Below are 57,671 nucleotides of genomic sequence, written 5' to 3'. Positions count from 1 at the left end.
ACCGAGGTTCGGAAGAAATTAAAGGAAACGATCCTAATCAGCCATACAAGCACGATTGTGCCCTTCTTTTGCGGGATGCTTACTGCCTACTTCGTTTACGACACGTATGCCGACAAAGGCACTCCCTTCCTATCGTTCGCCCTGTTTATAGGTATCGCCATGAGTATCACTGCCTTCCCGGTGCTGGCACGTATCATACAGGAACGCGGATTGACGCGGACGCATCTGGGGACGATCTCGCTCGCCAGCGCAGCCAACGGTGACATCACGGCCTGGTGCCTGCTGGCCGTCGTGATAGCCATCGCACAGGCGGGGTCAATGCTGAGTGCGGTCTATAATATTCTTTTCTCCGCCATTTATATCGCTTTCATGTTCTTTGCCGTCCGTCCGTTCCTGAAAATGATCGGACATATTTACCATAATAAGGAAGTGATCGACAAGGGCCTGGTCGCTTTTATGTTCCTCCTGCTCATCATTTCGGCTTATTTGACCGAGATGTTAGGGTTGCATGCGTTGTTCGGCGCGTTCATCGCGGGGGTGGTGATGCCAAGTAACGTGAAATTCCGCAAGATCATGACCGAAAAGGTGGAAGATGTATCGCTGGCCCTGTTTCTCCCTTTGTTCTTCGTTTCGACGGGGTTACGCACAGAGATCGGGCTGCTGAATAGTCCCGACCTGTGGTGGATGTGCGGCGTCTTTATACTGGTGGCCATCATCGGTAAATTCGGCGGTGCCATGTTTTCGGCTCGTTTCGTGGGCGAGAGCTGGAAAGACAGCCTCTATATCGGCGCACTGATGAATACGAGGGGGTTGATGGAGCTGGTCGTGCTTACGATCGGTTACGAAATGCATATCCTGCCCCCGTCCATCTTCGTGATGCTGGTATTGATGACGCTGGTGACTACATTTATGACTATCCCGCTCGTTTCGTTCATCAAGTTCTGCTTCCAGACGCGCGAGAAGATCAAAGAATACAAGGCGGTGGAGGTAGCCGACGGCACGTTCAAGGTGTTGCTCTCGTTCGGACGTGCAGGCAACGGGCAGATCATGCTCGACGTGGCCTACCAGATGTTCGCCCATATCCGGCATCAGGTGGACCTTACGGCGCTTCATCTCACCGTCGGTTCGGATGTGAACCCGCTGCACACGGATAACTTCGAGGAAGTCAGCTTCGGGCCTATTCTCTATGGGGCGAAAAAGCTGGGAATCAATATAGAAACGCGCTACGAGGTGTCGAACAACGCCGGACAGGATATCACGGACATCGTAAACACGGAGGGGTTCGACTTCCTGCTCGTGGGTTCGGGCATTTCGATGAGTAACCAGCCGGACGACATCGAGGCGAACCGTTACCGCACCTCTTTCTACAATCGTTTCTTCCGCCGTTTCAAGGCGCCCGAATCGTGGTTTTACCCCGGTGCGCTATTGAAAGACAAGACGAAAATGTTTATCGGAAAAAGTAATTGCGACGTGGGGGTATTCGTGAACCGCGGCTTCGTGAAAGCGAGCAATGTGATCGTGGTAGTCGACTCGGAGAAGGATCTCTTCCTGTTGGAATATGCTTCGACGTTGCTAAAGACAACCCACGGATCGGTCAGCATCCTCGACCGCAGCAGTTCGACGACTCCGGGCAGCGAAAAGATAAAACATGCCATCCGCCAGTTCGTCGATACGACCAAGCAGGCGTCGCTGCTAGCAGACAAGGATATGACAGCGGCGATATTCAGCAACTATAATTTCATGTTGATAAGCTACGATACCTGGAACGACGTCTCTGAACACCGCCGCGAAGCGTTGCAGAAGATGCCGTCGACGCTGATTATGAATCATAAAGAGAAATAAAGAAGATATTTCGGAAGATGCGTTCCCCCAAACAAGAGGACGCACCCTATTTTCAAAAAGGATGCACCCTTTTGACGAAGAGGATGCATCCTTTTTTATTGCGACGTTAATTCAATTTAAACCTAACCCCAAATTTTACCCCGAAAGACATAACCTTCACTTTATCTGTTACGTTTGAATTCATCATGCCATTATAAGGAATACCCTTTCCTACCGTCATGTTCCCGTCCGGATGATAAGATGCAGGAGTGGATAATAGCCCCTGGTCTTTCTTTTTCTTCATGTTGGTGAAACCGTAGTCGATGTAGCCGCCCAACAACAGGTCGGTGTCTTCGCCCAGGGTGAACAGGAAACCGAGTTCGGCAGTTCCGGCTACGCCCAGTTTCAGTTTGTTCTTTCCGCTCCAGTCCAGCTCGCGGCCGGGATCGTTGATCGTGCCGAAGCCGTGGTGAGGAACAGGCGCCTCCGATGGAGAACCCACGTCGGAAGGGATATGGGGTAGTAACCCGAAACATTCAGTTCGCTGGCTGTATTGCCTTCGACCTTGTATTTGGCTTTGACCGGAATCTGCAACTTCACTCCCAGGCCGGCGTACATGCCCCATTTTTCCTCTTCGCCGAAATGGGTCTGGTACATTGCCAACAGCGGGATGTCCAGCAGGAAGGCGGTCTGCTTCTCTTCCAGATTCTTCAATCGGGCACGCAGTTCGAACTCACGCGGGTGGCCGGAGAAGTCATCGTCGTCGGTCATATTGCCCAGTTTCATGTATTTATCGTCGGACATATCACCTGTCAATTTACCTGTCGTTGCATAACGGGAGATACCTACCCCCGTCGAGAAACCCCAATGACGGTTGAAGAAGTAGCTGTAACGGAGATCTATTTCATACCCCAGTTTTGCGTTGCGTTTGCCTTTCTCTTCAAAACCTTCGATCTGGTAGTTCAGCTTGTAACGGAAGGAAGAGGAGCCGACGCCGCCCGATACCGTCAGGTAAGAGGTCTTCGTTGTATCTTTCTTTTCCTCCCGGTAGTCCTCGCGGTATTCCTGACGCTGGCGCTGTTGCTGCTGGCCGTTGTTATACTGGCTACGCTCTCTGCCACCCGTTTCCTGCTGGGCCGAAACGGTGGTGGCAAGGCAGCCTGCTGCGAATAAAAAGATTGTTTTCTTTATGTTTGAAATTATTGTTGACATATCTGTTAGCTTATTTTACGATGATTTTATGGGTTGTTGTTCTTCCAGAATCGGTGGTCACCTTCACGATGTAGCTGCCTGAAGCCATATTCGCGGGGATGGTGGTTTCGACTGTCGTGGTCGACTGCTTTTCGACCAGCTGACCGTTCAGGTTATAGATCTCGATGACTGCCGCCTCCGAGGCTTCGCCAGGCATGCCCAGCTTGACGGTTATCGGACTGTTCTTTTGAACCATCGTCGGGTAAACGGTGGTTACGGGGAACTGTGTCAGCGTATCGAACGTGATCGGGCAACTCACCACATAGCTGTCGTCTGCACGGTAGGCCTGGATGAAGTAACTGCCCAACAGGCCCTCGGGCACGGAGTAGTAGATCGAAGTGCCGTTCTTCTCGATTTTCTGCCCGTCATGATACCACTGGAAACGGACAAACTCGTTGTCCGGATTGGTGATGTACAGGAATTCGTTCCATTTCACCAGGACTCTCAGGCCGTTCTTGCGCACCGTCACCGTCACACTGCTCTCCATTCCACAGTCGCCGTATACATCTACGTAATAAGAGCCTTCCTTGTCGGACGTCAGGGCAGCCTGGTAGGTGGCCGAGGTCGCTCCTTCGATCGCCTCTTTGTTGAAGAACCACTGATAGGTCAGGTTCAGGCCACGGGCTTCTACGCTCAGGGTGAAGGCGTCGCCGTCACAAACGTATACGGACTGCGGTTGTTTGATGATCATCGTGGTTTCCAGCATCTCGATTTCGAACGGATGCAGTTCCACCAGGCCCGGGTCGCTTTTCTTGCGCACATACACGTTTCCGGAGTAAACGCCCTTGCCGATTATCCGGTAGACGGGCACTGTGAGATAGTCGGGAGTCACATCTTTATAGTCGGAATCCGTAAAGCCGGCTTTAAGCGCTTCGTCGGAGAAGCGGACGGAATATTCCAGGATATTGTCCGGATCGAGCAGGCGGAATGGTATTCTGAATTCGCTTTCCGAACCGCAATGGGAGGCGATGTCGCCCAGTTCGATCATACCACCGTCGCGGATGATGATGGTGTGGACGTAAGGAGGCTCGGTGTAATAGGCTGTCAGGGCCACGCTTTCACCGTTGTAGAGTGTCAGCTTGGTCACCGTATACACGTAGGTGCCGACCAGCGTATGGGCTTCGCCCCGGTTGAAGGTATAACGCTCGGTTCTCGGAACGGCTTCCTCCAACGGATAGTGGTAACCGGCGGGGGTGACGGTGTATTCGATCTCCCAGCGGTCATAAGTGATGTTGTTGAAACCGACCGGACGGATCTGGACGTAGACCGGTGTGCCTTTCACCACGCTTGTCGTAGTCAGATTGTCCACATCGCGGAAGTACTGAAGCTGGTTCGACGCCGTGGAGACCGACCATTGCAGGGCGCCGTGCGGACCGGGGCCGGGACCGGGACCTTCGCAGTCTGTGATGACGATGGTGTGCCGGTAGGGCGAGTCGTTATAATCGTATGTCTCGACGATTTTGTTTCCATACAGGTCATACAATGTCAGTTTGGTGACAGTGTAGACATATGTGCCGATTTCCGTATGTGCTTCGCGGTTATTGAAATTATGACGTTCGGTCTTGACGGTTGGATTCATGCCATAATAATGTTCCGCCGGAGTCACGGAGTATTCAACATCCCAACGTTCAAAAGTGATGTCTTCATGTCCGATCGGGCGGATTTGTACAAAGACAGGAGTTCCATAATTCACGGACGTTGTTGTCTGGTCGTCCACGTCACGGAAGTTAGATTGCTCGTGAGTGGTGGTCGATACCGACCATTGCAAAGCCGGTATTTTAGCTATCGGCTTCGCCTGGATGATCACGGTGTGGGTACAGGTGGCGTTACGATAGATATAAGTGGCAACCTCTACCCCATCCTTGTAAAGGATCAGTTTGCTTACATTATAATAATAAGTTCCTTCCAGCGTATGAGCTTCCCCTTTGTTGAAATCGTAGCGAAGGGTTTTTGCGATAGATTCTTCCATCGGATAGTGGTAGTCTGCCGGCGTTGCGGTGTATTCGATGGACCAGCGGTCGTAATCTATGTAGTCAAGCTCTATCGGTCTGATCTGGACGTAAACGGGAGTTCCAACCATCACAGAAGTGGTAGAGTTGTTCTCCACATCGTTGAATTCGAATATCTCCGGAGTTGTTTTAGAGACTGACCATTGCAGCTTCAGGATAGAGTTGGGTTCCCACTGGGCGTACAGGTCGGTATTTTCTGTAATCGTGAAAGTCGCCCCGGGCTGGTATGCCGTACCTGTGCCATCAGCATTCGTCGTCCATCTCAGGAAAATATGGTTCGGACGGATGGGCAAGGCGGTTGCCGGATAGGTGGCGACAGTTACTTTTCCCTCATCATATGAATGCTTATAGGTTTTGTCGGGCTCGAAGTTTGAATGATAGGTTACTTCCAAGGCATTTTCTTTCCATATGGCTTTATACATCGCATTCTTCGTCACGGCGGCCGAGCTGACCCAATCTTTTTCTTCCGCATCATCCGTTACCCATTTAACGAACGTCTTACCTTCGGGATGCACCAATTTATCCGGGGCTGTTGTGGGGCTGGATACTTTACCTCCATTATTGATAACCTTGTAATAATAGGAGGTCTTGCCATCTTTCTGGTTGTAATAATCAGCACCGGCGTAGGTATTGGCCTCCAGACCTGTCCAGTTTCCGCCATTGGCATTAAAACGTACCCAGAGAATTTCGACAGCGCCCGAATCCGAAAAGCCATCACTGGTCGTAATACGAGGATTGCCGTTCTGGTCTTTGCCCATGAGTTCACTCAAAGTAGAGTTATCGACAGTATCATCGGCAAGACCACTTGGTTGTATGTCGGCCAGGCTCTTGTCATTCGGCAGGATCGGTATCGTTTTAATAACACCGTAAAAAGCATCGTTCGCAGTATCCCATCTCGGATCGCCAGCCTTTTTGTTGCCGTAGGCGATAGGTTTAGGATCGGCTACGCCAAAGATATCTTCCAATGATTCTCCGATAACATTATTACCGGTTTTTGATGACCATGAAGAAGAAGTGATTGCCGGATAAATATCAGGATACCCTCCCGAATAGCTATAAGAACTCACATTCCCACTGATAATATTATTCTTTAATGCAGCTTTACCACTGCCATATACAGAAATACCTCCTCCTGCATTTCCGGAAGAGGCAGTTCCTTTCAAAGCTTTATTCTTGATAACTGTGTTATTTTCGAAAACAGCCGTCGCTTTGGTATCGACTTCAACTGCACCGCCTCCGTCAAATCCATCGGCAACATACGTACCTTTGCGCTGCTCCCCCCTTGCTACATTAGCATAAAATGTATTATTCTTCACCTGCGCATTCAGCAGGTATTGGCCGACAAGAGCAATCGCACCGCCCTCATCGAAAGCGGTATTCTCTATAAACGTACTATTTGTTATTTCGACTGCCGGTCTGTTCGGATAACTTCCTCCTCCATTATGCACATAAAAATAGAGAGCACCTCCATCGGCAGTGTTCCCCAGTTCGCCATAAGAGTCTATCTCATTTCCAACAAACTCACAATTATCAACTATAAACTTCTCAGGATAAGCATCTTTCAATGAGATAACACCACCACCGGCAGCGCCATCTTTTACAGCTGTATTATTCGTATTCTTGTAGAAACGGCTATTCTTAAAGGAAATAAGATCGGCCACATTCACTGTTATATAAATAATCGCTGAGGCATTCGCCCAGGCACCTTTGGCATAATTATAAGCGAATGTACAGTTTTCCACTTCATAAGAAGTACTTCCCCTCGTATAAATAACAGATCCACCATTATACGAATTTGTTATACCTAAAGAGATAAACGATGATTCCTTGATTGTTACTTTCTTGGAAGAAACATTTACGCCGGCTCCCGGTGGTCTCATTTTAGAAAAAAGACAATTAATTATCTTTAATTCTCCAGGGAAACTACCAGTTACTCCTCCTCCAATATTCGAAGCATCCGGATTCCAGTCTTTTGGAAATTCTCCACCTACTAATTCCGAGTCTTTTACTAATCCGGTAAGAGTCAGGTTTTGAATAGTCAATGTTCCCTCTCCTGATCCGTTGGCTGTAAAATGCTGTTTGTTTAAAGCAGCTTTCAGGGTTTGATTTGCCCCGTCAATAGTGATCTTTGCAGACGAATTGATTGTCAGATCAATAGAAGAAGCCTGCGTGTCAAAGTCCTCCACAAAATCCGCAGTCAGCACAAACACACTATTCTCAGTAGCAGTACTGACTTTCGTTTTTAACTCTGCTACCGTATTCACATCAACCGACGTTTGGGCTATTGCAGGCAACGTCGCCCATAATACCAACTGAAATAGAACATGTACGATCTTTTTCATAATACATTTACTCATAATTCTAATAAAATAAAGTTCAAAATATCTTCATCCCAAAATCAAAAGGGAATCATTTCCACTCTCTACCGACAGTTAAAAACCATTATCAAATCGAGGCAAATTTATAAATTAAGAACTGAATTGAGCATTAATTTTAATACATTAACTCAGCTTTGAAATACAATGGAAGCATGCTTTACATATCCACCATTTATGTTTACAAAAAGAACGAAGCAGCCATGACAACAGGCTCGCAAATTCAATATATTTAACACATCTACATAAAATGTCGCTTATCAAAACAAAAGAGACTGCCCCTTTCGAAACAGTCTCTTCCAACAATGTATTTATTATAGACTTAAAACGTCACATCTATCCCTCCCATAAATACCGCTTTCGGCATCGGATAACCTTCGTTAATAGAATATCGTGTAGCTGTTAGATTCTCTCCTTTCACAAACAGTTTCAATCCTTTAGCCTGCGAACCGAAACGGTAAGAAGCACGGGCATTCAATACGGTATAATCTTCTTTCTTATTTTTATCCGGTGTATTTCCAACAGTCGTATACAAATCGAAAATAGACTGCACACTCAGGTTAAAAGTAAAGCGGCCGGGCATATAAGTGGCACTGGCATAAAATTTATGAGCCGGAGCAGCCACTATAGCTTTATTCGTATACAGATAACTATAATTCATATCCAGATTCAAGTTGTTTAAGATCTGATATCCAGTCTCAAACTCAATCCCTTTATTATAAAAGCGCCCGATATTCGACATCTGACGATCCACTACAGAGATCATATCTTTCCCTTCAATATAAAAAGCCGTCAGTTCAGCATGCAAACGATTGTCCCAAAAGTACTGCCCCACAGACAGTTCATAACTCAGCATACTTTCCGGTTTCAAATCCGGATTCGCCTTTGAATAAGGGAGATAGGATATATACAACTCACGCAGTGTCGGACTTCTATATCCTTTCGAAAAAGAACCCTTGATCGTATTACCCTGAAACGGACGAATCGCAAAACCAGCCTGTGGAACCCATTCGCCTCCATAAGCGCTACTATGTTCGTAACGTACGCCGGCATTCAGACTCAAAATATCGAAAAGATCCTGCTGCATGATTGCATAACCGGCTACTTCATTGACCGATTTCTTAACAATTTCTCCGACCGGGCCGTTAATCGTATCATTCCAGGCATGCCCTCCCCAATTCTTATAATCGACACCAGCGGTAAATGTATTTCCCTCCACTAAACGGAAAGACTGGTATAATTGAACACCGGTATTATGATCATCCGAATAAAACAGGAATGAGCGCGGGTCGGCATTAACGGCATGGCCGTCATTTATCTTATGGTGTCCCCAGTTATAGAAAACACGTAATGCTCCGCTAGACTTCTCATGATGGTTCTCCAAAGCGAAAGATGTTGTTCCACGAAGAATATGCATGATATGATCCAGCAACGGACTGGTAATCGCACCCGGATCTTCCGTATTATATTTAGCTAAGCTCAAATTTCCGGTTACTTTATATTGGTTATTGATCCGATATCCCAAATTAGCAAAACCATTTGTAATATCAAATTTGGAATCAGGCCGGTGACCATCTGAACGGTCGTGATTCACAGAAACGAAACTACTGAAATTTCCGATATTATAGCCATTATTAATCATGTACTTCTGCGTATTGTACGAACCAAACATAACACGTGCCTGCGTACGACGGCCTTCCTGTTTATGCTGGCGGGTGATAATGTTGACTACTCCTCCCATCGCATTTGAACCGTATAATAACGAACCCGGTCCACGGATCACCTCAACCCGTTCAATATCAGAAGCCACATATGTATCAGGCAACGAATGTCCAAAAACACCAGCCCATTGCGGCTGTCCGTCAAACAACATCAACACTTTATTCCCTTGACCTACTCCACGAATATTTACCGTACCGGCCGACCCGTTTGAAACACCAAATCCGGTAATCCCCTTTTCCGTTACAAACAATCCGGGAACACGCTCCGATAACACCGGTAACAAAGCCGACTCACTGCTAGCCTCTATCTGATCCCGGTCTATCACTGAAATAGTAAGGGGAACACTATTCCGGTTTACCTGTATCTTATTTGCAGAAATCACTACACCCTGCAAATTGATCAGACTATCTATTCCCAACAGCTCAATCGGTTCGACCGGCCCGGAGGCAAAGACTGCCGAACCCGCCAGCAGTCCTGAAATAAGTAAAAATCCTTTCTTCATCATTTATTCTTGTATAAGATTTGTCATCTGTTTCCCCATCTAAGGTAACACCTATTTAAATAATCGTGTTACCAAACCGGCAAAAAAATAGACTTAATCCGCCCGGCTCATCACCAATTTACCATGTTTAATTCCCTTTATAGCAGTCAGTTTATCGGCCAATTCCGTCAAACGGTGAGCCGTGCCCATCACAGTTTCGATGTGCAGACAAAAATGCTGATTGATATAATACTGGGAAGACGAGAGTATCACGTCCTGATAGTCTTGCTCGATACCGACAATCTTGGAAGCTATCGCTTTCTTCTCCTGGTCGTACATTATAATAATAGTACCGGCAACGATATGGTTACACTGCCATTTCCTTTCGGCCACGTTCTTTTCTATCAGGAACCGGATCGCTTGCGAACGATTGGCGAAGCCATTTTCGTCCACATACTTATCCAACGATTCCAACAGATTCTCTTCCAGAGAGACACCAAAACGTTTTATAGCCATATAGTGTTTATTTATTTCAAGCGGTAAAGATATATATTTTCTTACCGGTACAAAAGTAGTACGATAATAAAGATATAACATTATACAAATTACGGTAATTTGTACCTATATTACAGATTTATTAACCGCCAATACATGCACGTTTACAAACATTATTCATTAAAAAAATTATGGAACTGAACAAAGAAAAAAACAAAACGACCATCTCTGTCAACCTGAAACGACGACAGGGAACAGACAACAACCGGGAAACCGCTTTGTACCTGCAAGTGATTTACCGCCGTAAAGTCAGACAAATAAGTCTCCCATACAAACTGCATGAAGATGAATGGGATGAAAACAGACAACTGGCAATAGTCCCCCCAGGATGCCTTCCTGAGCGGTATCTTTATCTGATGGAGATAAACCAAAAAACCAGCGAAGAAAAACAGCGTATGCAAACAGTTATTACCCGGCTTCCGAAAAATAAGGAAATAACAGCCGATATGATCATAGAAAGTTATAAGGCACTTCTCAGGGGGAATACCTTTATCGCTTATATCGAACAAATCATTAAACAATTTGCGGCAGAAGACAGAAATGCCAGTGTAAGGCATTACCGAAGCCTGCATAACAGTTTTCATAAATACCTGCCGACAGAGAATATCCTACTGAACGATATCGACGAAGAGCTGATAAAAAAATATGAATCATGGCTGATCGAAAGAAAATTGCATCCCAATACGGTCTCTTTTTACATGCGCAACCTGAAAGCGCTTTGGAACCGTGCCGTTAATGACGGAATTATCGAAGCACGTCCTCACCATTCAGGCATATTAATACCGGTATAGGGAAAAGCACCAAAAGAGCAGTAGACAAGAATGTAATACTCAGCATAGAAAAGCTGGACAGCAAAAAACTATCTGAAAAGGTAATCCTTGCCCGTCTCTACTTTCTTTTTTGCTACTACGCACAAGGTATGGCATTTATCGACCTGGCACACCTGACCGACAAAAATATTCAAGGCGACTACCTGATCTATACACGACATAAAACAGGGGAAAAAATACGTATCAAACTACTGCCTGTCATGAAAAAGATCATCCGGTATGTCCGGCAGAACAAAGAAGGACTTTTATTTCCCATATTATCCGGACCAGATGCTTCATACAGAGAATACGAAAAGAAACTTCGTCTTTACAATGGTGAACTGAAAAAACTGGGGTTACTGGTCAATGCACATCTTTCTTCATATGTTGCACGTCATTCATGGGCTACACATGTAAAAAATCTGGGAGTTCCCGACAATCTCATTTCAGAAGGGATGGGACATACCTCAGTAAAAACGACACATATTTATATCGACTTTACCAAATGTAACATGCTTGATCTGATCAATAAGAAATTGATTACGGGAAAAAGCAGAAAAATCAAGGGTATCTGAAAATAATTCTATAACGGGAAATCTGTCTCTTACCAAGAGACAGAACCGGAAAATACGATATTATAATATAGGGTATATGCGAAGAAAATTCCACTTCCTATTGTTTTTGCTCATTGGTTTACCAGTTTTTGTTGCCGGACAACAGACTGCATTAAAAACCAATGCTCTCTTTTGGGCAACAACAGCTCCCAATATCGGAGTTGAAGTGGGTATTTCCCACAACATAACCATTGAATTATGGGGAGCATACAACGCCTGGAAATATCCGGATGACATGAAGCTGAATTTATACCTTTTGCAGCCGGAAGCCCGTTATTGGTTCTGCCGTAAATTCGAAGGACATTTCATCGGCATGCATGGTCATTACGGTCATTTCAATATCGGGCAGATCCCCTTCATCTCAGGGCTAAAAGAATATACATTACGTGGCGATCTCTATGGAGGAGGCGTAAGCTATGGCTATCACTGGGCACTCGGCGAACGCTGGGGGATTGAAGCAATGATCGGGGCAGGTTATGCCTACATGAAATATGACAAACTGCGCTGTGCCGAATGCGGAGAACGCGAAGGCAGTTACACCCGCACCTACTTTGGTCCCACCCGCATCGGTATTTCATTCATCTATTTCTTACGTTAATATTTCCGGCTTATGAGACGACAGATATATACATTAATATTAATACTGGGTGTTATGCTTTTATTTCCCCTGTCCGGAACCGCGGCAACAAAAGGTATCCGTATCGTGCCGCGCTCCGCCTGGGTGAAAAACGACAGCCTGCATCTTTCTATCCTAATGGACCTGGAAGATGTACAGGTGAATACGTATACAGCCGTTACTTTCACACCGGTATTAAAAAACAAACAAAGTACGCTTGAACTTCCGGCCGTCATACTGACAGGCGGAAGCCGTCACCGGTTCGACAGACGCGAACAGGCCTTGCAGACAAACAAAAACCGACAGGCCGCTCCTTTCCTGACAATCATTGAAAACCGGCACATTGCCGGTAGTAAAAAAGTAGATTATCTGATCACGGTTCCCTATGCTGCCTGGATGCAACAGTCGTCTTTATTATTACGTCAGGATTTAAAAGATTGCTGCGATACACAAACATTAGGCATCGACACACTAAGATACCGGTTGCCTTTCCGCTTCACACAGAAACAGCCACCGTCACAAAGGAGCAGAATGAAAATAAAGCAATAACGAAACGCGTACTTCCCCATACAGTCCGTCCTGCAAAAACCGGTAATCACGCTACGGCCGTTCTTCCCGCTCCTCAACATATTGAAAAAATAGTATGGAGCAATTCCGATCTCGGCCTCTACATTCCGATGGTTTCTTTCCTAACTCCCGATCTCACAGGGTCTGACAAGCACCATACGGAAAGTGCCATACTCTATATCGACTACCCACTGGGAAAAGACGACATATATCCGGACTACAAAGACAACAGGAAAGAAATCGATAAAATAGACCGTATCCTCTCGCCGCTTTCCAACAATCGCTTCTCCACTTTCGAGCGGATACAGGTACGGGGCTACTCCTCGCCCGACGGTCCTTATGGGGAAAACGAACGTCTGGCACAGGCACGCTCACGGTTGTTTGTCGGCTATATCCGCGACGCTTACGACCTGCCGCGCCACCGCATTGAAGTATCGTCGGTAGCCGAAGACTGGGAAGGTCTGAAAGAGCTGCTGCAGCAGACCCAACCGCCCTATGCCGATGCGGTACTCCGCATCATCAGGAAATACGGCATCTTCAACGGTCGCGAAAAACAACTGATGGACCTGCAGGGAGGAATGCCTTACAAAGATATGCTGCGCCGTTTCTTCCCGAAACTGCGCCGTATCGAAGTTGTGGTAGAATACAATATTAATGAGATAGACCACCAGGATGCCTCCGAACTGATCTATACCCATCCCGACCTGTTGAGCCTGGAAGAGATGTACGAAACGGCACGCTACTACCGTCCCGGCACCGACCAGTACCGCGAGGTTTACGAGATAGCCGCCTTCCATTTCCCTGACGATGTAACGGCCAATGTCAACGCCGCCTCTGCCGTGATGCTGACAGGCGACCTGATCTCGGCCTGGAATTACCTGCGAAAAGTGGAAGCCGATCCCCGTGCCTGGAACAATATGGGCGTGCTCACCCTGATGGAAGGTAATCCCGAAGGTGCAGCCCTTTGGTTCCGCAAAGCGGTAGGCATAGAACCGCGGAAAGCAAGAAGAAATTTACAAATCGCGGAGGGAATGTATAAATGAGCATGCAACGGTTCATACATATTATCCGGGGATTACTGTCGATTGTACTGACAGCCTGTTCGTTTGGCGACGAGCCTGCCATCTGCCCGTACAACACGCGCCTCGAATACTGGTATGCCGGAAGCGGTACACAAAATATGCTGCCTACCTATGTAGACAACCTCCGCCAATACCTGTTCGATGCCGACGGGCAGCTGCTCTCCGAAATCACCCTCAGGGGCGACAGCATAAGCGGATGGCAGGGAGAACTGAAAGACGGCACCTATACCTTCGTCCTTTGGGGAAATCTGGGAGGAACAAACGAACAAATCATAACGACAAAAAGCAATATGAATATAAACGAAATGACACTAAGCGCCGAGCAGCAAGGTATCCCGCCGGGTTACCGCGGCAACACCGACCGGCTTTACTACGGCACCGCAACCGTCGAAGTAAAGAACGGAGCCGCCCAACGCCGGCGGATATACCTGTCGCACGCCCATGCCGCCATGACCGTTACTGTCCGCTGGATGACCGACGAACCGGCAGACGGTATTTTCCGGATGCGGCTGAAAGGTATTCCGGCCCTCTACAGCTTCAACGGCAGCGAAGCAAATCCCGTGCCTTCGGGCGACGGCACTTATTCCTTACCTTATATAGGCAACAAGATCACCTATCATGAAACCCGTGCCGCCATGAACTACGAGGGCGAAGTGATCGGCGAATTCGTCACCTTCCGCTACACCTCCTCCACCCATCAGTTATGGAGCCTCTGGCGCGACGGAGAGCAGATCGTCAAGGATATCGACCTGAACCTGTTTTTCAACAAACTGCCTATGGATATGGATACAAACATGGAACAGGAGTTCGATCTGCTGGTCACGGTGTATGAGAATAAGATCGTTGTAACACAGGCCACGGCATCCGACTGGGATGAAGGGGGAGCGATTGGATAATTGAAAGTTACCGTAATATTAAAAATATAGTGAAATGAAAAAGATTAATTACATGATGTTATCCTGTTTGTTCGTACTGCTGGGAAGCTGTACGGAAGAGGTACAACAAAAAGGCGAACAACCTGCACCGGAGGGCGGAAGCGATGCCATTACACGGCAGGAAGTGACGCTCAATTTAAAAAACAAACTGGTACTCGACCGGGAGAAAACCAAAGGAGAAACAATCGCTACCGCCGAAGAGAATGCCATCTCGGCCCTCGATGTATATGTGTTCGCTTCCGAAACGGAAAACGGCGATTACTCTTTCATGGAACGGTTCGCCTACCGCAACACTCCAGACGCTGTCCTGCCTGCCGGAGCTTCGGAATTGCAACTGACGCCGACCGATGCCGACGCCAAAGAAACAACCGGCCTACTGAAAGTGAAGAAAGGACTGTTCGTCAAACTATATTGCATTGCCAACAACACAACACTGGTCGACCCTGCACACGAAGGCCAGCCGGTAGACGATGCGGCATTCGTCCCGCTCGAACTCTCTACTACCGACGATAATAAAACAAAAGTAACGGCTGTCGGCACTCCGCTGGAAACAACCTTCGCCACCTGGCATACACATCTGCTGACAAGCACGGTTCAGGCCGATACGCTGGCTACACCCCTGGCCATGACAGGCGCACTCACAACTCCGCTCGACCTGACCGATTTCGGTAGCGCGGCACGCGTTCAGGCAGGAATACGCCTCACACGACTCGTCGCACGCTATGATATTATCAATGAAGCGGGAAGTTCCCGCTTCACCATCGAGACTGTCTCGATGGGCAACGCACGACGCGGCTCGGACTTATTCCCAATACGACCTTACGGCGATATGCCCGAAGCGAAACCAGACGAACTCATTACAACTCCGGAGCGACGATTCTACGGAGAGAATGCAAACAAGGGGATACAGGCAGGAGCCTTCTACTCCTATCCTTCACCACTTAAAGACAAAGGTTTCTTAATTCTGAAAGGTATGTATAAGATCAACGAATCAGAAAGCAAAGAGGTTTCCTACCAGATACCCTTCACACAGCAAGCGGCGGACGGCAACCAGACTTTCCTCGAGATTGCCAACAACCACCGCTACACCATCGCCATCACGGCAGCAGACGAATACCATCTCGACTGTACACTCTACGTGGCAGACTGGACAGACGACGGTAGCATCGACGATTTCAAACCCGACCAGGATTCGGGAGAAATCGACGTGACAATTCCCGCCGAATTCACGGACGACACTAAATACGACCCCGACACGCGCTCGGTCAGCATGTCGCTTAAGCCCAAAAGCCAGTTCACCGTGACTACTACCGCCACGGCTAATCTCACCGTTTATAAAAAATATGTAGGCGGAATTGACGCACAGCAATACGACTGGCTGGAAATATCAGAACCAGCCGTTTCCACTAAAGCGGCTTCAATGAATTATAATTATACCTTCTCGCTCAAAGAAGATTATACACTGGGACGTTACCCGCGCGCCGTATTACGTTTCACCAACACCATGAACGGCTCGGAAACAACCTTCTTCGTGGAAGCTGTTTCTGTACCGCAGGCAGACGTAACACCGCAGGTAGGCGATAACAACCCTAACTCTTTCGATGCTGAAAACAAGCTAGTAAACCTCTACCGCATTACCGGCAGTAATGCACATGTGCGTATTACCTGCCCGGACGGGTCAGAGGTGGATAGTAAACCCGACTGGCTCGATGTCGCCGTCTACAAACAAAGCGGAGCGGAAACTATCTATTCCTTTACACTCAACGACCGCGATGTTACCGACGTTGCAGACGATAAAGGCACTGTCGTTTTCTATAATAAAAAAGCGAACGATCTAAAAACGGATATTGTCGTACAACTGCTCGATGCCACTCTCAAACCGGACTTCACCTATCCGAGTCTGAATGATGGAAAAAACAGTTACGAAGCACCTGCAGGCGACACGCCGGGAAACATCAATATGCAGATTTCGGACAATAACGAATTCTCTATCGGGTGTAAATCCATGCTGGGCATCGAGATCGGGATGGACTTCGACGGAGGTTCCGAATGGCTAAAAGTAAAAGGCGCTCCCGTCACAAAAACTCTCAATGAAAATACCCAGTTGACCTTCTCGTTAGACAATGCAAAGCTGGGAGGAGCGAAAAAGGCGACCGTCACACTCAAAAACAAGATTGGCGGCGAAAACACCGTCTTCACCGTATCACCGGTATTCCCTGTCCCCTCCGTCACTTTTGTCAGCGGAAGCAACTCGCCCACCCAAAACACGATGACGGGCACCGACATCAAATTGTATCAGGTGGAAGGATCGCAAGTTAGCATCAAAGCAAATGCACTGGGCGGTACCTGCGTCAAAAATATCGAAGGCGACATTACCGTTGAGGCGGCCGACGATTATGCTGTAGAAAAGACCTATATAGTTACCTGGAAGAGCGGTAACTCTGCCACTTTCCAGATTGCTAACAAATCAGACGAGACAAAGACTACTACGTATACGGTAAATGCACCGGTTACAACAATTACGGCTACCGATAACTTCTATGTAAAAGCGGCTAACTCTGGAAGTACAAACATATCCGTCACTTCTCCTGAAGGAGTTAAGGCTACTGTTTTGAATTGGAACAAAGGCGATCAATGGTTTGACATCTCAACAGACCAAACTACTGGAAGCGGTGCTAAAAATATTGTAATCACCCAACGCAATAATATAAACGCGATAATGAAATCTGTTACCATCCGACTGACCAATAAAATAGCAGGAGGAGCGTCTAAAGATATTACAGTGACTCCGAATGGATTTGTAGCGCCTACATTATCAGAGAGTTCCAAGACATTCGATAATTTTAGTAAATCATACTCGACGACTACAACATTTACTGTCTCCTCACCCGGAGGTTCTAATTACGTCAATATGACAAATGAAAGTGTGGCATCAATTTCAAAAAGTAACAACAAGTATACCATTACATTAAAGGATAAAGGTAGTACAGTTATTACCATCGCCAATGCATCCAGTACAGATCTAACGTCTACTTATACATTAACAGTAAAAGCATCAAAGAACTACAATGGAAAAACTGCATATATATATGGCAATTATCTGATTGCTCCTGAAGATGCAGCAAATAGTGTAGCTCCTGAAGATGCAGCAAATAGTGTAGCCCTAAAAGATGTCGATAAAACAATCTGTTCCAAACAGACTGGTGCAACTTGGCGCATTCCGACATCAAGCGAGTGGAGAACAATATTGGGAACCAGCGGAACAGATGTATTATCATCATCATCTGCTCTATGGCAAGATTGGTATAATAAGAATCTGTTTGTATTGACCTCGGGAGCATATCTTTCTATGACCAGTTATTTCAGTTCTGATTCTGAAACGATGAGATTTTTTTCAGGAGGTGCGAATGTAGCTACTGAAAATAATCAGAATACAATTGGACACGTTCGTTGTATCACTGATAAATAGAAAACAAATAACAAAAACGGCAAGCAGGCTCCGCCTGAGCGATCTTTGACATGATGGGATTGATAGGAAAAAGATAAATCTGTTTCTAATCAAGTGTTGTAAAAACAATGAGACTAAACTGATTCTATTTTGAAAATATTTTAATCAACTTGTATTCTATATCAATTGAAAACAATACCTTTGCCTACATAATTCAACAATCAAAACATATTAATTATGAAAGACAAAGGAGAAATTATTGTTTATCAATCTGAAAACACCTTACAATTAGAGGTTAGAATGGAAGATGAAACCGTTTGGCTGACCCAGGCACAAATGATAGAATTATTTCAAAGAGATCAATCAGTTATAGCCAGACACATCGGAAACATTTTCAAAGAAAAAGAGTTGGATGAAAAAAGCAATATGCATTTTTTGCATATTGCAAATTCAGATAAACCGGTGAAGGTCTATAGCCTCGACGTTATTATCTCTGTTGGCTATCGAGTAAAGTCACAAAGAGGTACTCAATTCAGGATATGGGCGAACAAAGTACTTAAAGAATATATGTTTAAAGGATATGTTATTAATCAACGCATAAACAAAATAGAAGTGACTATTTACACAAACCAGATACCGAAACAGTTATCGTTGGATTTGCAGCGTCACAACGCTCAATATGATCCAATCGACATCCAATTGTTTAGACAGTCGCACGACCGTTTCCTGATCATAGATGAAAAAGAACTTTACCATATCGGTACTTCCTTGAAAGATTTAGGAAAGAAATGGTTCGCTTTCTCTAAAATACAATTAGATATAAAAGAATTACTAAATCATTTATAAAACAGAAACTCCCTTCTTATTTCTTTTCCCTGTCAATCGCATCTGTAACCTAACGACAGATGCACCAATCGTTACGCAGCCCCCAGCAAGGGGTTGCGCAGCTTTTTGTGTGCGTTTGTGTAAACAGCCACCCCGGGACAGTTTCCCGGACAGGTTCCGCCCAAGGGCGACATCTGGTTCCGCTTCGTGGGCGGAGGTGGCTACTGAACAATTATTAGGTAAAACCTATTGTTTTCGTTTAGATAAAGATTTATCCATAATAACATGTGCTTTTACAAAAGGCCTCTACGAAATACGTGTAGAGGCTGAAAGTAATAAAGAATTAGCATTAAAAAAACGGAAGCCGCTCATACCACGACTTCCGTTTCCATCATCTTATACTCTTACCTTAATCTAATAACTGTATATCATCTAAAAGTTTCTTCCGGTATCCCACCATAGACGGGTTCCACAATTGTCGGCGCCACCCAATGCCTTTGTCAAAGCAGCATACTGCTCGGGATTGGCTGTTTGGATGCCGACAAAGAAGTTTAGTCTGCGCGGTCCCAGATTTGTATCGATTGTTCCCTGGCTGTCGTTCACCAAAACCGGGAACAGCTTAGGATAGCCGGTACGTCTTTGTTCAGCCCAAGCCTCACAGCCTTCGGGATAGCAGGCAATCCATTTCTGGGTAATAATCTTTTCAAGTTTTTCTTCGTTTGAAGCAGCGTTGTCCCATGCAGGAGTTACCTGGCTCATAGCTTCTACATTGAAAGCAGCATTGAAAGCATCCTGATAGCCTTTCGGCGTTTTCGTACTTTCCAGATATACGGCAACATCTTTAGCTCCCCACTGTGCAAAAGAGGCTTTAACGCCGTTTTCATAACAAGAACCCGGATTTTCGGAAGACCAACCTCTCAAAGCGGCCTCTGCACGCAGAAACCATACCTCGGCTGCTGTCATCAAGATAGCATTAGACGTCTGTGAAATAGTACTTTTCGAATGCTTGCTGTAATTTTTATGGTTGAACCCTGTTCCCTGGCGGATTCCTTTATAAGTTCCCTTCACCGGAACAATTTCAGTGCCTTCGCCACCAGCCGCTCTATCAAAATACTTCGGCAAGCGAGGGTCATCATAACCACCCAAATAAGATTCCATGTTCGCATTCAGAAATACTTCACCCCAGCCTTTATTGATTTCACCGAACGGATTATTATAACCGGTTCCGTCGGTAGAAACAGCCACGATATCGTTATCTTCTTCCAACAAACCTCCTGCATCCGTCAAAGCTTTCTTGGCTTCTGAGGCTGCCAGTACGGGGTCGGCCATGGCAATACGGATAGCGAGACGGAGGCGCAACGAATTAGCAAACCGTATCCATTCGGCATACGTACGTTTGCCCTGCGGCATCAGGATATCAAATTTGGCAAAGTTTTCCACATCCGGATTTGCTTCCATATAGGCACGTATCAAGCCGATTCCGGCATCCAAGTCTTCAAAGAATGCCTTATAAGCCTCAGCCTGTGTATCCGGCATGGAACCAGTCTTCGAACCAAACTGTGTATAGACGATAGGACCATACAAATCAGATACACGGTGCATCAGTTCAACCTTCAATATCTGGGTAATACCATAGAAAGAAGGATAATCTTTCTCCGTCAGATCTTCGGATTTCTGAATCTCCGTCATGATATATCCGTAGGTGTTTTCCCAAAACGAACCGTTCCATCCGTCCTGCATATTATAGGTTGTGTTCCCACGCCCTTCATTAAACGGATTGAAGTCGTGCACATAACCGGAAAACATATCGGCACCCAGGTTCTGCATTACCTGGAACGGCCAGTTCTTACCACCACCCCAGTCGTAATTAAAATAAATACCCTGCTGAACTACTCCCAGAGGAATACCGTATTTATTGAACTCCTGCTCTTTCGATTTATCCGGGAAACCGGCCTGGTTCGTATTATAAGATTCAAAATCATCCGTACAAGCTGAAAAACCGATCAATCCACCCAGAAAAATTGCGGCTATATATTTATAATTCTTTTTCATAATATACTGTCTTTATTAGAATGTAAATTTAACATTGAAACCTAAGCTTCTGGTAGTCGGCATACCGAATACATCGATACCCTGGTTGTCGTTGCCCGTTGAAAGGACTGCATCCGGATCGAAAGGAGCCGATTTGTGGAAGAAGAATAAGTTACGACCGACAAATGACAACTGTACATCCTGGAAAACCTTCGTTTTCTCCAGCAATCTCTTCGGGAACGTATAGCCTAAAGATAGTTCGCGCAGGCGGATATTGGTTGCACTATACATATAATATTCGGTACATCCGTTACGACCGCTGACAGCCGTATAGAATTTATCCGGTTTCACTTGCGTACCTTCCAGGTCTACAAATCCGGCATTACGTGCTGCAGCTGATTCGACGCTCACACCCTTCTGGTCCATATCGGCCTGTGTCTGCGACAAAACATCGCCACCAAAGCGGCCATCGATCAGGAAGTAAAGGCTAAATCCTTTATAAGTCAAGGTATTTCCCCAGCCCAACATAAAATCAGGATTGCTATTACCTACTTTGACCGTATTACCCGAACCGACTACGTTAGGAACCAAATCACCATCCTCATCCTTCGAGAAAACAATTTGGCCTGTCGCTTCGTCGCGTTCGAACGCCTTGCCATAGATATCACCCAGTGCACCGCCTTCTACAAGACGCATGGAGTAAGAGGAAGAGAAACCTTCGTCGCCATAGACAAATGTCTTCAGGTCAGGATGAAGTTCGATCACTTTGTTCTTATTCGTTGAGAAGTTAAATGAAGTCTTCCAACGGAAATCTTCTGTCATTACCGGTGTGATACCCAAGCTGATTTCAACACCCTGATTCTGGATGTTACCGGCATTCACATAGTAATATTTATAAGCTGCACCAGCAGAAGAAGGCAAAGTAAACAACTGGTTCTTCGTGTTTGTCTTATAGTAAGTGAAATCGAAGTCCAAACGGTAATCGAAGAATTTCCATTCCGTACCTACTTCCCATGAAGTACTCATTTCAGGTTTCAGTTCATCGAACGGAGCTTTTGAATTCGTCTGGATAGCTCCGCCAGCCACGATCAGGTCGTTGCTTCCAGCAACCGGATTACTGATGAAAAGAGGCAGGTCATTACCTACTTTACTCCATGAACCTCTTACCTTACCGAAGTTGATCCATTCCGGCATCGTCAGCGAGTTATTGATGATCCATGACAAGCCAACCGACGGATAGAAGAAACTGCTGTGTTTTGTATAAGCCAGCGTCGACGACCAGTCGTTACGGGCGGTCAGGTCCAGATATAAACTTTCTTTCCATCCCAGCTGGGCGGTTGCAAAGACAGACTGCATCACACGTTTCTGATCGATCTGCTGGTCGATATAAGAAGCCGTAGACATGATGATGTTAGCTACCGAGAACTGGTTCGGATAATACAGGGAAGCAGTCTTTGAATCCAGCCTCAGGGAGTTGACTGTCGTACTATTAATACTACCACCGATAGCGCCTGTCAAAGCAAAGTCGTCCCATTTCTTATTAAACATAGCCATAAAGTCTCCATAATACAACGTTTCCGTATGATTCAGGTCTATATAACGGCCGTTCGATCCGGCAATAGCCGGTGCAGTCGATGCATACATTTTCTGGTTATATGTATCGTGTGTATAATCGACTGTTCCACGAGCTTGCAGGCTCAACCAATCTGTAATCTTCAGGCTGGCCGTCAAAGAAGTGATGGCATGGGTACGTTTGTCGTTACTTTTAATACGGTTAGTGATCCAATACGGATTCTGTTCCATATCACGTTCGGCATCTGTATACCAGTTTTGTTCCATCAAATTGCGGGTGTCGTTGAAAGTTTCAAAGTTCGTGCGATACTCACCGATATTCTCGCCACGCGGGAAACGGTAAAGACCTACCAACGGGTTCATGTAATAACCACCGGAGGCCGGACGGTTCTTGATACTCTGCGACAGTAAATTCACGTTCGCATCCAGTTTCAGGTAATCATCAAAGAAACTGGCGGTTTCGCGGAAATTCAGGTTATGCTTCTGCATCTTATTATGCTCCACGATACCTTTTGCGGTTGTGTTGGCATATGAGAAATAAGTCTGCATCTTTTCGTTACCGGTCGTAAGAGACAGGGAGTTGATAGCGGTCACTCCATTCTGGAAGAAATCACCGACATTATCATAAGGGGTCAGACTCCCCTTCGGTCCCCAACTGGTCTTCGTTTCCTTATCCATCCCGTATTCATTCTGAAATTCCGGTAAACTCATGGCATGATCGACCGTCAGGTTGGAAGAGAAAGTGATCTTCTGCACGCCAGCTTTCCCTTTCTTCGTTGTGATCAGGATAACACCGTTGGCTGCTTGCGAACCGTAAAGAGCGGCAGCGGAAGCACCTTTCAGGATACTCATGCTTTCGATATCGTCCGGGTTGAGGTTGGAAATACCATCGCCACCATCACGGTTACCGGCATCTGCCGTACCACCGATTGCGCTGACAGCCTGTTCGTTACTGCTATTCAACATCGGTACACCATCGATTACATATAAAGGTTGGTTGTTTCCGCTTACCGAACGGTTACCACGAATAGATACTTTGGCTGAACCACCCAATCCGGAAGAACTTTTGTTGATCTGAACACCGGCTGTCTTACCAGCCAGAGCGTTAATCATATTCGGGTCTTTCGCACGTGTCAGCTCATCGCCACCCACCTGCTGGGTCGAATAAGTAAGGGAGGCTTCTTTCTTTTTGATACCCAAAGCCGTGACTACCACTTCTTCGATATTCTGGGTATCTTCTGCCAATTGTACATTCAGAGAAGACTGGCCGGCATATTTAACTTCCTGCGGGTTATATCCGATATAAGATATAACGATAACGGAATTTTGAGGAACGGTCAATGTAAATTTACCATCGATATCGGTAATCGTACCGTTGGTCGTACCTTTTTGCAACACGTTGGCACCGATGATCGGTTCGCCCGTTTTATCAGTAACAACACCTGTTACCGTCTTTCCGGCCTGTTGCATGATCGCTTCCTTTTTATTAAGGATAATTTTTGTGTTTACTACCGTATAAGCGATATCGGAATCACCGAACAGTTTGTTTAGCACATCGAAAATGTTCTTTTCGTCTACTTTTACAGATACTTTACGGCTGGTGTTTACAATGTTGGCATCATAGATAAACGAGAAGTCCGTTTCATTTTCAACAGCTTCGAGCACACTGGCGATCGTACTGTTCGACATATCCAGCGAAAGCGTAGCATTTTGTGCATACGTATTACCCGCTACTGCGATACCAAGACTAAGGAAAAAGAATACAACGCTCAATCTCATAACTAATGGTATTTTTCGGAAGAGAGAATAACTTTTCTTACCGATAATTTCTAAGGTTACAATTTTATTCATAATTTTGTGATGCTTATTATTTAATATAAAGTTAACTATAGCTGCGTCAACAGCTTGGACTTTTACATGCGGGAAGATGCGTCAACATCTTTCTGCATGTTTTTTTGGACTCTTTTTTACTTCCACATAGGCATTCTGATTTAAAAAGGTTCTACACTATTATTTATTCTTTCGATATTTCTATAACAGACATTTCCAAACGATTATCATTCGTTATGACCGGCTTATCGATCTTAAACTTGATATCCGAGGCGAGCTTGATATATTCCATGACCTGCGGCAATTGCTCATTTTTAAACCTTGCGGTAATGATGGCATTCAGCACGTCCCGGTCTTTCACGTTAAACTGTACATTATAATGGCGTCGCAACGTCTTCAGGACCTGCCCCATCGGAGTATTCTTGAAAATGATCTCACCATTACGCCAGGCTACCTTATTATCTGCGTTGACCGAAGTGATAGATAATTTTCCACCTACCCTCGTAAAATCCGCTTTCTCGTCGGGTTTCAGAATCTGATGAACGATTTTACCTCCTGCCTGTGCTATATTCAATTTCACAGAGCCTTCCACCAAAGTTGTGGAAACAACATCGTCATCATTATAGGCAGATACATCGAAACGTGTTCCGAGCACTTCCACAGAATAGACCGGATCGACTTTCACGATAAAAGGCTTTTCCGGATTCTTCGTCACTTCAAAATAACCTTGCCCGGTCAATTCAACCAGCCGGCACTCAGGCCAGAAATTTTCAGGATACTTCAAAGAACTTCCGGCATTCAACCAAACTTTCGATCCGTCAGGCAATTCGAAAGTCGAAACCACTCCGGGATTGGTGCGCACTTCTACCATGCGCACCTTCTCTTTACCCGTCTGCATAAAGAAATAGGCAGATAAAACTAATACCGGAATGAACAGTATCGCTGCAACTCTTTGCATAAACTGTAGGGAGTGGCGGAAACTAACCTTTTTATTTTGTTTACGTACTCTCGATTTGAAACGGACCAAAGCCATTTCGGGATCGACCGATTCCATTACCCGCAAACGGTCAGTCACCTGCAAGGTGAAATAGACCTGTTCCAGTAGTTTCTCGTTCTCGGTCGACTCGGCAACCCAGTCGTCAACCCGGGTACGTTCCTCGTCAGTCAATGTTCCGTCGAGATATTTTATCAGTATGTTTTCGTCTACTATCATCTTTTTTCCTGTTTCTATAATTAATACAATTCAGAAAAAAGATATACTAAACGAAAATGTGATTTTTTTTAGAAAAAGTTCAATATCTTTTCCTGCTTCTCGATTGTTATCTAATAAACAGATAGTTATAATAAATAAAAAGCATATGAAAAAGATTGTTTTACTTCGCCACGGCGAAAGCGCATGGAACAAAGAAAACCGGTTTACGGGTTGGACGGATGTTGATCTGACAGAAAAAGGGATTGAAGAAGCATATAAAGCAGGTGAATTACTAAGAAAAGAAGGATATGTGTTCGATAAAGCATACACCTCCTACCTGAAACGTGCCGTCAAAACATTAAATTGCGTACTCGACCGCATGGACCAGGATTGGATTCCGGTAGAGAAAAGCTGGCGTTTGAATGAAAAACATTACGGAGCCTTACAAGGTCTCAACAAAAGCGAGACAGCCGAAAAATATGGTGATGAACAGGTCCTGATCTGGCGCAGAAGTTACGATGTGGCTCCGCATGCATTGAAAGAGGACGATCCGCGTAACCCCCGATTCGAAATACGTTATAAAGATGTACCCGATGCCGAATTGCCACGTACGGAATCACTGAAAGATACTGTCGAACGCATCCTCCCTTATTGGAAAGACGTCATTTTTCCTTCGCTCGAAACTGCCGACCAGATTTTAGTGACAGCCCACGGCAACAGCCTGAGAGGTATTATTAAATATGTACGTAACATACCGGATGAAGAGATCGTACACCTGAATCTTCCGACAGCCGTCCCTTACGTACTCGAATTCGATGACGACCTGAATCTTGTAAAAGATTATTTCCTGGGGGATCCGGAAGAGATCAAAAAACTGATGGAAGCAGTTGCCAACCAGGGGAAAAAAACAAAGAAATAATTATTTATCATAGCTGACGCCCGGAAATATTTCACAAAAACCCGGGCGTTAATTGTTAATTCTTAAAATATTTGTTTAAGTTTGCACTATATCAAAACATTCATATCAGTGATAACAAGCAATGAAGAGACCTTAAATAGACTTAAAGCCGGTGACGAGAGTGTATTCGATGCGGTCTACAAACAATATTATAAAGGGTTATGCGCCTTCGCCTCCCAATATGTAGCCGAGACGGAAACGGAAGAAATCGTACAGGAAGTGATGATGTGGCTTTGGGAAAACCGTGCGATGCTGGTTCCTCAAATGTCCCTCAAATCATTGCTGTTTACTATTGTCAAAAATAAATGCCTGAATAATATAACCCACAATCAAATCAAACAACGGGTACACGAAAAGTTGTATGCCAAATTTGAAAATCAATTCGAAGATCCGGATTTTTACATAGAAGGAGAATTGATCGCCTTGGCAACCAAGGCGATCAGGGAGCTCCCTGAAGAATACCGGAAAGCATTCGAAATGAATCGTTTCGGACATCTAACCTACAACGAAATAGCCGAGCGTACCGGTGTATCACCCAAAACCATCGCTTACCGCATATCACAGTCTTTGAAAATACTACGCACGGAACTGAAAGAATACATGCCGCTTTTTCTAGCTCTCTTACATTGACAACATAGCAATATCGACATTTTGTCCACAAAGCTATCATTTACATTTTAACGCAAATAGCTTCTCATTTTAAACAAAACGATACGTTAAAAAATATTACCCGCTGGGGTATTTTATTTTACCCGGTATATTAATCCGATTTACCCGGTTGGGTAGTGTCATTTTGATAATCGGAAAAACGGAGAATATGACAGGACAATCTTAATCCATCCTTAAACAAAAATAAATGAATCATGTTTAAATAATAAAGTGGCCTCTTTATAAAAAACAACTTAAAATATAACAGTATATGAAACGTACATTTTTAATGATAGCATTTGCCGCACTGGCAACTATCGCATATAGTCAAACCGACGATAAAGGTTACGAAGAAGGAAAATATGTATTGAAAGGCGTATCAGGCCTCAACCTGTCGCAAACAGCGATGACCAACTGGTCAGCCGGAGGCGAAAACTCGGTAGCCGGAAATGCCTATCTGAACGGTTCGCTGACACACAAAAACGGAAACTGGCTCTGGGTGACCAACCTGGTTCTCGATTACGGACTGACAAAAACCAAGTCGCAGGGGATGCGCAAGAGCACCGATAAGATCGGACTTTCCACCCAGCTGGGCTATTCTACGAACAATGTCTGGTTCTACACACTGATGGGCGACCTGAACACACAGTTTGCCAAAGGATACAATTATCCGGACAAGGAACATTATATCTCCAACTTTTTCGCGCCGGCCTATTCCAACGTTTCGCTGGGTATGGAATACCGCCCGAAAAGCAATTATTCGATCTACCTCTCTCCCGTTTCAGCAAAAATGACTTTTGTTGAGGACGATTACCTGTCCGATCTGGGCGCATTCGGTGTCGATCCCGGTGACCGTTTCAAGATCGAATGTGGCGCTTACCTCAAAGCCCGTGCAGAAATGCCGGTGATGGAAAACGTAAGCCTGATCACTACAGCCGATTTTTTCACTCCGTATAGTAATCAGTTCGGAAACATCGATGTCAACTGGGACATGCTCATTAGTATGAAGATCAACAAATTCCTGTCGGCTACGCTCAACACGACACTGAAATACGACAACGACGTGAAAACCTTCGATGACAACGGTACGAAACATGGGGCAAAAGTGCAGTTCAAAGAGATACTCGGCGTAGGTCTTGCCTATAATTTTTAGGAATAGAAAGGAGACTACCTGTGTTTTTAAGAAAAAACCTTCCGCAATCGGTTGCAGTATCCAAAAGAAAGGAGTAAATTTGCACGTCGAAAACAAATATGATTAGAAATGATCGATAAAATTAAAGCTCTGCTTCAGGAAGTAGAGAATATGAAGGCTGCAAATGCCGAAGAGCTGGAAGCTTTACGCATCAAATACCTCAGCAAGAAAGGAGAAATTTCTGCGCTGATGAATGATTTCCGCAACGTTGCGGCTGACCAGAAGCGTGAAGTGGGTAAATTCCTCAACGAGCTGAAAGAAGCTACTCAAAATAAAATCAATGAACTGAAAGAAGGTTTCGACAATGTACAGACCGGAAACGATGACATCGACCTGACGCGTACATCTTATCCTATCGAACTCGGCACACGCCACCCGCTTTCAATCGTTAAAAAGGAAATATGCGACATTTTCGGACGTCTGGGATTCAGCATCGCTGAAGGCCCCGAAATCGAAGATGACTGGCATGTTTTCTCTTCTTTGAATTTTGCTGAAGACCATCCAGCACGTGATATGCAGGATACGTTCTTCATACAACATAATCCGGACGTGTTATTGCGAACACATACATCATCGGTACAGACTCGTGTGATGGAGACTCAGGAACCTCCTATCCGCATCATCTGCCCCGGACGTGTATATCGTAATGAAGCTATTTCTTATCGCGCACACTGTTTCTTCCACCAGGTAGAAGCCCTGTATGTCGACAAGAATGTCTCATTCGCCGACTTGAAACAGGCATTGCTTTTCTTTGCAAAAGAAATGTTCGGTCCGGAAACGAAAATACGTTTACGCCCCTCCTACTTCCCGTTCACAGAGCCATCCGCAGAGATGGATATTTCCTGTAACCTGTGTGGCGGTAAAGGATGTGCATTCTGTAAACATACCGGTTGGGTAGAAATACTCGGTTGCGGTATGGTAGACCCGAATGTACTCGAAAATTGCGGTATCGACAGCAAAGTTTATACCGGATATGCACTGGGAATGGGTATCGAACGTATTACAAACCTGAAATACCAAGTTAAAGACCTACGAATGTTCTCAGAAAACGATGTTCGTTTCCTGAAACAATTCGAATCAGCCAATTAAATTGAAAACCTAAATCATTTACCATCTTCCCCGGGCCTTTAACCAGCCCGGGGGAAACACACAAGGAGGATGAAATATGATAAAGGTTTTAATTTTAATTACAGGAGGAGCAATCGGATCGGCACTGCGTTATGGAGTTTCCATGTGGGTGCAGCGTTCGTTGCAGTATTCCTTTCCCTTTGGGATACTATCCGTTAATATAATCGGCTCTTTTCTGATCGGCTTCTGCTGGAGTCTTGCCGAAAATTACAACTTCTCAGCCAACACAAGGGCATTTCTTTTCACCGGTCTGTTTGGCGGATTTACAACTTTTTCTTCGTTTGCACTGGATACTATGTCACTGATAAAAATCGGTGATTATAAATTAGCTCTCTTAAACATACTGGCTAGTAACGTTTTAGGACTTATTGCCGTTTTCCTGGGTTTGTTACTCGGAAAAAATGTATTATCTTTAATGAAATAACAGGATGAAAAAAGAGGAACGATATAAAGGTGTATTAGACTGGTTCGAAGCAAACGTACCGGTTGCAGAAACGGAACTTCATTACGACGATCCGTACCAACTGCTTATTGCCGTGATTCTATCGGCTCAGTGCACCGACAAACGGGTGAATATGATTACGCCGGCTCTGTTTAGGGATTTCCCGACAGCAGAAGTGCTGGCAGCTTCCACACCGGAGGTCGTATTTGAATATATCCGTAGTGTCTCCTACCCGAACAATAAATCGAAGCATCTGGTCGGAATGGCCAAAATGCTGATGGCTGATTTCGGCGGCGTAGTCCCTTCGGACATAGACGAGTTGCAAAAGCTGCCCGGCGTAGGACGCAAGACAGCCAATGTGATCGCCTCCGTTGTCTACAACAAGCCGGCAATGGCCGTAGACACCCACGTATTCCGTGTCGCCAACCGCATCGGATTGACAAACAACAGCAAAACACCGCTCGAAACAGAAAAAGAACTGGTGAAAAACATCCCGGAGAAACAGATACCTATCGCTCACCACTGGCTGATCCTGCACGGACGATACGTCTGCGTAGCCAGAAAGCCCAAATGTGAGGAATGCGGACTCAAGCCTTGGTGCAAATATTTCCTGAAGGCAAAAATTTAGAGAATGAGAATTTACAGGCGGGAAATAGTGATTATCATCTTAACTGCTCTCGCTACGCTGTCGGCAGTCTACTACTTTTTCGGTGACATGAAAGAGAGTAAAGAACTGGTGCAAACAGATTTATATACCCTGACTGCACCGGAACCGGAAGCGATACTTGCCGTAAACCGTCCTTCCGTTTTTGCCCGGATAATACTAACCAAGGAACCTGTTTACCAGGCATTCGCCTCTAAAATCCCTGAAATATATCTTACTATCATCCGAAAGAATCCGGAAATTGCCTCATTACATCTCTCATTCCATCCGCAGGGTATTGTAATGTATGCAAAAGCGGATAAAAGCATGTCCCGACATATAGAAGAAAATGTTTTAAAAACAGCTTTCAAATCATTCGCTCCTCAACAGCAAACCAAAGGAGGCATCACTTTTACCTATTGCCCGGATGCCGGAAACCGCTTTTTCGGCTACTACCAACATAATGGCGTATGGGTCGCCAGTTACAGCAGGAAATTGCTGGAGGAAGTAGCGGCCATACAAAGAAAGCAGAAAAACAACCAGCCGAAGGAACAAATGTTACTCCGTAAAACACTCGACAGCAATGCTCCGCTTAACCTGATGATACAATCGAAACTGTTAGACTTATATGTGAAAGCGAACGATTCTACCCTATGGAGAATCAGCGACAGATGGCTGGGAGCCGACCTTTTTGAAAGCGAAGGGAATATTTGTTACTTTAGCAGTCTGCCGTATCATGAACCAGCCGACACACTTTTCAAGACGATTGGCGATACACTGTCGGTCAGATTAGAACAACATTTCCCGCAACTTCATATTTCCAGCCAGATTTATGAAGAAAACGGGAAAGTATATTATACCGGTTGCAGTTTGGGAATTTCCAATTGATCATATGCCAGATGAACATGCGGAGGCAACTCTTTTTCTACCTGGCTTTGCAAGCCGATCCGATGGCTCATATGAATCAGATAGGATTCTTTGGGACGGATGCGTCCGATCTGTTCTAATGCTTCTCCCACACTTTCATGCGTCGGATGCTCTTCCCAGCGCAAAGCAGTAATAATCAAAACATCCAATCCTTCCAGTTTGGCATATTCTTCTTCCGGAAGAGATTTCAGGTCGGTCAGGTAGGCCATATTCCCTATCCGGAACCCCAGGATAGGCAGTCTTCCGTGCATTACCCGGATAGGAATTATCTCTATCCCGGCAGCCATAAAAGGTTCTGTCGTCACACGGTGGATTTTTAGATTGGGAACACCCGGATATCTATTTTCGCGGAAAACATACGGGATACGCGTCTCTATGGCTTCAGCCACATTTTCTTCAGTATATATATGTATGTCTCCTTCCCGTCCGAACGGACGCAGGTCATCCAATCCTCCGACATGGTCATAATGTTCGTGTGAGATCAGGACGGCGTCCAGGTGGTATGTTTTACTTTGTATCATTTGCCAGCGGAAATCCGGTCCACAGTCCAGCAAGATACGCTTCCCCTCTGTTTCTACTAATACTGATGTACGCAGGCGCCAGTCGCGGGGATCTTTGCTTGTACAAACTTCACACTGACAGCCTATTTCGGGAACCCCGGTTGAAGTTCCCGTTCCCAGAAATGTAATTTTCATTATCCTACATATTTAACCTCAGGCATTATCTCGATGCCAAAACGATCTTTTACGGCAGTACGGATACTTTCCGCCACCAGAGCAATCTCGTGTCCCCGGGCTTCTCCCAGGTTGACCAGGACCAGTGCCTGTTTTTCATATACGCCGACCGGACCATGCGATTTGCCTTTAAAGCCACATTGTTCGATCAACCAACCGGCAGGAACTTTCACTTTTCCCTCACCAGCCGGATAAGAAGGCATACCGGAATATTGCTCCTTCAGTTTCTCAAACTGTGCAACAGGAATAACCGGATTCATAAAGAAACTGCCGGCATTTCCCAGCTTGTCCGGATCGGGCAGCTTCTCCTGACGGATCGCGATCACGGCCCGGCGGATTGCTTCCAATGTTACTTCCGGACATTTAGCCAGCTCTTCCTTCAGGTTTCCATAGTTGATGGAAAAGGATGGGCGTTTATCCAACCGTATTATTATATATGTAACAATGTGCGGGTCGTTATGTTCGTTTTTGAAATAACTGCTGCGATAGCCATACTGGCATTCTTCATTCGTAAATACCCGCTTTTCAAAAGTCAACTGGTTATATGTTTCCACACTTTCTATCACATCTTTTATCTCCGCCCCGTAGGCTCCAATGTTCTGGATAGCGGCAGCGCCAGCTTCACCCGGGATCAGGGAAAGATTTTCTATTCCTCCCCACCCGTTGGCAACGGCATGCGCAACAACATCGTCCCACCTTTCGGCGGCACCGACACGCAGCCAAATATGTTCGTCGGTTTCCTTCTCCACACGGATACCTTTGATGGCCGAGTGCAGGATGATACCGTTGAAGTCATTTATAAACAGCAGATTGCTTCCGCTGCCGATATGCAGCGACAAACACTCCTGAAAATACTCGTCCCGTAGAACCCGTCCTAATTCTTCTTCATTCGTATATTCCATGAACCACCGCGTCTTAACCGGCAGGTGAAATGTATTATGCTTCTCCAGGGAGTAATTCTCTTCTATCCTCATAATATCTGTTTATTTATTGCGGGACAAAAGTAGTAATAATGTGCTAATATGCCAATGTGCCAACATGCCAATTGAGAAATATCTTTATAATTGGCATATTGATCTATTGGCACATTGGCATATTATTATAAGGTATCTACGATTTCACGCTGTTTCGTGAAAAAGATCATCCGCTGTATCTCTCCGCTCTGCGAGATTAAAGTAGAATAGCGTTTCAACGACTGGATCCATTCTTTCTGGGCACGGCAGATTTCCGGATGTTGCGAATCCATATAGTTGATAGCATAAAGACGGAACATGCACAACTGGAAGCTCCCTTTTTCCAGAAATGTATATGTAGCCTCAAAATTAATATTGGAAAGATACAAATAAACTTTGTTACCATTCGGATATTCCCCCCGGGCAGCAATCTGTTCCATTTCATCCAATAAACGATTCAGCTCCTGTTTCATCACTTCGATATCATCATCGCTCAGCATGTTCAGCCCTGCAAAATACTTGATCTCCCTAACCAACGACTGGAAAATATTATTATCAAGAATCGTATAGGTAGACGGAACCTGGCGGCACTCCTGCATCAGTTTACGCTGGGACTCCAGTATTTTCTCCGTCACAACGATATCCGACATACTTGCAGTGATCTTCATCCCGTTATTCTGATGCATCCACCGGCAAAGACGGAATTTGGTCAGACGCTCATACGGAGAATAAAATGTAAACGGAACGATATTACAAGCGGCACTGAGTACCGATTTGGGATCTTCCTTGGCAAATGTAAATAATTTATGATAACGTTTGAGTATATCATGGTAACTTTCCATCTGACTCATATTATTAGAGACATTCAGATTAAAAACGGCTCCTTCCGCCCGGTTGGTTCCAACGATCTGGTCCAGGGAAATCCCCAGACTCTGAGACAATAATGATACTTCATAAAATGTAAACGGAACCTCCCCACGCAACCGGCGATAAACGGCTTCCTTACCTATAGATATAATATCCATAATATAGTTAGCCAAATTTGTCTCCTCCGAGAGATGTTCCCTCATGGCTTTTATCAGCCCGTTATTCAATGCATCTTTCATAATTATTAGTGTGTTATTTACTATTTCTACTCATATATTCTTCTCACAATACAATAAAAATAAAGTGTGGTCAAATAGCATTAACGCCTTTCTTCGTTTCGATTATCGCAAACCAATGTGAATTAACGTTTTTTGTTTCTAAAATCGTAACAAAAGGCTACAGCTATTGTTTAATAAGAAATGCAAGCAAATTTTGTTGTCTGAAAAAAGACACCATATAAAAAAATCAATGCTTACATTTGCAATGTATATAATCATTAAAAAGAAACACTCATGAACAAAGCAGAACTTATCGAAGCCTTAGCAGATAAGGCAGGGTTACAAAAGCAAAAAGCAAAAAAAGTATTAGATGCTTACATCGAGATTGTAACCGAAAAAATGTCGCAAAAAGAGGAAATTACTCTTATCGGTTTTGGTACTTTAATACCTAGACCGCAAACTAGTCGCCTGGCTCGTAATCCTAAAACGGGTACTCCGGTACAGATTCCAGCTAGAACAACGGTAAAGTTCAAACCCGGTAAATTCTTGCTGGAGGCTATGAACGGCACTGGCGAAAAAAAATAATATGATTTATTTCTTTAACTTCCTTCTTGCTTCGGCAGGAAGGAAGTTTTTTACACCTCCTTTTTCTGTTTACTTTATCATATCTGCAAAAATACATACAGAAATCCACTAAAAAGGGGTGTTTTTAATGAATATCGAAACCGTAAGGTTCTAATTAAACAACCGCAAGCATGTCCCCAATTCAATTATCGCAATTTTAGAATCCGAACAGCACCTCTTGTTTCGGAATGTGAAACTTTTGCCCTATACCTGGAATTTTACAGAGAAACATTTGTATGATGCTCTAATTATATCTAATTTCGACACCGGAAATTTTAGTCTGCATATACAATATAATACACATGAAAATAGTTAATCTCGGAGAGTCAAACTCCATACTGAACAGGTTCGTATCCGAACTTAGAGATGTAAATATCCAGAAGGACAGCCTTCGTTTTCGTAGAAACATTGAACGCATCGGCGAAATCATGGCTTATGAAATCAGCAAAGATTTTGCCTACAGCCAAAAAGATATTCAAACCCCTTTAGGAGTCGCACCGATGAATACACCCGACGACCGGATAGTAATCAGTACGATATTACGTGCAGGACTTCCTTATCACCAGGGATTTTTAAGCTATCTCGATTATGCCGAAAATGCCTTTGTCTCTGCCTATCGCAAATATAAAGACCGTCTGAACTTTGACATTCACATCGAATATATCGCATCCCCGAGACTGACAGAGAAAACATTGATCATCACCGACCCGATGCTAGCCACCGGAAGTTCCATGGAACTGGCCTATGAAGCATTGTTGACCAAAGGACATCCTTCGCATATCCATGTGGCCTCCATCATCGCCAGCAAACAGGCAATAGAATATCTGCAAAGAAAAATGCCGGATGACAAAACAACGATTTGGATCGCCGCACTGGATGACGAACTGGACGATCATTCCTACATCATCCCCGGCCTGGGAGATGCCGGAGATCTTGCTTACGGAGAAAAAGAATAAAAGAATATTTTATCGGGGTAAGGAGAACCAAAAGCAGGAACCTTTTCCGGGCTCAGAACTTACTCCGATTTTTCCTTTCTGCTGTTCGACAATACTTTTGCAGATAGAAAGTCCCAACCCTGTACCTTGCTTAAAGTCATTTCCCTTATAAAAGCGGTCGAAGACATGAGCCTGCACTTCTTCACTCATCCCCTCTCCCGTATCCGTCACCGTAAAGACAACTTCATCAGGCTTTATTTCATAACCCAACATGATAGAACCTTTATCCGTGTGCTTGATCGCATTGTTTATGAAGTTGGAAAACAACTGGTTCAGGCGCACAGGATCGAAATCAAAAGTACAAGGCGACAAATCCGGCTGACTGCCAAGCACAACCCCCTCATGAAGTTTGATACTCAGCGACTTCACCAGATCATCCAAAAATTCTTTGAGCTCAATACGACTTGGTTTGAACTCAATTGTATTCGCTTCTATCTTAGCCAGATCCAGCACATCAGAGATCAACTGCAACAAAAGTTCATTATTCTTCTGAATAATCTCTACAAACTGCGACTGTTCCTCTTTATCATCCGTATCGACCAGTAAAGTAGAAAAGCCGACAATCGCATTCAACGGAGTTCGGATCTCATGGCTCATATTTGCCAGGAAAGCAGAGTTCAAACGATCCAGTTCTTCTGCCTTTTCACGCTGTTGTTCAGTTTCTTTCAATTCCGTGATATCATAATTCACACAGATCATTTCCAGTTTATCCGGATCATTCGACTGAGGGTTACGCATCACATTTACACGTATCCACTTCCAACCGGAATCCGTCTTGATACGCAATTCCTTGCGGATACTGGTTGCCTCCCCTCTCTTAACCCGGTCAAAGAAGTCCATCATCACTTTACGGTCTTCCGGATGCACGGCGCTATATACACCAATAATCTGCTCCAACGGCGTGCCATCTTGTTCCCCCAGATTTTGATACCACTGGCTGATGGCATATCCTTCGCGTGTCAGCAAATCGAATTTGGCATATCCTACTTTCGCATAATGACTAACCAGGGTGAAGAAATATTCAAACTCCTCAATACGGTTATAAGCGACCATCTTATCCGTATTATCCAGATTAATGAATAGGTAATTGATCAGTTCACCTTTACTGTCATAAAGCATACTAACCTTGGTTATCAAGTCTATAACTCCGTTTTTCTTCGTCGGATAATACCCATTGGATATAATATCGCTAAAAGAATAAGTCAGGCGAAAAGAGACAGGTTTCCTCTTTCTCATCTTTTCCAGCACATCAGGGGGAATCTGAGGATTATCAAAGATGTTAACACCTAGGGCCTCTTTTTTCGAACCGAGTCCAAAAATATCTACATCCTTATTATTCATATCGACAAGATATCCGTCCTTATCATACAACTCTATGCCGACCGGTATATTCGTATAAATATTACGCAACAACTTTCCGCTATGGTCGAGCGCTTCGTTGATTCTCGCCATTTTTGTAATAATACTGATAATATTGGCGATGGACGAAAGCCATTGATAGTCTTCCAGCGTCCATATGCGATATTTATCTACAATATCGATCCCGATATATCCCAAAGCTTTTTTCTTTATGATCAAAGGAATCAGAACAAACGAAAGCACTCCTCTCTTCTGCAAATACATTTTTTCAGATTCCGCATCTTCCGGCAACTCGTTCAGATTGTTTATCATCACCGGATAAAGATTCCGTATTTTCCGTGTCGACCAAACCAGCGTGGAGACCGGTATATTCTGCAATGAGGAACGGACAGCGGCAACACCTTTGCTGCAAACTTCATACGTACAACTAAGCGTCTGCTTGTCATCACTGTATTCCATGATACAGGCACGCCCCTTTGTATCGATCGAAAAGAGAATTTCAGTCAGCACCAACTGGATAGATTCAACCAAATCGTTTGTCTGGATAAAAGAATGTAAGGCACGCGAAATACTCCCCAAATGCCTTAACAAACCATCTACCTGGCTGCCTTCCGTTGCCGGTTTATTCGTTTCTTCCTCGCTATATGGCACCAACTGAAGAATGCCTAACACATAAACACGTCCGGAAGGTTCGATCTCCCGCTTGCAAATTTTAGAACGAACAAACTTAAAGCCATAACAAGTCTTGATCGGAAATATCTGTTCGTAAATACCGACCTCCCTGAAATAAGCAAATTCATTGGCAATCCGGGCTCTATAATCTTCACGTATCAACTGGAGGAAATCTTTGGTCGGAATAATTTTATCTTTCAGTTCCAACAAACTGACCAGATAATCCGAACATATATAGACTCTCTTATCAAAGTCAATTTCCCACCAACCGACTTGCGCCGTATCCAGCAATAACTTATATTGAGCTGTATCCATTTTTTTAATACTAGTAAGCAACAAAATTCGTTATAATAAATCAGACCAGCAAATTTTATTTCTGTTTATATTCAACGGTTTTTAAAGATTCACACAAAAAAAGCGGAGACCAGTAAAAACCGATCCCCGCTTCCTTTCAGACTATATAGTCTGTTATTTCAATTCTTTTATACGGATATTACGGAATTTCACAGGAGAACCATGTCCCAGGAACCCGATATGTCCTTTCTTATTGAACAAGCCCGGATGTTCCTTACCGTCAGGAGTACCGTTCTTTACAGCGTCGCGAATGTTACCTTCCAATATCACTACACCATTAACTGTTACCTTGATATTATCTCCGTTTGCAACAATCTCTTCCTCATTCCATTCACCGACAGGCTTAAACGCTTTGTGGTGATCGGCATTCGTCGGGATGATGCCATAAACAGAACCATGATGCTGATATTTGGTAATATTCTTATAGATCGGATGTTCACAATCCAGAATCTGGATTTCCATACCTACATAAGCGGCATCACCTTCCATCGGAGTACGGATACCGACTCCGTTATTGGCTCCCGGTGTCAGCTGGAACTCGAAACGATAAATAAAGTTCCCGAATTCGTCCTTTGTATACAGGTTCCCACCATAGCTCTTGCTCGGTATCATGGAAATACAACCGTCTTCCATCGTATAATCTACCGTGTTACCAGTCCACTGATGCATATTTGTTCCGTCAAACAATAGTTTGAAACCTTCTTTCTGTTCTTCGGCAGATAATTTGTAAGGTTCTTTACGTTCCAGTTCCTTTACATATATATTACGGTAGTAAACCTTGCTGCCATGAGCCTGCAATTCAATCTGTTCAACCGGGAAGATCGGCTGCTTGCGATCCCAATAGTTTTCAAGGATCACATCATCCACCACCTTCTCTCCGTTCAGAATAACTGTTACGCGGTCACCAACCATCTTGATATAGAAGCTGTTCCATTCGCCCAGCTTGTTATCAGCCACTTTAGACGGCTTGCTTTCATTTACCGAGTTATTATACAGACCACCTGAACCTACCTGGGCACCCACATTCACACGTGAAGTATCCCAGATCTGCACCTGAGGCGTTCCGCGCAAATAGATACCGGCATCAGCTTCAGGACCTGCGGGGTCAAGCATCCAGTCTACGTACATTTCAAAATCACCATATTGTTTATCCGTACACAGGTTATCACCTTTACCGTTGAAGACAAGCATACCATCATTCACACTCCAGCCGCTACGCATAATCTCGTCAGCCTTTTCCTGAGCTTTCTCCAGCTGGGCCGGTTTCATTTTCGCACGGGCAATCGGGTTCTGTACCAATCCTTTCCAGCCCGACAAATCTTTGCCGTTAAAGATAGAAATGAAACCTTCTCCCTGCGGCATTTCAGCCAGATGCTTCTTGATCGCTTCCTTCTGATAACCGGCATCCGGATTGTCGAGTACCTGCATTACCTTGTTCAACAATTCACGTACATTGGCTCCATAATATTCCTTATTACCCAAAGCTATATTCATAACAGCATTGGCGGCAGCCTGCTGAACAGGTTTCTGATTCAGGAATTCGCCGGCATAGAGCATACCCAGGAAGGTGCCTGTCCGTTCAACCTGTTTCAGAATTATATTTTTCTGTTCATCTGTCTTTGCCACTTCCATCGCTTTACGCAAACTCAGCAGACGATTCTCACCTGTAAATGCAGGATTTGAAACCAGCTTAACGTATGCTTTCAATGCACGATCCAAATAAGCAGAAGAAGAAGCATCTTTACAGATAGCATACAATTCGTCGGCAGCCTCAATACCTTTCCAGTTCAACAACGCTTCGAAAGCAGCATCGCGAGCAGCGCCCGATCCCTTATGGAAACCGTCTACGATAGTAGCCAATGCATCTTTCTCACCGGTTGTCGCCAGAACGATATAATACAAATATTTCTTGCTCTCGCCAGCCTGAAGCATACGGCGGGTGATCGTTTCTTTTTGTTTCGCAGGAGACATGGAAGAAATAGCAGAGATAACAGCCTGTTGGATCGGAGCAACGGCCGATGCATCCGCTGTTTCCAGCATACCGCACAGATTAACCAGGTCGCCTTCCGACACAACATCTTTCAACGCTGTATAAGCAGCTTTTTTCACTTCCGGTGAACCGGACTTGATCAGTTCGAGCACTGTAGTCAGGTTAGCAGTCGCTTTACGCATCGCCAACAACTCAGCACCGGCAATCTTACCGGCATCCGTAGCAGACGGAATGGCACGGGCAACAGCCTGGTCGATATCACCATTGAATGCAGCCAAAGCATCCTGTCCCAGCAGGATTACATCTTTATTGTCGCTGGTCAGCAGTTCAGCAAGCACAGGTATCACCTGTTTGTCACCGATCTTCACCAATGTCCATACGGTTGCCTGTTTTACGTCGAAGTTGCTGTCTTTCAACTGAGCCAGCAGCACCTGCATGGCAGTCAGGTCAAAACGGAGTTCCAAACTCTTGATCACATCATGTTTTGACGGGCATTTGGCTTCGCGGCCGATCCAGTTGATAATATCGACTTTCACTTCCGGTTTTGCCTTCTGCATCGCTTTCATGACTTCGATATAAACTTCCTTATTGGCAAAGTCGGAAGCAAAATTCAATGCAGCATTCCGATATTCCTTATTGCCATCCTTCAAAGCGGAAAGCAGCAATTTGGTACTGTTTTCTTTCTTCAGTGACAAAAGAATTTGCAAAGCAGCGTCGCGGGTCTGCGTCTGATTAGCCTTGGTAGCCTTCTTCAGCAGGTCGTTGGCCGCTTTTTCCACTTCTTTCACATCGCCCTGTGCGGCAACACGTTTCAATAAAGCGATATAGGCTTCGTTCGCATTCGTTTTGGTCATTGTGTAACCCGATGCGGCGGCAGCTTCAGCCATATCTTTGATGGAAGCCTTGCTTCCCACACGGCTTAATGAGTGCAGGACAGCCTTTTGCATACTTTCATCGCCCGAACCCAGCAGCGCCTTCAGCAATTCTTCCGAATCAGCCACCTGCGCTTCGCCGATTGCTACGATGATATCTTTTTGTGTCTTCGGAGTACCCATACGGCGCATCAGACCAGCCTTCAACGCTTTGCCGGCATTTTCAGAACCGATAGCAGCCAGTGCACGTGAAGCCGGGCCACTCAGGCTTTCATCACCCAGGTAAGCCGACAACGCATCGATACATTCATCCTGTCCCAATATCTGTAACTGGCGGATGATAAACGCTTTCGTTTCGCGTTCAGTCACCAGGTCAAGCGCTTTCAGATAAGCGTTAGCCGTAGCCAAACGGGCGCTTTCTTCCCCTTTTGCCATCACATAATGGGTCAGGCCGCTCAACGCGTAATCCACTTGTGCATTGCTTCCCTTTCCGGGAGCATTTATCATGTTGACCAACATCAGTACCCCTTCTTCGCCGGAACCTTTCAGGTCATTGATCATTTTATTGTATTCAGCCTGTTTCTCAGCAGGCATCTGTGCCAATACGTCAGCCGCAATTGTTTTAGCTGTACGGTTCGCCGGAGATTGGGCCATCAGTACGCTGCCGAATAATAGCAAGCTGGCAATCGATATATATGCTTTTCTCATTGTCTATAATTTTATAATTCTCCCCTAATTTTCAATTCTCAATTTTCAATTATTAATTATTAATTATCAAATGTTCCAGGGTGAACGCATCGGCTGATCCAGCAGACGGTTAGCGGCCTCGTCATTGATAAATTCCAGTTTCACAGGATCGAACTCTAATGTACGATTCAGACGAAGTGCCGTAGCACCCATATTCACGATCGTAGCCGAGCGGAAGCCATTCCGTTCATTCAGGGCAAAAGGCTGGCGTGTTTTCACACATTCGATAAAGTCTGTCACCTGAGGTTCAGGTTCCGGATAATCGGCCAGTTTCTTTTCCCAATCAGGGATATCACATACAAAATTCTTATAGACATTACCGTTCGGACCGGAGATATACGGAGTATTAGGATCTCCGAAGTCGCCACCCCAAAGGACGATCTGGCAACCGTCATCATAGGTATAGGTAATAGAGCGCCATGTTCCTACGGCATCCGGATGCTGTTGCGGAGCATCCACTTCCACTTTCACAGGGCTTGTGTTGTCTTTTCCGAGGAAATACTGTACCGGGTCGATATAATGCTGTCCCATATCACCCAGTCCGCCACCGTCATAATCCCAGTATCCGCGGAATGTCTGGTGCACACGGTGTGCATTATAAGGTTTATAAGGAGCCGGGCCTAACCACATGTCATAATCCAGTTCGGAAGGAACTGTTTGCGGTTCGAGATATTCTTTACCTACCCAGTAGAATTTCCAGTCGAAACCGGTATGTTTACTGATCGTCACTTTCAAGGGCCAGCCAAGCAAACCACTCTGAACCAGCTTCTTCAACGGTTTAACAGGAGTACCCAATCCATAGAACGGATCAGCAAAACGGAACCAGGTATTCAGACGGAACATACGTCCGTTCTGCTTTACAGCTTCCATCACCCGTTTACCTTCACCGATCGTACGTGTCATCGGCTTTTCACACCAGATATCTTTTCCCGCCTTGGCAGCCTCTACCGACATGATTCCATGCCAATGAGGAGGTGTAGCGATGTGTACGATATCTACGTTCGGGTCCAGAATCAAATCGCGAAAGTCATGATAAGCGGCAATTTTTTCCTTTACCAATTGTTTTCCTAATTCAAGATGTTTCTTGTCAACATCACAAACGGCCACCAGGCGCGTTCCGGCATAGTTCACGTGACCGCGTCCCATCCCGCCTGTACCGATAATACCTTTAGTCAACTGATCGCTTGGAGCGATAAAGCCTTTCCCAAGCACGTGGCGCGGCACAATCGTAAAGGCCGCAATTCCTCCAAGGGTTTTAAGGAAGTCCCTTCTGTTTGTTCTCATAGTACAAATTAATATAATATTGATTAGCAATTTTATTGATTTTTTCCGCTTAAAAAAGACGTTAGAAAGATTAATTGCCTCCTAACGTCTCACAAAGATATTATTTATCCCATAATTTTCGCAAATATTTACGAGTTTTTATGACATAATCGTTCAAGACTGTTCATTCCATAGTCGGGTTGAACTTTCCTCCCCAATTGTTATTTTGTTCGAGATTAGGATTTTCCAATATTTTACTTTCCTGGATCGGGAAAAAATAATACGATTCCTGAATCAAAAATTTATTCTCGGCTATGGCACTGATCGGCACCATTCTAAGAATATATTTAAAATTATCGGGAGTCAACGAATACGTCTTGGCTTTCCGGGTAGCTTCGGCAATATCCATTTCCGAACCGTCTTCATTGATTGCAATAGCCTCGACTCCATATTTTTGCAGTCCGTTTAACTGCATCATATTACGGGTTCTACGAAGATCCATAAAACGATGTCCTTCAAAACATAATTCTACGTTGCGTTCATCAAGAATAGCCTGCCGGATTTCTTTACGATTAGTAACTTTCAATCCATACAACCCATTTTCGCCGGCTTCGATACCTGCACGTTTACGAATTTGCTTCAGCATATCTACAGCCACATCCTGATGATCCGTTTCATTGGCCGCTTCCGCATAGATAAACATGACTTCAGCCAATCTCATAAAGGGATAATCATGATCATACGTAGATACCAAATCCTGACTCAAAGACAAATCAGATCCTTTACGCACATACATGCCGCTAATAGCATCATTCTGTGTAGCAGTGCTGCCCACATTGGGATTGATTCCATATGAATCTTCTCTGACAGCTATACCGACCGAAGTATATTGGCGATATCCTGAAGCCGTTCCCGACACCGGATATAAATCCGCATTATACAGGATACAATCCTCAAATCGGGGATCCCGATTTTGCCAGAATTTCTGTAAAAAGTCAGATTCAGCACCTGCATAATATTTACCGGCCGGATCATCGAACCGCTTTCCATCCAACATCGGAAACGCTTTTACCATATCCCAGGTCGGAGTATTACCGGCATTGCTACGACTCAAAGAAGAGGGACGAATCGTGTTTTCCCAATTGGCCGTTTTATCCGGATTACTATAGATAATAGGGAAAACGACCTCTGAATTGCCGTCCACCAACCAGTTATCTGCATAATTCGCAGTCAGTTTAATCCCCTGAGCTATACAGAAATCGTATGCCTCTTTCGCTGCCGTATAAGCTTCGTTCCAATATTTATTATCATACATATTACTCGGGTTAAACTGCGGAGAAGCCTTATAGAGCAACATCTTTGCCTTATAGGCTTTAGCAAAACACTGGTCTATACGCCCGTAATCGTTACCGGTTGCTTTGGCTGGTAACAGCGCAATAGCATCATCCAGGTCTTTAATTATTAAATCAAAACACTCTGCCGTGGAAGTACGAGTCACATACAAATCATCTTCATCCTTATCTTGGGCTTTTGTAATATACGGCATACCTCCATGATAAACAACCATTTCACCATACTGATAAGCTCTCATAAACAGCATTTGTCCCGTCAGGCTATTCTTAACAGATTCGGTACATCCTCCTTCAGCCAAATACTCAAGTCCTAAATTTATATTACGGATATTGGTATAATTCCATCGTTTATAACCACTGCCCGACGTTGTAATAGTACTCAACATAAACGGAATACCCGTTTGCTGCTCAGCTGTATTATCCGCACTTGTAGACCAACCGCTAAAGATATCGCCATAGAGATCAGTAACATAAGCAGTTGCTAAGTTGTCATCATTCCAAACCAGGTCTGCATCATAGTTCCACAAGTTCGAGATATCCAAACTATTGCATCCATTGACCAGCAATATAGTTGCCAAACCAATCGATAATTGTTTTATTTTATTCAGTTTCATATTTTTTAATTTTAGAATGAGAAGTTAAGTCCGAATGTAAATGATCTCATCAAAGGGAATGAATCATAGTATTTCTGTTCAGGGTCCATGAACTCATTCATCGCCGAGATAGAAAATAAGTTGGTTGCATTCATAAATACCTGGGCACGAGTCAATCCTAATGGACGAAGAACAGCCATAGGCAAGTCATATCCTACATTCAGGTTTTTTAAACGAACATAGGCTCCATTCCGCATCCAGAAATCAGTATCGCCATAACCTGATTCATACTGGTTCTTACCGATTACACGGGGATAAATACCATCAGGATTCTCCGGACTCCAGCATTTTTCACTTGTCCAGATAGGATAATACGGACGTGTGTTACCACCATACTGCGGCATTCCCTTGGTTGCCTCACATCCTACCAAGCGGTCATAGTTGCCAACACCCTGAAAATGCATATCAATAGTAATACCCTTCCAACTGAAGCTACCGCCGAAACCATAATTAATACGGGGAGTTCCGTTTGTTGAAAGCAAATTATACGCGTCATTTCCATCAATCTTTCCGTCCGCTCCCGGAGCATAACCATCACCACGGGTATCCTGGAATAAAAGACCGCCAAGATACGGATCGCGTCCATACTGCTTGAATCCTTTGGCAATCAATTCATCTACTTCCGCCTGATCGGTCAACAAATGATCGACTTTCAATCCCGTGATACGCCCGGCCGACATTCCGACCAAAGACAAATCTTTCAGGTTACCAGTCATATAAATCACCGATTCATCCAATACGTCCCAACGATCTTTCGAGTAACCGATATTCATATAAAGAGAATAATTTATTCCATGTTTAGCCTTATCTCTCCAACCCAGCGTCACTTCACCACCTCTCCATGAACGTTCTGCATAATTTTCAGGAGCCAACGATGCCCCATAAGTACTTGGCAAAGTAGATGTTCTTGAACCTAAAATATCGGTTTCCTTCCTATAGAACCCATCAACTGTTCCACTCAATCGATTATTCAAAAAGGTAAAATCCAAACCACCATTGATAGTCGATGAAGTAGCCCAGGTCAAATTATAAGTTGGCATACTGCCTGTCTGTATACCGTTTGCCAACCCGTTTCCAAACATATAACTGCTACCGGAAGTATATCGTTCTATATACTGGAAATATCCAATCGACGCATTCGATGTATTCAAATCGTTACCGGTAGTACCATAAGAAGCACGTATTTTTAAGTCGTCAAGCCAATTAGAAGCGCTCTCCATAAAGGCTTCTTTACTGATACGCCATCCAAGTGAGGCCGAGGGAAAAAAGCCCCATCTGCTGTCTTTAGGAAATTTATTATTTCCATCATATCGGAATGAGAACTCTGCCATATATTTGGAATCATAGTTATAAGTCGCACGTCCGATCCACGACAAATGCGAGCCTAAGTTCTCCGATTCATTGACTGAAACCGTCCGTCTTTCCGGGTCGGTTGAAAACACAAACCATTGGTCATAAGCCGTCAGCGGATCATTCGCTGTTGCATAGATAGCTTCGCCCTGACTTTGAGCCTGCTCAAAAGTGATCATTCCGCCTACTTCATGCTTCCCGAACTTATTTTTATAATTCACCGTCCAGTCAAACTGTTCATTCCAGAATTGGCGGGAACCATAAGTCAGATTCTCATAATTGGAACCAAACGTGAATATATTATATTTATTCAAATCCAGCGGTCCCGGAACAAAACGGTTATTAGGATCAGCCGATTGAAAATTGTAGGCTTTCTGATGAGTAAGATATTTCTTACGGGCATAGTCATTGATTATGTAATTTCCGGTTACTTTTGTTGATAATCCGGGTAAAAGCTTACTCAAGTCGATGTTTAATGATAAAATACCATTTACATTACGTCTGCGGGTTTTGATATAACGATCACCCAATATCACATCTGCGACATTCCAACCTTTAAAATTACTGACATCCGGATAAACAGGATAATCAGTCTTTTCGTTTGCCGGAGTACCATCCAGATACGCATAAGACGGAACCGTCCTCAAACAATTAAACGTAGTTCTGTAAAAGTCGAATATATCCTCACTGTCATCACCACTACCAGACCAATTAAAGCGTCTGTCATCTTTCTGATAACCGGAAACATTCGCATTCAAGGATATATATTTACTCAGATTCACTGTCAGATTGGATCGAAATGAATATTTATTATTTTCCAGATTCTTATAAGATCCTTCTTCCCTGATAAAACTACCTAAAACATAGTATTTGACTTTTTCCGTACCACCTGTCGCACTAATAGAATGCTTTGTATTCCACGGATTTTGCCAGATCAGATCATTCACATTATAATCATGTGTCTTGGCATACTCCATCTCTTCATCGTTGTTAGGCCGGGCAAGTCCGTTAGCCTCAGCCACTAAATTTTGATACACCAACTCTTTGTAAGCGCTCATATCATCCGTGAACAGCTTGCGGGTAGGTCTGTTGAACGTATATGATCCCTGATATTCAAATTTAGGTTTCCCCATGCTATCCGCGCCCGACTTAGTCGTTACCAGGACAACGCCATTACCGGCTTTAGAACCATAAACAGAAGCTGTCGCAGCGTCCTTCAAGAAGCTCAACTGATCGATTTCGTTCGATTCAAGCGCATCGAATGCCGCCTTGTCCCGAATGATTCCATCGATAACAAATAACGGGTCACCGAATCCGCCACGCATACGGATTTCCGAACTTGCTCCCATGAAACCGGAACTACCGACAATTGTCAATCCCGGTGCACGCCCCGCCAAAGTATTAGATAAGTTGGTAGTCGAAATGCTAGATAACTCCTCTGTTTTTACATTTGTAATAGCACCGGTCATATTTATCTTTTTCTCTACACCATATCCGATAACGATTACCTCATCCAGTTTTTGGGTATCTTCATGCAATGTAATCTGATAAGAACTCTTACCATCCTCCACCTGTACTTTCCGTTCCAAATAACCGATATAAGAAACAAGCAAAGTCGCCCCGGCCGGAATCTCGCTCAAGATGAATTTACCTTCGGCATCCGTCACCGTTCCGACTCCTTTGTTTCCTTCAAGAGTAATGTTTGCACCGATAACCGGTGTCCCTTCCTCATCGACAACAACCCCTGATATCTTCTTTTTATTCTGCTGAATTTCATTTACGATCAGCTGTTCTACCGTCCGAACATTCTTCTTTACATTATTATCTTTTAAAAACACACGGTTATTTACGATCTTATAAGAAATACCGGTATTCTTAAAAACCTCTTTGAGCACTTTTTCGATGTGTTCATTTTTAAAATTAACAAATACGTTGGAAATTTTCTTATTCAACAAGGCTTCGTCATAAGAAAATTCATATCCGGTTTGTTCACTGATACTCTGTATAACTGCACCGACCGTTGTGCTATTCAACGTCAGTTCCAGATTCACATACAAAGAATGCGCATCGCTTATCGCCATAGCGGGCGATGCAGAAGTCAAAAACATTGCTAATGTAGCAATAGAAACTTTTTTAATCATACATGTGATTTAATAATGTTAGTACTATTTTTTAGTTACATTTCTGTGTGTGTCAGTTTTTTCAATCATTTTCTCATAGGCATTACTTTTTAAATTGTTCGTATATGAAAACTTCGTTTTCTTCTATCTTATAATGTATTGGAGCCAGGTATTCCAATAATTTCAGGATATCGACCAACTCTTCATCATCATTAATCACACACCGGAATTTACGTTGTGCAAGAGCTGAAGACTCGATATTTATGTTTACATTAAATTTTACGGATAGTTTATTGACTATTTCACGCAGGGTCGCGTTTTCAAAGACAAACTGTCTCAGTCGCCAGGCTGTCAGGATATTCACATCGACAGCCTCTGTGGTATATTCATTCTTGTTTTGGTTATAAGTTACTTTTTCTCCGGGGGATACATCCAGCAGTTTATTACGGTTCGCATCCAGCAATTCTATTTCTCCGCTGACTAAAACGGCCTCTACTCTTTTATTTTCTACATCGGTCTTTACATCAAAAGAAGTACCTTTTACCTGGATATTCACATATCCGGTAAAGACATTAAATAGAGAAAATTGTTTCTGCTTTCTTTGAGACTTCAAAGAAAGCTTCTCCTTGCAAGGAGACCTGACGATTCTCGTCAGAGAAAGATTCCGGGTATTTTAATGTCGATCCACCCTTCAACCAAACGGACGTTCCGTCAGCAAGCACGACCTTTTTCACGTCTTGCCCGGGTTTGACCACAATACTTATATATTTTTCAGGCTTTAAATACTCATAGCCCCCATAAAAGCAGGAAAACAGTATCAAAAAGACGGCAGCATACTGCAACACGTTACGCATTAACTTAAAACGGTTGGAACGATTGATCTTCACATTCAGTTTTTCCAATGCCTTTTCAATATGGTCCGAACTTTTATAATACATCATATTATAGGAAACACGAAGATGCATCACTTCAGATAATATCTTTTTATTATCCTGTGACAAGTTACTCCACTCCTCCATCTTCTGCATTTCATCGGAAGATATATTTCCTGCCAGGTATTTTGCCAAAAGTCCGTAATCAAATTCCATTTTTCATCTTTTATACAAGCTAAACGTATGAGAGGTAAAAACTACGGAGCAATCATTCATTTTTTTTAATTTCACTGACGAAAAAAATAAAGAAGAGATAATATGTAGAAATCATTTTTAGATAAATGCGCCCTAAGATACTTAATCGCCAGGTAAATATGACTCTCTACCGTGCGCTGTGGGATTTGGAGACGCTCGGATACTTCCTTTGCCTTTAAGCCTTCAATATAAGTAAGAATAAATACCTCACGCCGCTGGGTTGGCAATTTTTCCAGTAAATTATGTAGTTGCTCGTAAAAATCTTTTGAATAAATTTCTTCCAGGACAGACGCATCTGAACGTAATAAGGCATTATACTCTTCCAGATATGCGCTCTCTATATGAAGATTATACTTGTCGGCTGACTGTGTTTTTCTATAATAATCAATACAGCGGGTATAAGCCGCCTGAAACAGATAAGAATGAAACCCTTCTCCGGCGTATAGCTTTTTTCGATTTTCCCAAACATGCAAGAAAACATCCTGAACGACATCTTCCGCCACTTCCTGTTCCACCATAGCTGCGACATACGCCATAACACGGGGATAGTAATGACGAAACAAGCTGTTGAAAGCCTCACGGTTCCCTTCTCTTAACTGACTTAATAAAGAAACATCAAACATAAATATATTCAATTTATAAAGAAAGCTCTAAGTTTGCAGTAGCGTGAAGCATACTGGATAATATATAACACTTCTACGTTTTTAGTACGCCTGACAAAGGTAATATCAAAATAAATAAAAATAAAGGTTGCATAAAAAATATTCAGAATCTGTTTTGAATTTATTGTCAGATTTCATTGTTGAAAGATTTGGACTATCAAAACGTGTATTTCATGCAACTCTTCTTTAGCTCACATCTCCCCGAAATATCAATTTGATCTATTAAGTCACAATAATCTATCACAAAGTTTATCATATAGCCATTTTAGTATCTGATGTATTTGACAGATTGATTGAATCAGAAAAAGAATAATTACAATATTTAACACACCTACCATTAATATCAATTCCAAGATCTCGTTTTAAATAAATTTGAACTTCGTTTAAAACGAAATTATTTTCCTTTTAAACAAAATAGAGGTTCGTTTAAAAGGAATTTTTTGTTAATTGCAGTTGAATTTAGCCGTTTTTGGATGGTTTTATCACTTGAAATGCATGTTTTTTAGCAGAATTATTTTCTGGAAGAGATAAAAACACACATACAATTCAAACAACATATTTACATGTATACAACTTTATTCACTCACTTTATCTATTTTATATCGATAAAACAAAGCAAAAAGGCACACCAAAATCATAAAAATCAAAATAAAGACACTTTCAATCCTCTTTAGAATCGAATAAAAAACAATATACCCAAGCCCCGACACATACAACCTGCTGACAACAGAGGTAAAATGACATTTTGATAAACAGAGTCAAGGATGACGGTAAAGACAATTGAATCTGGATATAAAGGATATTATACAAAAGATCATTTAACCTATTAAGAAAAGACGTATATTTGTCATAACAAAGAAAGATGATATGGAAAGAATTTCAGTTACTGATTTTGGGCCTATTCAACATGCAGAGATAGAGATAAAACCGTTCTGCATTTTGATTGGGCATACTTCAAGTGGGAAAAGCACGGTGGCGAAGCTGCTGGATTTATTTAATAGTCAGGAGTTTTATTTCATTGAGCCGAAAGACAATCTCGTTCCTTTTATTTCTTTGCTGAAAAAATACGATATCGACTTTGATTTTAAAGAGCATACATGTATTGTGTATAAAAAAGGTGAATATACATGGACTATATCAAAAAAAGGGATAGAAACGGATTATCCTTTTACAGATATTGCCAATGAATGGTATCATGGGAATGTCCTATTTACAAAAAGCCATAGACCTTTTAGAGCACGAATAATCAAACTGCTGAATCTCTTAAATGAGGATATCCGTTTACCGGAGTTGCAGAATTTTGAACATATCGAACAATTTCCTGATGAAAAAATACGGGATAATCAATACATTCAATTCTATTCCCGATTAATGCATACTTATGTTTATAACGAAATCCCATCTGTTTATATTCCTGCAGAACGAATATTAATGTCAGTTCTTTCCAAAGCAATATTCAGTTTTTATGAAAAGGGAATAAATATCCCGGATTGCTTAAAAATATTTGCAAATAAGTATAGCTTGGCTAAAGACAATCAGGAACAGTACAAAATAAATTTTCTTAATTTGGAAGTGCATTTTGATAGTACTACCAATGATAAAATCAGACTGGAAAATGGAGAAGAGATTGAATTAACCCAGGCATCGAGCGGTTTGCAATCAATTATCCCATTATTGTCTGTTTTTGATCTTGGTTTAGATACAGATACCTGCACTATCATCGAAGAACCCGAACTCAATCTGTACACCCAGGTACAGAAGGACCTGACAGAATATCTTGTCAAACGAACAAAAGAGATGAAGGCGAAGTTATTCATTACCACCCATAGTCCTTATATATTAAGTACTGTCCAAAATCTTTTGCAAGCCGGCAACGTTGCCGCAGAAAGTCCGGAAAAAGCAGAACAGGTTGCTAAACTCGTCAGTCCTGATAAATGGATCGATTACAAGGACCTGACTTGTCAGTTCTTTTCCAGCGACGGTACAAGCCACAATATTCTAGATGATGAATACCACACAATAGGTATTAATCAGATGGATGATGTTTCTGCCGAATTATCCGAAATTTACGATTCGCTTTTAGATATAAAATACAATGAGTAGCTGTAAATGTTTTAACCAAGAAGTAACTGGAAGAAGTTTAATAGAACGCCTCCCGGCAAGTACATGCCAATGCACATCAAAAGCACGTTTGATGGTTGAAGAGAATGGGCGCAAGTTTGTTTTGATTGTTTCAGACTGGAAGAATGTCGAAAAGATTAAAGTCGATGGTGCCCTTATCTGCAATCAGGAAAAAGAGAAATGCGATTATTTTTTCTTTTATTATCCTTCGGGAAAAACGAAAAATGATCGTCATGCTTATTTTGTGGAGCTGAAAGGTAAGAATATCGGTAAGGCGATGAGCCAGATCATTTCAACGATTCAATGCTTTATGCAAGAAGGGTTGCTCAAGAATATTTCTTTGCAAAAGGCGTTTATTGTCAGTTCGCGTTTTCCTCAAAAAGACCGGACAACCGAAAAATTGCAGGAAGATTTAAGAAAGAAATATAAATGTCCGCTTGTCATTAAGAACAATATGATAGAATATCGACCATAACGACCTGTCTATGCATACCTACTTTCTTATCCTGATTATATTTTCTTAAATATATTCGATACCTTTGTCCCCAAACGAATAAAAAAGTAAAGAATATGAATTATTACGAACTGAAATTCACCTATGAATCGCCTATCGAGGCAACAATCATCAGTGATGTACTGGCGTCCGAACTGGGCGAAATCGGTTTCGAGAGTTTTACCGAAGACGAAGACGGCTTGCTGGCCTATGTATCCGACCAATTATATAATGTAAAAGCATTACAGGATAAACTGAATGAATTTCCGCTGGAAAACGTAACCATCCGATACACCGAACAACTGGTGGAAAGCAAGGATTGGAACGAAGAATGGGAAAAAAACTATTTCAAGCCCATCCGTATCGGTAACGACTGCATCATCCGCGCTTCTTTCCACGAACCGGAACCGGGTTATACATATAATATTATAATAGACCCGAAAATGGCTTTCGGTACAGGCAATCACGAAACGACTTACCTGATGATCAGCGAAATGCTGAAACTCGACCTGGAAGGCAAAGACCTGCTGGATATGGGATGCGGAACAGCCGTACTGGCCATCCTGGCAAAAATGAAACACGCCAATAAAGTAGTCGGAATCGACATCGACGAATGGGCTTACAACAACGCGCTGGAAAATACCCGGTTGAACCATACGGAAGATATACAGATTGCCTTGGGCGGTGCCGAACAAATCCCCGCATTCGGCACATTCGATATTGTATTCGCCAATATCAACCGCAACATCCTGCTGAACGATATTAACCGGTATGTCGGCTGTATGAAACCGGGAGCTACCCTTTTCATGAGCGGATTCTACACTGAAGACATTCCCGCCATCCAGGCAGAGTGCGAACGCAACGGATTGAAATTCATTTCCCACGCAGAGAAAAACAATTGGGTTGCCGTTAAGACACAGAAGCCATAACTTTATTTAACAGTAAAAGTTAACACAGAAGTAAACTATCATTCGAATAAAAGCGTTATTTTAGTAAACACATTTAAATATAAGAGTTATGAAAAATGTAGATTCTAAATTATTGCTAGGTTTGGTAGTTGGAGCAGCAGTTGGTGCAGCAGTCGGATATCTGGCAGCTACCGATAAGAGAGAACAGTTACTGGAAGAATTGAACGGTGTAGTTGGAAAAGTAAAAGAAGGCTTTAATTCCGCTCTCGCCAAGTACAAAGAAGGTAAAACTGAAGTTGTAAAAGCTACCGAAGAAATCGTAGCTGAATAATTATTTATGGAAAAAGATTCAGGAAAAATCTTTCGTGAGCTGAAAGATGATGTTTCAACTTACGTAGAATTAAAGCTTGAACTTTTAAAGTTAAGCACATACGAAAGAAGCGGCCAACTGATCGCCATTCTTTCGTATGGCTTAATTTTATTGTTTCTGGCTTTCTTTGCCATCCTGTTCATATTCCTGGCATTAGGGTTCTTTATGGGTGATATCTTCGGTTCGATGGGAACCGGCTTTGCTTTCGTGGCAGTGTTATATCTCCTATTGATCGGGCTCATTATAATGAATAAAGGCAGAATCTGCAACACGGTATTGAACGTAGTGATTGCAGCATTAAACGGTAATGACGAAAAAGATGATGCAACAGATACAAAACAAGCCACTGACGCCACTGGAGAAACTGATTTCTGACAAGGAAAGAATCCGGAAGCAATGTGTTATACAGGAACAAAAGCTGAATGACGACTTTTCTTATATCCAGGAAAATGCAGGCAGCCTTTTGATATCCGGTTTCACCACCTTACTATTTCCCAACACTAAATCAAAAAAAACAGAATCTACAGAAACAGCAACAACAGCCAGCCAGCCAGTACCCCCGATAGGTTTCTCGGATTATCTGAGTATCGCACAAGGCCTGTTGCCCGTAGCCTGGGATGTAGTCCGCCCATTCTTGCTGACATGGGGAATCAGAAAGGCTCAAAGCTGGTTTACAAACCTTCTGTTTAAGAAAAAGAAATAACTCCTAACATTTAATTTATGTTAGAGGGCATATTTTTCTCACATTAATAAAGGCAGAATAAAAAAACATGACTAAATTTGCAGTCGTTAAAAACAAGGATAAAATGAAACGTAATTTGATTCTCTTTATGGCATTCACCGCAATGCTGACGATATTGGCTTCATGCGCAACTCCTTGTGGCTGTTAAATGGATTTTATGTAATATTTTTAATAAACCCATAAAAGTTTTATTACAATGATTAAAGTAGGTATTAACGGTTTCGGCCGTATCGGACGTATGGTGTTCCGCGCTGCAGTTAAAAACTTCGGCAATGATATTCAGATTGTAGGTATCAACGACTTGTTGGATGCTGATTACTTGGCATACATGCTGAAATATGACTCAGTACACGGTCGTTTCGATGGTACAGTTGCTGTAGAAGGTAACAACCTGGTTGTAAACGGTAACAAAATCCGTTTGACTGCAGAAATGGATCCTGCTAACCTGAAATGGGACGAAGTTGGTGCTGAAGTTGTAGTTGAATCTACAGGTTTCTTCCTGACAGACGAAACTGCTCGCAAACATATCCAGGCTGGTGCTAAGAAAGTTATCATGTCTGCTCCTTCTAAGGACGCTACTCCTATGTTCGTTTATGGTGTTAACCACACAACTTACGCAGGACAGGACATCATCTCTAACGCTTCTTGTACTACTAACTGCTTGGCTCCTATCGCTAAAGTATTGAACGACAAGTTCGGTATCGTTAAAGGTTTGATGACTACAGTTCACGCTGCTACTGCAACTCAGAAAACAGTAGACGGTCCTTCTAAGAAAGACTGGAGAGGTGGCCGTGGTATCCTTGAAAATATCATCCCTTCTTCTACAGGTGCTGCTAAGGCTGTAGGTAAAGTTCTGCCGGTATTGAACGGTAAACTGACTGGTATGGCTTTCCGCGTTCCGACTTCTGACGTTTCTGTTGTTGACCTGACAGTAGTTCTGGAAAAGGCTGCTACAATGGACGACATCAAAGCTGCTATGAAAGAAGCTTCTGAAGGCGAATTGAAAGGTGTACTGGGTTACACAGAAGATGCAGTTGTTTCAACTGACTTCCGTGGTTGCTCTAACACTTCTATCTTCGACGCTAAAGCTGGTATCTCTTTGGATGACAACTTCGCTAAGATCGTTTCTTGGTATGACAACGAATGGGGTTATTCAAACAAAGTTTGTGAAATGGCTCGCGTTATCGCTGGTAAGTAATCAAATACAAATCAGTATATGGAAGCCGTCCTCCGCAAAGGGGACGGCTTTTTTTATTATCTTTGCTCCATAATGAAAACATATCAACTTATAACGATACTAGGCCCGACCGCTTCCGGCAAAACGCCTTTTGCCGCAGTGCTGGCCGACCGGCTGGATACGGAGATCATCAGTGCCGATTCACGCCAGATTTACCGTGGCATGGATATCGGTACCGGGAAAGACCTCGCCGATTATACAGTGAACGGTAAAGCAATCCCCTATCATCTGATCGATATCTGCGATCCGGGATATAAATATAATGTATTCGAATATCAGCACGACTTCTTCCGTGCTTACCAGGCCGTACAGGAAAAAGGCAAGCTCCCTATCCTTTGCGGTGGAACCGGCATGTATATCGAAGCGGTATTGAAAGGATACAAGCTGCTGGATGTTCCCCAAAATCCGAAGCTAAGGGAATCTTTGCAAGGCAAGTCGCTGGAAGAACTGGAAAAAATACTGGCCGGTTACAAAGTATTGCATAACAAGACAGACGTAGATTCCGCACAAAGGGCAATACGAGCCATCGAGATTGAAGAATATTATAAAACCGAGGCCCCCGATGCAAACGAATATGATCCGATCAACAGCCTGATCATTGGCATAAACATCGATCGGGAACTAAGGCGCGAAAAAATATCCAGACGTCTGCGTGCCCGTCTGGAGGAAGGCATGGTAGACGAGGTAAAAGGCATCATTGCCTCCGGCGTCAAACCGGAAGACCTCATTTATTACGGATTGGAGTATAAATATCTCACACTATACATCATTGGTGAACTTTCTTACGAAGAAATGATTTCCCAATTAGAGATAGCCATCCACCAGTTTGCCAAACGTCAGATGACCTGGTTCCGCGGAATGGAACGCCGGGGTTGCACGATCCATTGGATAGATGCCACGTTACCGACAGAGGAAAAGATCAGGCAAACATTGGAGTTGTTGGAACAAAACAATATATAACAATTATGATAACAGTTAACGATTTTAAGAATAAAGATAATTTCTTCCTGATGGCGGGTCCTTGTGTGATCGAAGGGGAAGACATGGCGCTACGTATCGCCGAAAAGGTTATCGGCATCACCGAGAAGCTGAATATTCCATATATCTTCAAAGGTTCATACCGCAAGGCAAACCGCTCCCGCCTCGATTCATTTACCGGGATCGGCGATGAGAAAGCCTTAAAGATTTTACGCAAAGTAAGCGAAACATTCAACG

General features: G+C 43.7%; 46 protein-coding genes (2 of these 46 running past the window's edge). 27 read left to right on the top strand and 19 right to left on the bottom strand.

Annotated elements, in window-relative coordinates; genetic code table 11:
- Nucleotides 1–1,842, top strand: the 3' portion of a protein-coding gene (locus tag K6V26_RS05940) for a cation:proton antiporter (RefSeq protein WP_007652993.1). It extends 456 nt beyond the left edge of the window; the window shows 1,842 of its 2,298 coding nt (coding positions 457–2,298); its start codon lies beyond the left edge, outside the window; the stop codon is at nucleotides 1,840–1,842.
- Nucleotides 1,843–1,948: 106 nt separating this feature from the next.
- Here K6V26_RS05940 and K6V26_RS05935 read toward each other — a convergent pair whose 3' ends face one another.
- The 5 genes from K6V26_RS05935 to nikR all read right to left on the bottom strand — a co-directional run bounded on the left by K6V26_RS05935 (nucleotide 1,949) and on the right by nikR (nucleotide 10,175).
- Complete coding sequence (locus K6V26_RS05935) at nucleotides 1,949–2,323, bottom strand: hypothetical protein (protein ID WP_224264836.1); 375 nt, start codon at nucleotides 2,321–2,323, stop codon at nucleotides 1,949–1,951.
- Nucleotides 2,227–3,033, bottom strand: a complete 807-nt coding sequence (locus tag K6V26_RS05930) for an outer membrane beta-barrel protein (RefSeq protein ID WP_224264835.1) — start codon at nucleotides 3,031–3,033, stop codon at nucleotides 2,227–2,229. The genes K6V26_RS05935 and K6V26_RS05930 overlap by 97 nt, the downstream gene beginning before the upstream one ends.
- A 10-nt stretch (nucleotides 3,034–3,043) precedes the next feature.
- Nucleotides 3,044–7,423: a T9SS type A sorting domain-containing protein gene (locus K6V26_RS05925; protein WP_224264834.1), complete on the bottom strand. Its 4,380-nt coding sequence runs from the start codon at nucleotides 7,421–7,423 to the stop codon at nucleotides 3,044–3,046.
- 355 nt (nucleotides 7,424–7,778) lie between these two features.
- A complete protein-coding gene (locus K6V26_RS05920) occupies nucleotides 7,779–9,680 on the bottom strand; it encodes a TonB-dependent receptor plug domain-containing protein (protein WP_224265812.1) in 1,902 nt (633 codons plus the stop codon).
- 93 nt (nucleotides 9,681–9,773) lie between these two features.
- Nucleotides 9,774–10,175: a nickel-responsive transcriptional regulator NikR gene (nikR, locus tag K6V26_RS05915; RefSeq protein WP_007652978.1), complete on the bottom strand. Its 402-nt coding sequence runs from the start codon at nucleotides 10,173–10,175 to the stop codon at nucleotides 9,774–9,776.
- Between the two features lie 170 nt (nucleotides 10,176–10,345).
- On the opposite strand from nikR, the gene K6V26_RS05910 reads away from it, so the two are divergent.
- From K6V26_RS05910 to K6V26_RS05875, 8 genes are all read left to right on the top strand, one after another.
- Entirely contained in the window at nucleotides 10,346–11,005 is a 660-nt protein-coding gene (locus K6V26_RS05910) for a phage integrase SAM-like domain and Arm DNA-binding domain-containing protein (protein WP_224264833.1), read from the top strand.
- Nucleotides 11,006–11,133: 128 nt separating this feature from the next.
- Complete coding sequence (locus K6V26_RS05905) at nucleotides 11,134–11,598, top strand: tyrosine-type recombinase/integrase (protein ID WP_007652972.1); 465 nt, start codon at nucleotides 11,134–11,136, stop codon at nucleotides 11,596–11,598.
- Nucleotides 11,599–11,674: 76 nt separating this feature from the next.
- Nucleotides 11,675–12,235 carry a DUF3575 domain-containing protein gene (locus K6V26_RS05900; protein ID WP_394373133.1) on the top strand — a complete coding sequence of 187 codons (561 nt, stop codon included), beginning with the start codon at nucleotides 11,675–11,677 and terminating at the stop codon, nucleotides 12,233–12,235.
- 12 nt (nucleotides 12,236–12,247) lie between these two features.
- Nucleotides 12,248–12,802: a DUF3868 domain-containing protein gene (locus K6V26_RS05895; RefSeq protein WP_224264832.1), complete on the top strand. Its 555-nt coding sequence runs from the start codon at nucleotides 12,248–12,250 to the stop codon at nucleotides 12,800–12,802.
- A gap of 128 nt (nucleotides 12,803–12,930) precedes the next feature.
- On the top strand, nucleotides 12,931–13,863 hold the full coding sequence (locus K6V26_RS05890) for a tetratricopeptide repeat protein (protein ID WP_224264831.1): 933 nt from the start codon (nucleotides 12,931–12,933) through the stop codon (nucleotides 13,861–13,863).
- Between the two features lie 2 nt (nucleotides 13,864–13,865).
- Nucleotides 13,866–14,798 carry a FimB/Mfa2 family fimbrial subunit gene (locus tag K6V26_RS05885; protein ID WP_187386436.1) on the top strand — a complete coding sequence of 311 codons (933 nt, stop codon included), beginning with the start codon at nucleotides 13,866–13,868 and terminating at the stop codon, nucleotides 14,796–14,798.
- A gap of 34 nt (nucleotides 14,799–14,832) precedes the next feature.
- Nucleotides 14,833–18,306 carry a hypothetical protein gene (locus tag K6V26_RS05880; RefSeq protein WP_224264830.1) on the top strand — a complete coding sequence of 1,158 codons (3,474 nt, stop codon included), beginning with the start codon at nucleotides 14,833–14,835 and terminating at the stop codon, nucleotides 18,304–18,306.
- Between the two features lie 216 nt (nucleotides 18,307–18,522).
- Entirely contained in the window at nucleotides 18,523–19,131 is a 609-nt protein-coding gene (locus tag K6V26_RS05875) for a virulence RhuM family protein (RefSeq protein ID WP_007652969.1), read from the top strand.
- 411 nt (nucleotides 19,132–19,542) lie between these two features.
- On the opposite strand, the gene K6V26_RS05870 is transcribed toward K6V26_RS05875, so the two are convergent.
- From K6V26_RS05870 to K6V26_RS05860, 3 genes are all read right to left on the bottom strand, one after another.
- Entirely contained in the window at nucleotides 19,543–21,162 is a 1,620-nt protein-coding gene (locus K6V26_RS05870) for a SusD/RagB family nutrient-binding outer membrane lipoprotein (RefSeq protein WP_007652968.1), read from the bottom strand.
- A gap of 15 nt (nucleotides 21,163–21,177) precedes the next feature.
- Complete coding sequence (locus K6V26_RS05865) at nucleotides 21,178–24,564, bottom strand: TonB-dependent receptor (RefSeq protein WP_082150472.1); 3,387 nt, start codon at nucleotides 24,562–24,564, stop codon at nucleotides 21,178–21,180.
- Nucleotides 24,565–24,727: 163 nt separating this feature from the next.
- Complete coding sequence (locus K6V26_RS05860; RefSeq protein WP_122329239.1) at nucleotides 24,728–25,756, bottom strand: FecR family protein; 1,029 nt, start codon at nucleotides 25,754–25,756, stop codon at nucleotides 24,728–24,730.
- 145 nt (nucleotides 25,757–25,901) lie between these two features.
- Here K6V26_RS05860 and gpmA point away from each other — a divergent pair, with 145 nt between their 5' ends.
- The 7 genes from gpmA (at nucleotide 25,902) to K6V26_RS05825 (ending at nucleotide 31,634) form a co-directional block, all read left to right on the top strand.
- Complete coding sequence (gpmA, locus tag K6V26_RS05855) at nucleotides 25,902–26,654, top strand: 2,3-diphosphoglycerate-dependent phosphoglycerate mutase (RefSeq protein ID WP_010799852.1); 753 nt, start codon at nucleotides 25,902–25,904, stop codon at nucleotides 26,652–26,654.
- Nucleotides 26,655–26,762: 108 nt separating this feature from the next.
- On the top strand, nucleotides 26,763–27,323 hold the full coding sequence (locus K6V26_RS05850; protein WP_007652962.1) for an RNA polymerase sigma-70 factor: 561 nt from the start codon (nucleotides 26,763–26,765) through the stop codon (nucleotides 27,321–27,323).
- A 289-nt stretch (nucleotides 27,324–27,612) separates the two neighbouring features.
- Nucleotides 27,613–28,494 (top strand): DUF3078 domain-containing protein, encoded by an 882-nt coding sequence (locus K6V26_RS05845; protein WP_007652960.1) that lies wholly within the window; start codon nucleotides 27,613–27,615, stop codon nucleotides 28,492–28,494.
- 108 nt (nucleotides 28,495–28,602) lie between these two features.
- Nucleotides 28,603–29,622, top strand: coding sequence for a phenylalanine--tRNA ligase subunit alpha (gene pheS, locus K6V26_RS05840; RefSeq protein ID WP_007652959.1), 1,020 nt, complete (start codon nucleotides 28,603–28,605; stop codon nucleotides 29,620–29,622).
- Between the two features lie 76 nt (nucleotides 29,623–29,698).
- Complete coding sequence (crcB, locus tag K6V26_RS05835) at nucleotides 29,699–30,085, top strand: fluoride efflux transporter CrcB (RefSeq protein WP_007652957.1); 387 nt, start codon at nucleotides 29,699–29,701, stop codon at nucleotides 30,083–30,085.
- 4 nt (nucleotides 30,086–30,089) lie between these two features.
- Entirely contained in the window at nucleotides 30,090–30,731 is a 642-nt protein-coding gene (gene nth, locus K6V26_RS05830) for an endonuclease III (protein ID WP_007652955.1), read from the top strand.
- Between the two features lie 3 nt (nucleotides 30,732–30,734).
- Nucleotides 30,735–31,634, top strand: a complete 900-nt coding sequence (locus tag K6V26_RS05825) for a hypothetical protein (RefSeq protein WP_010799853.1) — start codon at nucleotides 30,735–30,737, stop codon at nucleotides 31,632–31,634.
- On the opposite strand, the gene K6V26_RS05820 is transcribed toward K6V26_RS05825, so the two are convergent.
- The 3 genes from K6V26_RS05820 to K6V26_RS05810 form a co-directional block, all read right to left on the bottom strand.
- Nucleotides 31,601–32,368, bottom strand: coding sequence for an MBL fold metallo-hydrolase (locus K6V26_RS05820; RefSeq protein WP_010799854.1), 768 nt, complete (start codon nucleotides 32,366–32,368; stop codon nucleotides 31,601–31,603). The genes K6V26_RS05825 and K6V26_RS05820 overlap by 34 nt on opposite strands.
- The gene (gene murB / locus K6V26_RS05815) at nucleotides 32,368–33,381 is read right to left on the bottom strand and encodes a UDP-N-acetylmuramate dehydrogenase (RefSeq protein WP_224264829.1); all 1,014 of its coding nucleotides are present in this window, start codon (nucleotides 33,379–33,381) and stop codon (nucleotides 32,368–32,370) included. The genes K6V26_RS05820 and murB overlap by 1 nt, the downstream gene beginning before the upstream one ends.
- 125 nt (nucleotides 33,382–33,506) lie before the next feature.
- Entirely contained in the window at nucleotides 33,507–34,466 is a 960-nt protein-coding gene (locus K6V26_RS05810; RefSeq protein WP_224264828.1) for a hypothetical protein, read from the bottom strand.
- A gap of 273 nt (nucleotides 34,467–34,739) precedes the next feature.
- Between K6V26_RS05810 and K6V26_RS05805 the strand changes: the two genes are divergently transcribed.
- The gene (locus K6V26_RS05805; protein WP_007652950.1) at nucleotides 34,740–35,030 is read left to right on the top strand and encodes an HU family DNA-binding protein; all 291 of its coding nucleotides are present in this window, start codon (nucleotides 34,740–34,742) and stop codon (nucleotides 35,028–35,030) included.
- Nucleotides 35,031–35,371: 341 nt separating this feature from the next.
- Nucleotides 35,372–36,025 (top strand): uracil phosphoribosyltransferase, encoded by a 654-nt coding sequence (gene upp, locus K6V26_RS05800; RefSeq protein ID WP_007652949.1) that lies wholly within the window; start codon nucleotides 35,372–35,374, stop codon nucleotides 36,023–36,025.
- A 9-nt stretch (nucleotides 36,026–36,034) separates the two neighbouring features.
- On the opposite strand, the gene K6V26_RS05795 is transcribed toward upp, so the two are convergent.
- The 8 genes from K6V26_RS05795 to K6V26_RS05760 all read right to left on the bottom strand — a co-directional run bounded on the left by K6V26_RS05795 (nucleotide 36,035) and on the right by K6V26_RS05760 (nucleotide 50,546).
- Nucleotides 36,035–38,410, bottom strand: coding sequence for an ATP-binding protein (locus tag K6V26_RS05795; protein WP_224264827.1), 2,376 nt, complete (start codon nucleotides 38,408–38,410; stop codon nucleotides 36,035–36,037).
- A 153-nt stretch (nucleotides 38,411–38,563) separates the two neighbouring features.
- Nucleotides 38,564–42,019: a DUF1080 domain-containing protein gene (locus K6V26_RS05790; protein WP_195586389.1), complete on the bottom strand. Its 3,456-nt coding sequence runs from the start codon at nucleotides 42,017–42,019 to the stop codon at nucleotides 38,564–38,566.
- 66 nt (nucleotides 42,020–42,085) lie between these two features.
- A complete protein-coding gene (locus K6V26_RS05785; RefSeq protein WP_007652944.1) occupies nucleotides 42,086–43,342 on the bottom strand; it encodes a Gfo/Idh/MocA family oxidoreductase in 1,257 nt (418 codons plus the stop codon).
- Between the two features lie 163 nt (nucleotides 43,343–43,505).
- Nucleotides 43,506–45,287: a RagB/SusD family nutrient uptake outer membrane protein gene (locus K6V26_RS05780; RefSeq protein WP_224264826.1), complete on the bottom strand. Its 1,782-nt coding sequence runs from the start codon at nucleotides 45,285–45,287 to the stop codon at nucleotides 43,506–43,508.
- An 11-nt stretch (nucleotides 45,288–45,298) separates the two neighbouring features.
- On the bottom strand, nucleotides 45,299–48,817 hold the full coding sequence (locus K6V26_RS05775) for a TonB-dependent receptor (protein ID WP_224264825.1): 3,519 nt from the start codon (nucleotides 48,815–48,817) through the stop codon (nucleotides 45,299–45,301).
- Nucleotides 48,818–48,899: 82 nt separating this feature from the next.
- The gene (locus tag K6V26_RS05770; protein WP_224264824.1) at nucleotides 48,900–49,409 is read right to left on the bottom strand and encodes a FecR family protein; all 510 of its coding nucleotides are present in this window, start codon (nucleotides 49,407–49,409) and stop codon (nucleotides 48,900–48,902) included.
- Nucleotides 49,369–49,884 carry a FecR domain-containing protein gene (locus K6V26_RS05765; protein ID WP_195586386.1) on the bottom strand — a complete coding sequence of 172 codons (516 nt, stop codon included), beginning with the start codon at nucleotides 49,882–49,884 and terminating at the stop codon, nucleotides 49,369–49,371. Before K6V26_RS05765 ends, K6V26_RS05770 begins: the two co-directional genes overlap by 41 nt.
- Nucleotides 49,885–49,955: 71 nt before the next feature.
- On the bottom strand, nucleotides 49,956–50,546 hold the full coding sequence (locus K6V26_RS05760; RefSeq protein ID WP_195586385.1) for an RNA polymerase sigma-70 factor: 591 nt from the start codon (nucleotides 50,544–50,546) through the stop codon (nucleotides 49,956–49,958).
- A gap of 906 nt (nucleotides 50,547–51,452) precedes the next feature.
- On the opposite strand from K6V26_RS05760, the gene K6V26_RS05755 reads away from it, so the two are divergent.
- From K6V26_RS05755 to kdsA, 9 genes are all read left to right on the top strand, one after another.
- Nucleotides 51,453–52,688, top strand: a complete 1,236-nt coding sequence (locus K6V26_RS05755) for an ATP-binding protein (protein ID WP_046146763.1) — start codon at nucleotides 51,453–51,455, stop codon at nucleotides 52,686–52,688.
- 91 nt (nucleotides 52,689–52,779) lie between these two features.
- On the top strand, nucleotides 52,780–53,181 hold the full coding sequence (locus K6V26_RS05750) for a hypothetical protein (protein WP_122329247.1): 402 nt from the start codon (nucleotides 52,780–52,782) through the stop codon (nucleotides 53,179–53,181).
- Between the two features lie 95 nt (nucleotides 53,182–53,276).
- Complete coding sequence (prmA, locus tag K6V26_RS05745; RefSeq protein ID WP_195586384.1) at nucleotides 53,277–54,128, top strand: 50S ribosomal protein L11 methyltransferase; 852 nt, start codon at nucleotides 53,277–53,279, stop codon at nucleotides 54,126–54,128.
- A gap of 88 nt (nucleotides 54,129–54,216) precedes the next feature.
- Entirely contained in the window at nucleotides 54,217–54,438 is a 222-nt protein-coding gene (locus tag K6V26_RS05740) for a YtxH domain-containing protein (protein WP_007652933.1), read from the top strand.
- A gap of 6 nt (nucleotides 54,439–54,444) precedes the next feature.
- Nucleotides 54,445–54,852, top strand: a complete 408-nt coding sequence (locus K6V26_RS05735) for a phage holin family protein (RefSeq protein WP_048317187.1) — start codon at nucleotides 54,445–54,447, stop codon at nucleotides 54,850–54,852.
- Complete coding sequence (locus tag K6V26_RS05730; protein ID WP_224264823.1) at nucleotides 54,797–55,180, top strand: hypothetical protein; 384 nt, start codon at nucleotides 54,797–54,799, stop codon at nucleotides 55,178–55,180. The genes K6V26_RS05735 and K6V26_RS05730 overlap by 56 nt, the downstream gene beginning before the upstream one ends.
- A 235-nt stretch (nucleotides 55,181–55,415) precedes the next feature.
- Nucleotides 55,416–56,417 carry a type I glyceraldehyde-3-phosphate dehydrogenase gene (gap, locus tag K6V26_RS05725; protein WP_007652928.1) on the top strand — a complete coding sequence of 334 codons (1,002 nt, stop codon included), beginning with the start codon at nucleotides 55,416–55,418 and terminating at the stop codon, nucleotides 56,415–56,417.
- Between the two features lie 72 nt (nucleotides 56,418–56,489).
- Nucleotides 56,490–57,416 (top strand): tRNA (adenosine(37)-N6)-dimethylallyltransferase MiaA, encoded by a 927-nt coding sequence (gene miaA / locus K6V26_RS05720; protein WP_224264822.1) that lies wholly within the window; start codon nucleotides 56,490–56,492, stop codon nucleotides 57,414–57,416.
- Nucleotides 57,417–57,421: 5 nt separating this feature from the next.
- A protein-coding gene (gene kdsA / locus K6V26_RS05715) for a 3-deoxy-8-phosphooctulonate synthase (RefSeq protein WP_007652920.1) crosses the window boundary here: on the top strand, nucleotides 57,422–57,671 show its beginning. The gene runs 554 nt beyond the window's last position; only the first 250 of its 804 coding nucleotides appear in the window; it begins with the start codon at nucleotides 57,422–57,424; its stop codon lies off the right edge, out of view.

Source organism: Parabacteroides goldsteinii (assembly GCF_020091425.1).
Lineage (GTDB): Bacteria > Bacteroidota > Bacteroidia > Bacteroidales > Tannerellaceae > Parabacteroides > Parabacteroides goldsteinii.
This window is presented reverse-complemented; position numbering and strand designations above follow the sequence as displayed.

Excerpts from the sequence above, each read along its gene's own strand:
- K6V26_RS05930 (WP_224264835.1), bottom strand. The coding sequence starts at position 3,033 with ATGTCAACAATAATTTCAAACATAAAGAAAACAATCTTTTTATTCGCA.
- K6V26_RS05925 (WP_224264834.1), bottom strand. The coding sequence starts at position 7,423 with ATGAAAAAGATCGTACATGTTCTATTTCAGTTGGTATTATGGGCGACG.
- K6V26_RS05920 (WP_224265812.1), bottom strand. The coding sequence starts at position 9,680 with ATGAAGAAAGGATTTTTACTTATTTCAGGACTGCTGGCGGGTTCGGCA.
- nikR (WP_007652978.1), bottom strand. The coding sequence starts at position 10,175 with ATGGCTATAAAACGTTTTGGTGTCTCTCTGGAAGAGAATCTGTTGGAA.
- K6V26_RS05910 (WP_224264833.1), top strand. The coding sequence starts at position 10,346 with ATGGAACTGAACAAAGAAAAAAACAAAACGACCATCTCTGTCAACCTG.
- K6V26_RS05905 (WP_007652972.1), top strand. The coding sequence starts at position 11,134 with ATGGCATTTATCGACCTGGCACACCTGACCGACAAAAATATTCAAGGC.
- K6V26_RS05900 (WP_394373133.1), top strand. The coding sequence starts at position 11,675 with ATGCGAAGAAAATTCCACTTCCTATTGTTTTTGCTCATTGGTTTACCA.
- K6V26_RS05895 (WP_224264832.1), top strand. The coding sequence starts at position 12,248 with ATGAGACGACAGATATATACATTAATATTAATACTGGGTGTTATGCTT.
- K6V26_RS05890 (WP_224264831.1), top strand. The coding sequence starts at position 12,931 with ATGGTTTCTTTCCTAACTCCCGATCTCACAGGGTCTGACAAGCACCAT.
- K6V26_RS05885 (WP_187386436.1), top strand. The coding sequence starts at position 13,866 with ATGCAACGGTTCATACATATTATCCGGGGATTACTGTCGATTGTACTG.
- K6V26_RS05880 (WP_224264830.1), top strand. The coding sequence starts at position 14,833 with ATGAAAAAGATTAATTACATGATGTTATCCTGTTTGTTCGTACTGCTG.
- K6V26_RS05875 (WP_007652969.1), top strand. The coding sequence starts at position 18,523 with ATGAAAGACAAAGGAGAAATTATTGTTTATCAATCTGAAAACACCTTA.
- K6V26_RS05870 (WP_007652968.1), bottom strand. The coding sequence starts at position 21,162 with ATGAAAAAGAATTATAAATATATAGCCGCAATTTTTCTGGGTGGATTG.
- K6V26_RS05865 (WP_082150472.1), bottom strand. The coding sequence starts at position 24,564 with ATGAATAAAATTGTAACCTTAGAAATTATCGGTAAGAAAAGTTATTCT.
- K6V26_RS05860 (WP_122329239.1), bottom strand. The coding sequence starts at position 25,756 with ATGATAGTAGACGAAAACATACTGATAAAATATCTCGACGGAACATTG.
- gpmA (WP_010799852.1), top strand. The coding sequence starts at position 25,902 with ATGAAAAAGATTGTTTTACTTCGCCACGGCGAAAGCGCATGGAACAAA.
- K6V26_RS05845 (WP_007652960.1), top strand. The coding sequence starts at position 27,613 with ATGAAACGTACATTTTTAATGATAGCATTTGCCGCACTGGCAACTATC.
- pheS (WP_007652959.1), top strand. The coding sequence starts at position 28,603 with ATGATCGATAAAATTAAAGCTCTGCTTCAGGAAGTAGAGAATATGAAG.
- crcB (WP_007652957.1), top strand. The coding sequence starts at position 29,699 with ATGATAAAGGTTTTAATTTTAATTACAGGAGGAGCAATCGGATCGGCA.
- nth (WP_007652955.1), top strand. The coding sequence starts at position 30,090 with ATGAAAAAAGAGGAACGATATAAAGGTGTATTAGACTGGTTCGAAGCA.
- K6V26_RS05825 (WP_010799853.1), top strand. The coding sequence starts at position 30,735 with ATGAGAATTTACAGGCGGGAAATAGTGATTATCATCTTAACTGCTCTC.
- K6V26_RS05820 (WP_010799854.1), bottom strand. The coding sequence starts at position 32,368 with ATGAAAATTACATTTCTGGGAACGGGAACTTCAACCGGGGTTCCCGAA.
- murB (WP_224264829.1), bottom strand. The coding sequence starts at position 33,381 with ATGAGGATAGAAGAGAATTACTCCCTGGAGAAGCATAATACATTTCAC.
- K6V26_RS05810 (WP_224264828.1), bottom strand. The coding sequence starts at position 34,466 with ATGAAAGATGCATTGAATAACGGGCTGATAAAAGCCATGAGGGAACAT.
- K6V26_RS05805 (WP_007652950.1), top strand. The coding sequence starts at position 34,740 with ATGAACAAAGCAGAACTTATCGAAGCCTTAGCAGATAAGGCAGGGTTA.
- upp (WP_007652949.1), top strand. The coding sequence starts at position 35,372 with ATGAAAATAGTTAATCTCGGAGAGTCAAACTCCATACTGAACAGGTTC.
- K6V26_RS05795 (WP_224264827.1), bottom strand. The coding sequence starts at position 38,410 with ATGGATACAGCTCAATATAAGTTATTGCTGGATACGGCGCAAGTCGGT.
- K6V26_RS05790 (WP_195586389.1), bottom strand. The coding sequence starts at position 42,019 with ATGAGAAAAGCATATATATCGATTGCCAGCTTGCTATTATTCGGCAGC.
- K6V26_RS05785 (WP_007652944.1), bottom strand. The coding sequence starts at position 43,342 with ATGAGAACAAACAGAAGGGACTTCCTTAAAACCCTTGGAGGAATTGCG.
- K6V26_RS05780 (WP_224264826.1), bottom strand. The coding sequence starts at position 45,287 with ATGAAACTGAATAAAATAAAACAATTATCGATTGGTTTGGCAACTATA.
- K6V26_RS05775 (WP_224264825.1), bottom strand. The coding sequence starts at position 48,817 with ATGATTAAAAAAGTTTCTATTGCTACATTAGCAATGTTTTTGACTTCT.
- K6V26_RS05765 (WP_195586386.1), bottom strand. The coding sequence starts at position 49,884 with ATGGAATTTGATTACGGACTTTTGGCAAAATACCTGGCAGGAAATATA.
- K6V26_RS05760 (WP_195586385.1), bottom strand. The coding sequence starts at position 50,546 with ATGTTTGATGTTTCTTTATTAAGTCAGTTAAGAGAAGGGAACCGTGAG.
- K6V26_RS05755 (WP_046146763.1), top strand. The coding sequence starts at position 51,453 with ATGGAAAGAATTTCAGTTACTGATTTTGGGCCTATTCAACATGCAGAG.
- K6V26_RS05750 (WP_122329247.1), top strand. The coding sequence starts at position 52,780 with ATGGTTGAAGAGAATGGGCGCAAGTTTGTTTTGATTGTTTCAGACTGG.
- prmA (WP_195586384.1), top strand. The coding sequence starts at position 53,277 with ATGAATTATTACGAACTGAAATTCACCTATGAATCGCCTATCGAGGCA.
- K6V26_RS05740 (WP_007652933.1), top strand. The coding sequence starts at position 54,217 with ATGAAAAATGTAGATTCTAAATTATTGCTAGGTTTGGTAGTTGGAGCA.
- K6V26_RS05735 (WP_048317187.1), top strand. The coding sequence starts at position 54,445 with ATGGAAAAAGATTCAGGAAAAATCTTTCGTGAGCTGAAAGATGATGTT.
- K6V26_RS05730 (WP_224264823.1), top strand. The coding sequence starts at position 54,797 with ATGATGCAACAGATACAAAACAAGCCACTGACGCCACTGGAGAAACTG.
- gap (WP_007652928.1), top strand. The coding sequence starts at position 55,416 with ATGATTAAAGTAGGTATTAACGGTTTCGGCCGTATCGGACGTATGGTG.
- miaA (WP_224264822.1), top strand. The coding sequence starts at position 56,490 with ATGAAAACATATCAACTTATAACGATACTAGGCCCGACCGCTTCCGGC.